General features: G+C 69.7%; 48 protein-coding genes, 1 tRNA gene, 1 other RNA gene and 2 pseudogenes (2 of these 52 cut by a window edge). 24 read left to right on the forward strand and 28 right to left on the reverse strand.

Going from position 1 to position 57174, the window contains the following annotated elements; translation table 11 throughout:
- Positions 1-1750 carry the 3' portion of a S9 family peptidase gene (locus tag KCQ71_RS14460; RefSeq protein WP_223407071.1) on the forward strand. 128 nt of this gene lie to the left of the window's left edge, so 1750 of the gene's 1878 nt are visible here — the last part of the coding sequence; its start codon lies beyond the left edge, outside the window; its stop codon occupies positions 1748-1750.
- 68 nt (positions 1751-1818) lie between these two features.
- Here KCQ71_RS14460 and KCQ71_RS14465 read toward each other — a convergent pair whose 3' ends face one another.
- The 3 genes from KCQ71_RS14465 to KCQ71_RS14475 form a co-directional block, all read right to left on the reverse strand.
- Complete coding sequence (locus tag KCQ71_RS14465; protein ID WP_223407073.1) at positions 1819-2853, reverse strand: aspartate-semialdehyde dehydrogenase; 1035 nt, start codon at positions 2851-2853, stop codon at positions 1819-1821.
- A gap of 2 nt (positions 2854-2855) precedes the next feature.
- Complete coding sequence (locus tag KCQ71_RS14470; protein ID WP_223407075.1) at positions 2856-4127, reverse strand: aspartate kinase; 1272 nt, start codon at positions 4125-4127, stop codon at positions 2856-2858.
- Positions 4128-4214: 87 nt separating this feature from the next.
- Positions 4215-5033 (reverse strand): sulfite exporter TauE/SafE family protein, encoded by an 819-nt coding sequence (locus KCQ71_RS14475; RefSeq protein ID WP_223407341.1) that lies wholly within the window; start codon positions 5031-5033, stop codon positions 4215-4217.
- A 153-nt stretch (positions 5034-5186) separates the two neighbouring features.
- Between KCQ71_RS14475 and KCQ71_RS14480 the strand changes: the two genes are divergently transcribed.
- Together KCQ71_RS14480 and KCQ71_RS14485 are read left to right on the forward strand one after the other, a co-directional pair.
- Positions 5187-6194: an ABC transporter ATP-binding protein gene (locus KCQ71_RS14480; protein ID WP_223407077.1), complete on the forward strand. Its 1008-nt coding sequence runs from the start codon at positions 5187-5189 to the stop codon at positions 6192-6194.
- A complete protein-coding gene (locus KCQ71_RS14485) occupies positions 6191-7279 on the forward strand; it encodes an ABC transporter permease (protein ID WP_223407079.1) in 1089 nt (362 codons plus the stop codon). The genes KCQ71_RS14480 and KCQ71_RS14485 overlap by 4 nt, the downstream gene beginning before the upstream one ends.
- A 114-nt stretch (positions 7280-7393) precedes the next feature.
- Here the strand turns inward: KCQ71_RS14485 and KCQ71_RS14490 are convergent, their stop codons facing one another.
- The 5 genes from KCQ71_RS14490 to KCQ71_RS14510 all read right to left on the reverse strand — a co-directional run bounded on the left by KCQ71_RS14490 (position 7394) and on the right by KCQ71_RS14510 (position 13342).
- Entirely contained in the window at positions 7394-7972 is a 579-nt protein-coding gene (locus KCQ71_RS14490; protein WP_223407081.1) for a DUF5063 domain-containing protein, read from the reverse strand.
- A complete protein-coding gene (gene recR / locus KCQ71_RS14495; protein WP_223407083.1) occupies positions 7965-8570 on the reverse strand; it encodes a recombination mediator RecR in 606 nt (201 codons plus the stop codon). The genes KCQ71_RS14490 and recR overlap by 8 nt, the downstream gene beginning before the upstream one ends.
- Positions 8570-11680, reverse strand: a complete 3111-nt coding sequence (locus KCQ71_RS14500) for a DNA polymerase III subunit gamma and tau (protein ID WP_223407085.1) — start codon at positions 11678-11680, stop codon at positions 8570-8572. The genes recR and KCQ71_RS14500 overlap by 1 nt, the downstream gene beginning before the upstream one ends.
- Before the next feature lie 121 nt (positions 11681-11801).
- Positions 11802-11898: signal recognition particle sRNA small type (gene ffs, locus KCQ71_RS14505), an RNA gene on the reverse strand.
- 103 nt (positions 11899-12001) lie between these two features.
- Positions 12002-13342 carry a hemolysin family protein gene (locus KCQ71_RS14510; RefSeq protein ID WP_223407087.1) on the reverse strand — a complete coding sequence of 447 codons (1341 nt, stop codon included), beginning with the start codon at positions 13340-13342 and terminating at the stop codon, positions 12002-12004.
- A gap of 226 nt (positions 13343-13568) precedes the next feature.
- On the opposite strand from KCQ71_RS14510, the gene KCQ71_RS14515 reads away from it, so the two are divergent.
- Positions 13569-13656, forward strand: a tRNA-Ser gene (locus KCQ71_RS14515).
- A gap of 167 nt (positions 13657-13823) precedes the next feature.
- Positions 13824-15020 carry a tyrosine-type recombinase/integrase gene (locus tag KCQ71_RS14520; protein ID WP_223407089.1) on the forward strand — a complete coding sequence of 399 codons (1197 nt, stop codon included), beginning with the start codon at positions 13824-13826 and terminating at the stop codon, positions 15018-15020.
- A 59-nt stretch (positions 15021-15079) separates the two neighbouring features.
- Here the strand turns inward: KCQ71_RS14520 and KCQ71_RS14525 are convergent, their stop codons facing one another.
- The 3 genes and pseudogenes from KCQ71_RS14525 to KCQ71_RS26965 all read right to left on the reverse strand — a co-directional run.
- Positions 15080-17494, reverse strand: a complete 2415-nt coding sequence (locus tag KCQ71_RS14525) for an AAA family ATPase (protein ID WP_223407091.1) — start codon at positions 17492-17494, stop codon at positions 15080-15082.
- A gap of 259 nt (positions 17495-17753) precedes the next feature.
- Positions 17754-17863: pseudogene (locus KCQ71_RS27895) on the reverse strand (transposase); the annotation flags it as partial.
- A 42-nt stretch (positions 17864-17905) separates the two neighbouring features.
- A pseudogene (locus tag KCQ71_RS26965) lies at positions 17906-18298 on the reverse strand (transposase); the annotation flags it as partial.
- Between the two features lie 556 nt (positions 18299-18854).
- Here KCQ71_RS26965 and mobF point away from each other — a divergent pair.
- The gene (mobF, locus tag KCQ71_RS14535) at positions 18855-22619 is read left to right on the forward strand and encodes a MobF family relaxase (RefSeq protein ID WP_223407093.1); all 3765 of its coding nucleotides are present in this window, start codon (positions 18855-18857) and stop codon (positions 22617-22619) included.
- A gap of 75 nt (positions 22620-22694) precedes the next feature.
- Here mobF and KCQ71_RS14540 read toward each other — a convergent pair whose 3' ends face one another.
- Positions 22695-23432: a hypothetical protein gene (locus KCQ71_RS14540; RefSeq protein ID WP_223407095.1), complete on the reverse strand. Its 738-nt coding sequence runs from the start codon at positions 23430-23432 to the stop codon at positions 22695-22697.
- Complete coding sequence (locus KCQ71_RS14545; protein WP_223407097.1) at positions 23429-23857, reverse strand: hypothetical protein; 429 nt, start codon at positions 23855-23857, stop codon at positions 23429-23431. Before KCQ71_RS14545 ends, KCQ71_RS14540 begins: the two co-directional genes overlap by 4 nt.
- Positions 23858-24375: 518 nt before the next feature.
- Between KCQ71_RS14545 and KCQ71_RS14550 the strand changes: the two genes are divergently transcribed.
- Positions 24376-25617, forward strand: a complete 1242-nt coding sequence (locus KCQ71_RS14550) for an SAVED domain-containing protein (protein WP_223407099.1) — start codon at positions 24376-24378, stop codon at positions 25615-25617.
- On the forward strand, positions 25614-26951 hold the full coding sequence (locus KCQ71_RS27660; RefSeq protein WP_223407101.1) for an SMODS domain-containing nucleotidyltransferase: 1338 nt from the start codon (positions 25614-25616) through the stop codon (positions 26949-26951). Before KCQ71_RS14550 ends, KCQ71_RS27660 begins: the two co-directional genes overlap by 4 nt.
- Positions 26952-27095: 144 nt before the next feature.
- On the opposite strand, the gene KCQ71_RS14560 is transcribed toward KCQ71_RS27660, so the two are convergent.
- A complete protein-coding gene (locus KCQ71_RS14560) occupies positions 27096-27335 on the reverse strand; it encodes a ribbon-helix-helix protein, CopG family (protein WP_223407103.1) in 240 nt (79 codons plus the stop codon).
- A gap of 426 nt (positions 27336-27761) precedes the next feature.
- Between KCQ71_RS14560 and KCQ71_RS14565 the strand changes: the two genes are divergently transcribed.
- Positions 27762-29009: a serpin family protein gene (locus KCQ71_RS14565; RefSeq protein ID WP_223407105.1), complete on the forward strand. Its 1248-nt coding sequence runs from the start codon at positions 27762-27764 to the stop codon at positions 29007-29009.
- A 199-nt stretch (positions 29010-29208) separates the two neighbouring features.
- Here the strand turns inward: KCQ71_RS14565 and KCQ71_RS14570 are convergent, their stop codons facing one another.
- Both KCQ71_RS14570 and KCQ71_RS14575 read right to left on the reverse strand, forming a co-directional pair.
- Positions 29209-30171 carry a hypothetical protein gene (locus KCQ71_RS14570; RefSeq protein ID WP_223407107.1) on the reverse strand — a complete coding sequence of 321 codons (963 nt, stop codon included), beginning with the start codon at positions 30169-30171 and terminating at the stop codon, positions 29209-29211.
- Positions 30171-31397, reverse strand: coding sequence for a hypothetical protein (locus KCQ71_RS14575; RefSeq protein ID WP_223407109.1), 1227 nt, complete (start codon positions 31395-31397; stop codon positions 30171-30173). The genes KCQ71_RS14570 and KCQ71_RS14575 overlap by 1 nt, the downstream gene beginning before the upstream one ends.
- Before the next feature lie 230 nt (positions 31398-31627).
- Here KCQ71_RS14575 and KCQ71_RS14580 point away from each other — a divergent pair, with 230 nt between their 5' ends.
- Complete coding sequence (locus KCQ71_RS14580) at positions 31628-32608, forward strand: transglutaminase-like domain-containing protein (protein WP_223407111.1); 981 nt, start codon at positions 31628-31630, stop codon at positions 32606-32608.
- On the opposite strand, the gene KCQ71_RS14585 is transcribed toward KCQ71_RS14580, so the two are convergent.
- Both KCQ71_RS14585 and KCQ71_RS14590 read right to left on the reverse strand, forming a co-directional pair.
- Positions 32590-32895 (reverse strand): PIG-L deacetylase family protein, encoded by a 306-nt coding sequence (locus KCQ71_RS14585; protein WP_308116643.1) that lies wholly within the window; start codon positions 32893-32895, stop codon positions 32590-32592. The genes KCQ71_RS14580 and KCQ71_RS14585 overlap by 19 nt on opposite strands.
- A gap of 51 nt (positions 32896-32946) precedes the next feature.
- The gene (locus KCQ71_RS14590; protein ID WP_223407113.1) at positions 32947-33366 is read right to left on the reverse strand and encodes an NUDIX domain-containing protein; all 420 of its coding nucleotides are present in this window, start codon (positions 33364-33366) and stop codon (positions 32947-32949) included.
- Between the two features lie 135 nt (positions 33367-33501).
- Between KCQ71_RS14590 and KCQ71_RS14595 the strand changes: the two genes are divergently transcribed.
- Together KCQ71_RS14595 and KCQ71_RS14600 are read left to right on the forward strand one after the other, a co-directional pair.
- Positions 33502-34041: a hypothetical protein gene (locus tag KCQ71_RS14595; RefSeq protein WP_223407115.1), complete on the forward strand. Its 540-nt coding sequence runs from the start codon at positions 33502-33504 to the stop codon at positions 34039-34041.
- Between the two features lie 324 nt (positions 34042-34365).
- Positions 34366-34971: a recombinase family protein gene (locus KCQ71_RS14600; protein ID WP_308116644.1), complete on the forward strand. Its 606-nt coding sequence runs from the start codon at positions 34366-34368 to the stop codon at positions 34969-34971.
- 127 nt (positions 34972-35098) lie between these two features.
- Here the strand turns inward: KCQ71_RS14600 and KCQ71_RS14605 are convergent, their stop codons facing one another.
- From KCQ71_RS14605 to KCQ71_RS14615, 3 genes are all read right to left on the reverse strand, one after another.
- The gene (locus KCQ71_RS14605) at positions 35099-35839 is read right to left on the reverse strand and encodes a DUF899 family protein (protein WP_223407119.1); all 741 of its coding nucleotides are present in this window, start codon (positions 35837-35839) and stop codon (positions 35099-35101) included.
- Between the two features lie 775 nt (positions 35840-36614).
- Positions 36615-37136, reverse strand: a complete 522-nt coding sequence (locus tag KCQ71_RS14610; protein WP_223407121.1) for an RNA polymerase sigma factor — start codon at positions 37134-37136, stop codon at positions 36615-36617.
- Positions 37124-37759, reverse strand: a complete 636-nt coding sequence (locus tag KCQ71_RS14615) for a hypothetical protein (protein WP_223407123.1) — start codon at positions 37757-37759, stop codon at positions 37124-37126. The genes KCQ71_RS14610 and KCQ71_RS14615 overlap by 13 nt, the downstream gene beginning before the upstream one ends.
- 246 nt (positions 37760-38005) lie before the next feature.
- Between KCQ71_RS14615 and KCQ71_RS14620 the strand changes: the two genes are divergently transcribed.
- The 3 genes from KCQ71_RS14620 (at position 38006) to KCQ71_RS14630 (ending at position 40543) form a co-directional block, all read left to right on the forward strand.
- A complete protein-coding gene (locus KCQ71_RS14620; RefSeq protein ID WP_223407125.1) occupies positions 38006-38560 on the forward strand; it encodes a GNAT family N-acetyltransferase in 555 nt (184 codons plus the stop codon).
- A gap of 665 nt (positions 38561-39225) precedes the next feature.
- Complete coding sequence (locus KCQ71_RS14625) at positions 39226-39795, forward strand: dihydrofolate reductase family protein (RefSeq protein WP_223407346.1); 570 nt, start codon at positions 39226-39228, stop codon at positions 39793-39795.
- A 154-nt stretch (positions 39796-39949) separates the two neighbouring features.
- Positions 39950-40543, forward strand: a complete 594-nt coding sequence (locus tag KCQ71_RS14630) for a GNAT family N-acetyltransferase (protein ID WP_223407127.1) — start codon at positions 39950-39952, stop codon at positions 40541-40543.
- On the opposite strand, the gene KCQ71_RS14635 is transcribed toward KCQ71_RS14630, so the two are convergent.
- A complete protein-coding gene (locus tag KCQ71_RS14635; RefSeq protein WP_223407129.1) occupies positions 40540-41727 on the reverse strand; it encodes an alginate lyase family protein in 1188 nt (395 codons plus the stop codon). The genes KCQ71_RS14630 and KCQ71_RS14635 overlap by 4 nt on opposite strands.
- Positions 41728-41817: 90 nt before the next feature.
- Here KCQ71_RS14635 and KCQ71_RS14640 point away from each other — a divergent pair, with 90 nt between their 5' ends.
- From KCQ71_RS14640 to KCQ71_RS27665, 3 genes are read left to right on the forward strand one after another with little or no spacing between them, the layout of a single operon-like run.
- Entirely contained in the window at positions 41818-42111 is a 294-nt protein-coding gene (locus tag KCQ71_RS14640) for a type II toxin-antitoxin system VapB family antitoxin (RefSeq protein WP_223407131.1), read from the forward strand.
- Positions 42112-42161: 50 nt separating this feature from the next.
- Complete coding sequence (locus KCQ71_RS14645; RefSeq protein WP_223407133.1) at positions 42162-42767, forward strand: LytR C-terminal domain-containing protein; 606 nt, start codon at positions 42162-42164, stop codon at positions 42765-42767.
- Positions 42768-42770: 3 nt separating this feature from the next.
- Positions 42771-43199 (forward strand): DUF4190 domain-containing protein, encoded by a 429-nt coding sequence (locus KCQ71_RS27665; RefSeq protein ID WP_223407135.1) that lies wholly within the window; start codon positions 42771-42773, stop codon positions 43197-43199.
- 33 nt (positions 43200-43232) lie between these two features.
- Here the strand turns inward: KCQ71_RS27665 and KCQ71_RS14655 are convergent, their stop codons facing one another.
- Positions 43233-44108, reverse strand: a complete 876-nt coding sequence (locus KCQ71_RS14655) for a LysR family transcriptional regulator (RefSeq protein ID WP_223407137.1) — start codon at positions 44106-44108, stop codon at positions 43233-43235.
- Between the two features lie 132 nt (positions 44109-44240).
- On the opposite strand from KCQ71_RS14655, the gene KCQ71_RS14660 reads away from it, so the two are divergent.
- The gene (locus tag KCQ71_RS14660; protein ID WP_223407139.1) at positions 44241-44951 is read left to right on the forward strand and encodes a hemerythrin domain-containing protein; all 711 of its coding nucleotides are present in this window, start codon (positions 44241-44243) and stop codon (positions 44949-44951) included.
- A gap of 15 nt (positions 44952-44966) precedes the next feature.
- On the forward strand, positions 44967-45656 hold the full coding sequence (locus tag KCQ71_RS14665) for a hypothetical protein (protein WP_223407141.1): 690 nt from the start codon (positions 44967-44969) through the stop codon (positions 45654-45656).
- Positions 45657-45700: 44 nt separating this feature from the next.
- Here the strand turns inward: KCQ71_RS14665 and KCQ71_RS14670 are convergent, their stop codons facing one another.
- From KCQ71_RS14670 to KCQ71_RS14690, 5 genes are all read right to left on the reverse strand, one after another.
- Positions 45701-46354 (reverse strand): DUF1961 family protein, encoded by a 654-nt coding sequence (locus KCQ71_RS14670; protein WP_223407143.1) that lies wholly within the window; start codon positions 46352-46354, stop codon positions 45701-45703.
- A complete protein-coding gene (locus KCQ71_RS14675) occupies positions 46351-47844 on the reverse strand; it encodes a rhamnulokinase (protein ID WP_223407145.1) in 1494 nt (497 codons plus the stop codon). Before KCQ71_RS14675 ends, KCQ71_RS14670 begins: the two co-directional genes overlap by 4 nt.
- Positions 47844-49880 (reverse strand): bifunctional aldolase/short-chain dehydrogenase, encoded by a 2037-nt coding sequence (locus KCQ71_RS14680; RefSeq protein WP_223407147.1) that lies wholly within the window; start codon positions 49878-49880, stop codon positions 47844-47846. Before KCQ71_RS14680 ends, KCQ71_RS14675 begins: the two co-directional genes overlap by 1 nt.
- 94 nt (positions 49881-49974) lie before the next feature.
- A complete protein-coding gene (gene rhaI / locus KCQ71_RS14685; RefSeq protein ID WP_223407149.1) occupies positions 49975-51153 on the reverse strand; it encodes an L-rhamnose isomerase in 1179 nt (392 codons plus the stop codon).
- Between the two features lie 316 nt (positions 51154-51469).
- Positions 51470-53200 (reverse strand): IlvD/Edd family dehydratase, encoded by a 1731-nt coding sequence (locus KCQ71_RS14690; protein ID WP_223407151.1) that lies wholly within the window; start codon positions 53198-53200, stop codon positions 51470-51472.
- A gap of 155 nt (positions 53201-53355) precedes the next feature.
- Here KCQ71_RS14690 and KCQ71_RS14695 point away from each other — a divergent pair, with 155 nt between their 5' ends.
- From KCQ71_RS14695 to KCQ71_RS14710, 4 genes are all read left to right on the forward strand, one after another.
- Positions 53356-54363 (forward strand): zinc-dependent alcohol dehydrogenase, encoded by a 1008-nt coding sequence (locus tag KCQ71_RS14695; protein ID WP_223407153.1) that lies wholly within the window; start codon positions 53356-53358, stop codon positions 54361-54363.
- Positions 54364-54487: 124 nt separating this feature from the next.
- On the forward strand, positions 54488-55531 hold the full coding sequence (locus KCQ71_RS14700; RefSeq protein WP_223407155.1) for a LacI family DNA-binding transcriptional regulator: 1044 nt from the start codon (positions 54488-54490) through the stop codon (positions 55529-55531).
- Between the two features lie 55 nt (positions 55532-55586).
- The gene (locus KCQ71_RS14705; RefSeq protein WP_223407157.1) at positions 55587-55928 is read left to right on the forward strand and encodes a hypothetical protein; all 342 of its coding nucleotides are present in this window, start codon (positions 55587-55589) and stop codon (positions 55926-55928) included.
- A gap of 43 nt (positions 55929-55971) precedes the next feature.
- Positions 55972-57174: the 5' portion of a polysaccharide pyruvyl transferase family protein gene (locus tag KCQ71_RS14710; protein ID WP_223407159.1), read on the forward strand. It continues 87 nt past the right edge of the window; only the first 1203 of its 1290 coding nucleotides appear in the window; the start codon lies at positions 55972-55974; the stop codon falls past the right edge of the window.

Consider the following 57174-nt stretch of genomic DNA (forward strand, 5'->3'; position numbering starts at 1 on the left):
CCTGCCCGAGTGGGCCCGGGGCAACCCGGACCGCGCGGTGGTCATCGCGACCGCGGGCGGGGCGCAGCAGGTGCATTCGTGGACCGTCTCCACCGGCGCCTTGGTGCGGGCCACGGACCGTCCGCACGGCACCACCGACGCGACGATCGACCCTACGGGGGCGTGGATCTGGTGGTTCGACGACACCGACGGTGACGAGCTCGGCACCTGGCGCCGGCAGCCGTTCGCCTCGACGGTGACCCGCCGGCCCGAGCACCCCATCAACCTGCCGCCCGCCTACGATGCCGGACTCCTCCTCCACGACGACGGCACCGCCGTCATCGGCCGCAGCGACGACGCCTACGGAACCCAGATCCACGCCGTCCGCGCCGGGGTACCCGACGCGGTGCCGGTGCCGCTGTACCACCACGCCCAGGACGCGGAGGCCGCGGCCCTGAGCCGCGACGGCAACCTGGTCGCCGTCGAGCACAGCGAGCGCGGCGACAACCGTCACCCGGCGATCCGGGTGCTCTCCGTGGACAACGGCGCCCGGATCGCCGATCTCGACGACGGGCCCGGCCTCGGGCTGTGGGCGATCGCGTTCGCACCACTGCCCGGGGACCCGCGGCTTCTGGTGCGGCACGAGCGTTCCGGCGCCAACCGGCTGCTGATCTGGGACGTGCGCACCGGACTGATCCGGCCGATCGACCCGGGCCTGCCGGGCGACGTCGCCGATGCCGACTTCTTCCCCGACGGACGCTCCCTGCTCATCGCCCAGGACCACGAGGCGCGCACCCTGCTGTTCCGCTACGACCTCCAGGACGGCTCCGTACGCCAGGTGGGTTCCGCCGTCGGCACCGTCTCCGGGGCCACGCCCCGTCCGGACGGCGACGTCTGGATCGCGCGCTCGTCGGCCGCCGAGCCCCGCGAGGTGGTCTCGGCCGCCACCGGCGCCGCCCTGATCACGTTGAACGGGCCGCGACCGCCGGCGTCCGTGCCGGTGGAGGACGTCTGGGCGGATGGCCCGGGCGGGCGCATCCACGGCCTGCTGCGCCGCCCGTCGACGGGCTCCGCCCCCTACCCGGTGGTCGTGGACGTGCACGGCGGCCCCACCTGGCACGACTCGGACTCCTTCGACCCGTACGCGGCGGCGTGGACCGACCACGGCTTCGCGGTCCTGAAGGTGAACTACCGCGGCTCCACCGGGTACGGCTCCGCGTGGCGGGACGCGCTCCAGGCGAAGGTCGGCTTCACCGAGCTCGCCGACATCGCCGCCGTGCACGACGCCCTAGTCGCGGACGGCACGCTCGATGCGAACCGGTCGGTGCTGGTCGGTGCCTCCTGGGGTGGGTACCTGACCCTGCTCGGGCTGGGCACCCAGCCGGAGCGGTGGACCCTCGGGGTCGCCGGGGTGCCTGTCGCCGACTACATCGCCGCCTATGAGGACGAGATGGACAGCCTGAAGGCGTTCGACCGGTCCCTGTTCGGCGGCTCGCCGGAGGAGGTGCCGGACGCCTACCGGGTCTCCTCACCGCTGACCTACGTCGACGCGGTGCGGGCACCGGTGCTGATCCTCGCCGGCCAGAACGACCCGCGGTGCCCGTACCGGCAGATCGAGAACTACGTGACCGCGCTGCGCGGCCACGGCGCCACCGTGGAGACGTACACCTATGACGCCGGCCACGGGTCCCATGTGGACCACGAGCGGGTGCGGCAGATGCGCGCCGAGCTCGAGTTCGTGCTCCGGCATCTCCCGGGCGCGCGGGCCTGACGCCCAGGCACTGTCCCCGGCTCGCCAGGGGTGGTGGGCTGCCTCTCGGGGCCGCCCACCACCGACTCTCAGCGGGCCGCGAGCAGCTCCGCGATCTGGATGGTGTTCAGCGCGGCACCCTTGCGCAGGTTGTCGCTGGAGACGAACAGGGCCAGGCCGCGACCGTCCGGCACGCCCGGGTCCTGACGGATCCGGCCGACGAAGCTCGGGTCCTGACCGGCCGCCTCGAGCGGGTTCGGCACCTCGGAGAGCTGCACACCGGGTGCGGCGGCCAGGAGCTCGGTGGCCCGGGCCACGCTGAGCGGCTGCGCGAACTCCGCGTTCATGGACAGCGAGTGCCCGGTGAACACCGGCACGCGCACGCAGGTGCCGGAGACCAGCAGCTCGGGCAGGCCGAGGATCTTGCGGGACTCGTTGCGCAGCTTCTGGTCCTCGTCGGTCTCACCGGAGCCGTCGTCGACCAGGTTGCCGGCGAGAGCGACCACGTTGAACGCGATCGGTGCCACGTACTTGTTCGGCTCGGGGAAGGTGACCGCCTTGCCGTCCTGGGCCAGTGCCTTGGTGTCCTGCCCGACGGCGGCCCGGATCTGGGAGTCGAGTTCCTCCACGCCGGCGACGCCGCTGCCGGAGACCGCCTGGTAGGTCGACACGATGAGCCGCTGCAGGCCGGCCGCGTCATGCAGGGCCTTCAGCACCGGCATCGCGGCCATCGTGGTGCAGTTCGGGTTCGCGATGATGCCCTTGCGCGCATCCGCGATCGCCTCGGGGTTCACCTCGGAGACCACCAGCGGCACGTCCGGGTCCATCCGGAACGCCGAGGAGTTGTCCACCACGGTCACGCCGGCCGCGGCGAACCGCGGGGCCTGCGTCCGGGAGGTGCTCGCACCGGCGGAGAACACGGCGATGTCCAGGTCGGAGACGTCCGCCGTGGCGGCGTCCTCGACCACGATGTCCTCGCCCTTCCAGGGCAGCGTGGTCCCCGCGGAGCGGGCGGACGCGAAGTACCGCACCGCATCCGCGGGAAAGTCACGTTCCTCGAGCAGCCGGCGCATCACGGCGCCCACCTGCCCGGTGGCGCCGACGACGCCGATCCGTACGCCCATGTTCAACGTCCCGTTCCGCCGTAGACCACGGCCTCGACCTCGTCGGCGTCCAACCCGAACGCCGTGTGCACCGCTCGTACCGCCGAGTCCAGGTCCTCGCTGCGGGTGACCACCGAGATGCGGATCTCCGAGGTGGAGATCATCTCGATGTTGATGCCGGCGTCCCGCAGGGCACCGAAGAGCCGCGCGGAGACCCCGGGGTGGGAGCGCATCCCGGCGCCGACCAGGGACAGCTTGCCCACGCCCTCGTCGTAGCTGAGGCTTTGGTAGCCGAGCTCGGTGGCCGTCGCCTCCAACGCTTCCTTCGCCGCCTTCGACTGGTCGGCCGGCAGGGTGAAGGAGATGTCGGTCCGACCGGTCTCCTGCTCGGACACGTTCTGCACGATCATGTCGATGTTCACGCCCGCGGCCGCGACGGCCTCAAACAGCTGCGCGGCCTTGCCCGGCACGTCCGGGACGCCGACGACGGTGACCTTGCCCTGGGAGCTGTCATGGGCCACGCCGGAGATGATGGGGTTTTCCATTGGTCCTTCTTCGGGGTCTGCATCGGTCACGAGCGTGCCCTCGTTGAGCGAGAACGAACTGCGCACGTGAATAGGAACGCCGTAGCGGCGGGCATATTCCACAGCCCGCAGGTGCAGGATCTTCGCGCCGTTGGCCGCCATCTCGAGAGTCTCCTCGGTGGTGATCCGGTCGATCCGGCGCGCGGCCGGCACGATCCGCGGATCGGCGGTGAACAGGCCGTCGACGTCGGTGTAGATCTCACATACGTCGGCGCCGAGCGCGGCAGCCAGCGCCACGGCGGTGGTGTCCGAGCCGCCGCGGCCGAGGGTGGTCACGTCGTTGGTGTGCTGGGTGACGCCCTGGAAGCCCGCGACGATGGCCACGGCGCCGCCCTCGAGGACCCGCTGGATGCGGCTCGGCGAGACGTCGATGATGCGGGCGTTGCCGTGTGAGGTGTCGGTGATGACACCGGCCTGCTGGCCCGTGAACGCCTGCGCGTCCGTGCCGAGCTCGTGGATCGCGATGGCGAGCAGCGCCATCGAGATCCGCTCGCCGGCGGTCAGGAGGATGTCCATCTCCCGGTTCGGTGGGCTGTCGGAGATCGCGGCGGCGAGGTCGAGCAGCTCATCCGTGGTGTCGCCCATGGCGGAGACCACCACGACCACCTGGTTGCCGGCGGTCTTGGTCTCGGTCACCCGTTTGGCCACGCGCTGAATGCTGGCCGCGTCAGCGACCGACGATCCGCCGAACTTCTGGACGATGAGTGCCACGGAGGCTCCGATGGGGTGGGAAATTGGAACGTCTGATTCTAGATCGGACCAGTGGGTGGACACGTTTCGGTCCGCATCCCGAAATCATCAGCTGCCGCTGATGACGTCCCAGGTGAGCTTGATGATGAGCGCGGCGACCACCACGAGGAACGCGATCCGGATGAAACCGCTGCCCTTCGCCACCGCCATCCGGGTGCCGATGTAGGCGCCGAGGATGTTCGCCGCGCCGACCACGATCCCGATCCCCCAGAGCACCGCGCCGTATGGCACGAAGAACACCAGGGCCCCGAGGTTGGTGGCGAAGTTCACGATCTTCGCGAGCGCGCTCGCAGGTAGGAAGGCGTAGCCCAGCACGCTGACCAGACTGATGACGAGGAAGCTGCCGGTCCCGGGGCCGAGCAGCCCGTCGTACGCACCGATCGCGAGGCCGAGCCCGATGGCCGCGCCGTAGTGCCGGTTCCCGCTCCAGCGCAGGTCCGTGACGGCGCCGAGTTTGGGCTTGGCCGCGGTGTAGATGGCGACGAGGATCAGCACCACGATGATGATCGGGCGCAGGGCCTGCTCGGGGATGTTCGAGGCCAGCGCCGCGCCGCCGACCGCCGCGACGAAGGCAGCGATCGCCATCGGTGCCGCCGTGCGCATGTCCGGATGGACCCGCCGGTAGTACGTGATGGAGCTGGTGGACGTGCCCATGATCGAGCCGACCTTGTTCGTGGCCAGGGCCTGCACGGCGGTGATGTCCGGGACGAACAGCAGCAGGGCCGGGAGCTGGATCAGACCGCCGCCGCCCACCACGGCGTCCACCCAGCCGGCGGCGAACCCGGCCAGCACGAGCAGCGCGATGACACCGAGTGTCAGCTCCAGGCCACCGGTCCCCGGGAGGGTGATGGTGGCGTCGGCGAGCATCGGGGCGTCGGGCACGGAGCAGGTCTACCACCTCCGCCCTCCCGCCGCCGAGCCGGCCCGAACCATGAGGCACACGATCCGGACACAGGATCCACGCAGGGCACGCCGCTGACTCGCCGAACACGGCCGCGCCGGCGCCCTACGGTGAGGTCCATGTCCACACCGCTGCCAGCAGGCGGCCCGCCGCCCGATCCGATCGCGACCGCGCCTCCAGGTCCACCCGGCCCGCCGGCGGGAGCAGCACCGGCGATCCTGGCCCGGGGCCTGCACCGCTCCTTCGGAACCGTCCGGGCGGTGGCCGGGGTGGACCTGGCCGTGCGGCGCGGGTCGGTGACCGCGCTGGTCGGCCCGAACGGGTCCGGCAAGACCACGCTCCTGCTGATCCTCGCCGGCCTGCTCGCCCCCGACCACGGCTCCGTGCTCGTGGCCGGCGCCGATCCCGCCTCCTCGGCCCTGGCCCGGTCCCGGATCGGCTGGATGCCGGACTCCTTCGGCACCTGGGACTCCCTGACCGCCGTCGAGGTGCTCACCACGATGGCCGGTGCCTACCGGCTCGGACGCGAGGAGGGCAGCGCACGCGCGTGGGACCTGCTCCGCGCGGTGCACCTGGACGACCTGGCCACGGCCCCGGCGCACACCCTCTCGCGCGGGCAGAAGCAGCGCCTGGGCATGGCCCGGGCGCTGATCAACTCACCCGACGTGCTGCTGCTGGACGAGCCGGCGTCGGGCCTCGACCCACGCTCGAGGATCGAGATGCGCGCCCTGCTGCGTGGCCTAGCCGCCGGTGGCACCACCGTCCTGATCTCCTCCCACGTCCTCGCGGAGCTGGACGAGATGGTCGACGACGCCGTGTTCCTCACCCGCGGCCGCACCATCAGTGCCGAGCAGCTGGGCACCGGCGCCGGGACGCGCCGGTGGCGGCTGCGTTCGCTCGATCCCGCGGCGCTGCAGCGGTGGGCGGCCCAGGCCGGCGTCCCGCTCGTTGCGGACACGGACACCCCCGACGTCGAAGGCTCGGTCCTCGTCGATGTCGCCGACGATGCGGCCGCCGCGGCGCTGCTCGCCGCAGCGGTCGGTGCGGGGGTTCCGGTGGTCTCGCTCGCTCCTGTCAGCGGTCTGCTCGAGCAGGCCTACCTCACCCTGGATACGGACCGACGATGACGACCTTCACCGTTCCGCTGGAACCGAACCACCCGCCCGTTCCGGAGCCGACGGCTCCCGGCGCTCGGGCGATCTCCTGGCAGGGCGTCCGCACGATCGCCGTCCTGGAGCTGCGCCAACGGATCCGGTCCACGCGTTGGCGGGTCGCCCTGGGGGTCTGGTTCGGGCTGGTCGGCCTGATCAGCCTGCTGATCGGCGGCGCGTTCGCCGCGCTCGGCGGCGACCCGACGTGGGCGTTCGGTCTGGTCCTGATGTTCGTGCTCGGCCTCGGCCTGGTGGTGGCGCCGACGCTCGCGTCCACGGCCATCAACGGGGACCGCAACGCCGGCACGCTCGCCATCCTGCAGGTGACGCTGCTCTCGCCGGCGGACATCGCCGTCGGGAAGCTCCTGGCCGGGTGGGCCGCCGCGCTCGCGTTCCTCACGGTCTCGCTGCCGTTCCTGCTCTGGAGCGCGCTGCTCGGGGGAACGACGGCGGGCGGCTTCGTCCTCTCGCTCGTGGTGCTCGCGCTGCTGCTGGGAGTGGTCTGTGCGATCGGGCTGGGGTTCTCCGCGCTGACCGCCCGGACCGCCGGCTCGAGCGTGCTCACCTACGTGGCCGTCGCCTCACTCACGGTGATCTCGCTGATCCTGTTCGTGCTCACGTTCCCGGCCGTGACCACCACGGAACAGGTGCAGGTACACGGCATCGTCGAGGAGTCGATCGCCGACGGCGGCGAGTACCGGTGCGAGACCTTCACCGACCAGCGCGAAGTCACCCACACCGAGCAGACGTGGTGGCTGCTCGCCATCAACCCGTTCGTGATCCTGGCGGACACCGGCGCCCAGCCCGGCCTCGACCCGGACCGATCGGGCCCGTTCGAAGCGATCCGCGCGGCCACGAACCAGATGCGCAGCGGCCCGCCGGACGTCTTCGAGGAATGCTGGCTGTCCAGCTACGCCGAGCCCAGGGTGGACGACGCCGCGCCGGTCTGGCCGTGGGGCCTGGGCGCGAACCTGCTCCTCGGGGCGGCCGGACTGGCCGTCGCGATCCGCCGGCTCCGCGTGCCCTACCGCACCCTGCCGGGCGGCACCCGGGTGGCGTAGCCGCCGCGACGCGATGCGCGCTCGCCCCTGCGCGCCCACCGAGGCGCCACGGCCTGAGCCGCGCGCAACCGGTCGCCATGGTCCAGTTGCGGCCGCCGCGGAAGCGCCGAGCCCTCAGCCCCCGCCGTGCAGGGCGTCGAACTCGGCCTCACCGGCGACGTCGTCGTCGACGTCCAGGCGCAGGTGCGAGATCAGGCTGAGCAGGATCCGCATCGCGCTGGCCGCGCGCTCGCCCCAGGCCGACAGGTAGGAGAACTGCCACCACCACAGCGCCTCCGAGGGGTTCCCGGCACGGTGGTGCGCCAGCCCCACGCTCATTGCCTGCGCGACGTCCGACAGGTCGTTGCTCAACGCACCGGCGGTGACCTCCGGGCTGACCAACGGGTCCGCCACCTCGGTGTACTCGTCGATCCCCTCCAGCACGTTCGCCAGGGACACCCGGAGCGGCTCGAGGTCACCCTCGGGTCCGTCGTCGGGCTCGAACCGCTCGGCCGGGACGATGTCCACGATCGCGCCCAGACGGGCACCCGCGGCGCTGAGGTCGGAGACGGCGAGCAGCAGCAGCGGGATGGAGGAGTCCGGGCTCACCCCGGCGGCGACCTCACGGACCGTGTCCAGGAATCGCTCGGCGACCCCGGCGGTGGCGGTGGCAAGCACCAGCAGGTCGGCATCCAGACCGTGGTTCTCAGACATCGATGCTCCTCCGTCCCTCGAACGCCCGGCCGAGCGTGATCTCGTCGGCGTACTCCAAGTCTCCACCAACCGGCAGACCGGAGGCGAGGCGGGAGATGGTCAGCCCCATCGGCCGCAGCATCCGGGCCAGGTAGGTGGCCGTTGCCTCGCCCTCCACGTTGGGGTCGGTGGCGATGATGATCTCCTGGATGGCGCCGTCGGCGAGCCGGGTCATCAGCTCCCGGATCCGGAGGTCGTCCGGTCCCACCCCGTCGATCGGGTTGATGGCGCCGCCGAGCACGTGGTAGCGGCCGCGGAACTCCCGGGTGCGCTCGATCGCGACCACATCCTTGGCCTCCTCGACCACGCACAGCATGGCGGGGTCACGGCGCGGGTCCCGGCAGATCCGGCACTGGGTCTCCTCGGAGACGTTGCCGCAGATCTCGCAGAACCGGACCTTGGTCTTGACCTCGGTGAGCACGTGGGCGAGGCGCCGCACGTCCGCCGGGTCGGCCGCAAGGATGTAGAACGCGATCCGCTGCGCGCTCTTGGGACCCACCCCGGGCAGTCGGCCGAGTTCCTCGATGAGGTCGGCGATGATTCCCTCGTATGCGGCCATCAGGGCTGTCCGTCCGTGGTCTCGGTGATCTCATCGATCACGGTGCCGCCGAGCAGGCGCGCCACGAGCGGCGCGCCGATCAGGCCAGAGGACTCGATGTCCGGGTCCGACATGTCGGGTTCGTCGATAGACGCCGCAGGGCCCGACGGCGTCCGGTCGCCGCCGCGCGGGCCGGCGCCGTTGGTCTGGGCTGCGCGGGCGGCCGCGAACGCGGCATCCCGGGCGGACCCGGGCACGCCGCCGCCGGTGGGTGCCGCGGGGCCTGGTGCCGGGCTGCGCGGCGCCGAGGACCGCACGCCTCGGAAGGGCTCGGGCGGGGGGCCGTCATCGAAGTCCGGCGGTTCGGCCGGGGGGATGTCGTCATCCGGTGCCGTTCGCGGCGCACCGCCGGCCGATGGGGTGGGCCGGTCGCCGGGGCCACTCTCGCGCCGCGTGCCACCGGACGGCGGATCCTCGTCCGTGCCGCGACCGTCGTTCGCATCCCTGGAGCCGTCCGATTCACCCGCGCTCGTGCCCGCGTCGTCCCCGGGGATGTCCCAGGGCGGGGGCGGGAAGTCGTCATCCGCGGCGGAACCGCCGGTCCCCGCAGCGCCTGCGAGGGATGCGGTAGCGGCCCGGGCGGGCCGCTCGGGGTCGTCGGACTCGCTGTCTCCGGCGCCGGGAGGCCCGGCCGGCGCACGGCCAGCCGCGGCCTGGGTCGCCGGGCCGGCGGACGGCTGCGACTGTGCCGAGGGTTGGGCGGACAGGTTGCTCGAGCCCTGAGTAGCGGACCCGTGCGACGGCGAGGCGGGACCGGCGGAGGCCGGCCCCTGCGAGGCGCCTGGGGAGGGTTCGGCCGGGTTCGCCGGTGCGATCGGGGTCGCTGGTGGGGCCGGGTTCGCAGGTGCGATCGGAGTCGCAGGTGCGGCTGGGCTCGCCGGTGCGGCCGGTCGGCCCCAGTCGGCCTCGGCGCGACTGACCGCGTCGTTGCCGGGAGTCTGATCACCGGCGGGCGCACCCGCGCCGGCCGGGTCGTGGCCCGCATCGCCGGGCTGGGCGTCCGACTGGCCTGCCGGAGCGCTGCCGTCGGCGACCACGGCATCGATGCGCACGGACAGGCCGAGCGTCTCCGACAGTGCACGCTGCAGGTGCTCGCCGTGGCTGCCGTTACGGAACGCGGAGGCGAGCCCGGGGGTGGAGAACCCGAGTGCGAGGTTGGTGGCGTTCAGATCGACGACCTGGGCGTCCTGGGAGATGAGCGCCCAGGTGGTGCGCTTGATCCTGGTCAGGGTCTCCAGGACCTCGGGCCAGCGCCGGCGCACCTGCTCGGCCGTCATCCCTGCGGATCCGGCGGATGCGGCCGCTGCTGCGGGCGCCGCCGCCGGAGGTGTGGCGGTCGGACGTGGCGTGGCGGCGGCCGGTGGCGCAGCCGGAGCCTCGGCGGCAGCCAGCCGGTCCGGTGCGTCCGGCCGAGGCGCTGCCGAGCCGGACACGGACTGCGCCGAGGCCGACCCAGGGGCTGCGGCCCGCTCGGAGCCGTCGCCGCCGGTAGCTGCGGCCCGCGCGGAGCCGTCTCCGCCCGATCCTGCGCGCCCGGAGGAGTCGCCGCCGGATCCTGCTGCCTCGGAAGCGGCGGCGTCGGATGCTGGCTCCTGGGGTGCAGCGTCGCCGTCGGTGGCACCAGCAGATTCGCCCTGGTCGGTCGGTTCGGCCGAGGCCCGCGCCGCGGCCGCGCTGGCCTGGTCACCGTCAGCCACGTCGACGGCTGCGCCCGCCGCCGGGGAAGGCTGTGGTGGTGTGACCTGCGCGGAAGGGGCCGAGGTCTGGACCGGCGCCGGTGGCTGCGCAGGGGCGGGCGCCTGATCGGCTGCCGGTGCGTAGGCGGCTGCGGGTGCCTGTGGCTGGAGCGCCGCGGGTGTCGGCGCCGGTGACGGAGCGACTGCTGGCCCACGCGGGGCCAGTGGCGCCACGCCGCTGAGTGCGCCCTCGAGCCGGTCGAGCCGGGCGTTGAAGCCATCGACGCCGTCGTCCGCGGCGGGTAGGAGCAGTCGCGCGCAGAGCAGCTCGAGCTGCAGTCGCGGCGACGTCGCCCCGATCATCTCGGTGAGAGCGAGATTCACCAGGTCCGCGGCCCTGGACAGGGTGCCCAGGCCGAGGTGCTGGGCCTGCACGGCCATCCGCGTCAGTTGGTCCTCGGGGACGGCCCGCAGCACCGTGCCCGCCTGTTCCCCGGCGGCGAGTACCACGATCAGGTCTCGCATCCGCTCGAGCAGGTCCTCGACGAACCGGCGCGGCGCGTGTCCGGAGTCGATCACCCGCTCCACCACCCGGAACAGGCTGGCGCCGTCGCGAGCGGAGAGGGCGTCGATCGCGTCGTCGAGCAGCGCGCCGTGGGTGAACCCGAGCAGGGCGACGGCCCGCTCGTAGGTGACCTCGCCCTCGTCGGCGCCGGCGATCAGCTGGTCCAGGACGGACAGGGAGTCCCGCACGGACCCGCCGCCGGCCCTGACAACGAGCGGCAGCACGCCGGAGGCCACGGTCATGTTCTCGGCGGTGGCAAGCCGCTCCAGGTAGGCGGTGAGCTGCTCCGGGGGAACCAGCCGGAACGGGTAGTGGTGGGTCCGGGACCGGATCGTGCCGATGACCTTGTCCGGCTCAGTGGTCGCGAAGATGAACTTCACGTGCGCCGGCGGCTCCTCGACGAGCTTCAGCAGGGCGTTGAACCCCTGCGTGGTGACCATGTGCGCCTCGTCGAGGATGAAGATCTTGTACCGGTCCCGGGCCGGGGCGAACGCGGCGCGCTCCCGCAGCTCGCGGGCATCGTCGACGCCGTTGTGGCTCGCGGCGTCGATCTCGACGACGTCGAGGCTGCCGGGGCCACCCCGGGCAAGTTCCACACAGCTGTCGCAGGTGCCGCACGGAGTGTCGGTGGGCCCCTGGGCGCAGTTGAGGCAGCGCGCAAGGATCCGGGCGGACGTCGTCTTGCCGCAGCCGCGAGGCCCGGAGAACAGGTACGCGTGCGTCACCCGGTTCGCGCGTAGGGCGGCCATCAAGGGTTCGGTGACGTGTTCCTGACCGATCACGTCGGCGAACGTCTCTGGCCGATAGCGGCGATACAGCGCGGTGCTCACCCGATCACAATAGGCGGCGGCACCGACACCGCACACTCGCCTGTGTCCATCGGGCCCGAACCCGGCCCGAACCCCACTGTGCCGGGCACTGGCCCGCCGCGACCCGCACCCTCCACGGGGCATGAAGGACCCCCCGCGCACCCATCAGAGCCCACCTGCCCTTGCTGCCTTCCGGCCCTGGGGGGATTCAGCGGGATGACGCCACACGGGGGGTCTGCCGTCCAGTCTAACTGGACTCGCGGATAGGTTCGAACCGCCCAAGGCGACCGCACCGGTGACGGCGACCATCCGCCGTCGGGCATCAGCCTTCGGTCTACCGGCTCAGCCGCCGGACTCGGTCCGGCGCACCCGAACCGTGACGATCCGGTGCCCATCGATCTCGACCACCTCGAGGACATGGTCACCGGCCGGCACGACGTCGCCGACCTTCGCGACCCGGCCGAGCCGGTCCAGGAAATACCCGCCGACGGTCTCGTAGTCGCCCTCGTCCGCCAGCTCGAAGCCCGCCCGCTCGGCGAAGTCCTCCAGGTTGAGCCCGGCGTCGATCAGCCCGTCGTCCTCAGCGGGCGAAGGCGCGCCGACGAGCTCGATGTCGTGCTCGTCGTGGATCTCGCCGACCAGTTCCTCGACAAGGTCCTCGAGCGTGACGATGCCGTCCGTGCCGCCGTACTCGTCGATGACGACGGCGATGTGGATACGGGCGCGTCGCATGATGGACATCGACGGCAGCAGAGCGTTCGTGGACGGCAGCACTACCACCTCGCGGGCCAGGTCCCGGACCTTGCGCACCGTCGGCGAGGGGCGCACAGTCGCGGGGACCTCCTCGTCGTCGGCGGCGAGAGTGGCGACGTCCGCGAGGAACAGATCCCGCACGTGCACGAAGCCGAGGATGTCGTCGAAGTTCTCGCCGATGACGGGATAGCGGGAGTACGGCTGGTCCGCGATAAACCTGGTCGCATCCCGGATGCCGAGGTCCCCGTCGAGGAAGGCGACCTCGTGGCGGGGGCGCATCACCTCGCTGACCGAACGCTCGCCGGCGTCGAACACGTCCCGCAGGATCTGACGCTCGTCCTCGGGCAGACCCTCGTGGGCGATGACCATGCCTCGAAGTTCCTCGTCGGTCATCTCTTCGTTCTTGGCGTTCGGGTCACCCCCGAAGAGCCGTACGACGGCATTGGTGGAGACCGAGAGCAGCCAGATCACCGGTCGCATCAGGGCCGAGAACCGGTCCAGGAGCGGGCCGACGCCGAGGGCGACCCCGGTCGAACGCTGCAGTGCGAACCGCTTCGGCACCAGCTCGCCGAGGACCAGCGACAGGTAGGCGATCACGAGCGTCATCACGATCAGGGACAGGGTGCTCGCCACGGACTCGGGCATCCCCCAGCCGACCAGGGCCGGCACGAAGTCCGGCGCGATCGTGGACGCGCCGTACGCGGCGGAGAAGAACCCGGCGACCGTGACCCCGATCTGGACGGAGGCGAGGAACCGGTTCGGGTCGCGGGCCACGGCGGCCACCCGGGCGCCGCGGTCGCTCTGCTCGGCGAGCTGGTCGATCTGGCTCTCCCGGAGCGAGACCAGCGCGATCTCGGTGGCCGCGAAGACCCCGCCGATCAGGATGAACAACAGCACGAGGCCGAAGCTGACGAGCGTGCCGCCGTCCATCAGGCGGCCGTTCGGGTGGCGTGTGTGGCGGCGCGATCAGTGCCGCGGGCTGGGCCCGCCGTGCCTAGGCGCGGTCGGGATCGTCGATGCGGAGGGTCGTCCATGTCACCATGCAACCGTCAGCAGCCCCACCGGCGCAACCGGCCGAGGTCCGGCTGTGCTGCGGCTCACTCCGATCGGTTCGGAGCGGCGCTCCAACTCGGGTATCCTCTTTGAGGCCTGACCAGGAGGATTCGCCTAGTGGCCTATGGCGCACGCTTGGAAAGCGTGTTGGGTGCAAGCCCTCGGGGGTTCGAATCCCCCATCCTCCGCCAGCACCTCCCAGAATCTCGCCGAAACCCGCAGTTTTCGGCGAGATTCTGCCGTTTCTGGCCGTTGCCCTGATGTGCAGGGATAGGCATGAACGAGCCCCTTGCGGCAGAATTTCTGACACAACGCTGACACAGACAAGGTCGATGTGTCAGCGGAGAGGAGGTCCAGGATGGTCGCTACGAGCCTTCCACGCGGGATCGTCCGGTTCCGAGAACGCTACCGGGTGCGCCTCGATGTCGACGGAACCACGCACAGCCTGGGCGTCTTCGACACCCTGGGCGACGCAAGGGCCGCACTCGACATCGCCAAGGGCCAGCGCGCCCGGGGCACCTTCGTCCCGCCCAGCCAGGTGCGCGCCGAGCGCCGGGCGGCCAAAACCAAGGCCGAGACCGACGCCCTCACGCTCGGCGAGTGGGCCGAGCAGTGGCTGGAGGCACTCGCGGCCAACCCGGAGCGCTCCCCCTCGACCGTGCTGTCGTACCGGTCTGTACTGCGCACCCACGTGCTGCCCGAGCTCGGCAGCACCCGCCTGGTCGACCTCACCCCGCAGCAGGTCGCCGCTCACCTCGCGACGCTGCGGGCAATGCCGTCGAAGCGTCACCCGGGTGCGCGGGCCAACGGTGTGGCACCAAACGCGGCCAGGGTGCTGCGCTCGTGCCTCAATGCCGCTGTCAGGCGACCGGACATCGGTCTGGCGTCGTTCGCGTTCCCAGAGGCACCGTCGCAGGCCCAGGTCCGGCCGGAAGAGGAGGACGGCGACGTGGCGACGCCCGAGCAGGTCGCCGCGATGGCTGCGGCGATGCCGGAGCATCTGCGCACCGCCGTGCTGCTCGCCGCCTGGTGCGCCCTGCGGCTGGGCGAGGTGCTCGGGCTCGAGCGCCGCGACTTGGAACACCTGGACGACCCCGCGCGAGCCGTGCTGCACGTCCGCCGGCAGTGGAACACCAAGGCAGGGAGGCTGACAGACCCGAAGCGCGGCAGCAAGCGCAGCATCGCAATCCCGGCCTCCCTACTACCGATCCTGAGCGACCACATCGAGACCCACGCGGCCCCAGGCCGCGACGGCCCGCTCTTCACTCCCCCAACCCGGCGTGGCCGACGCATCTCCCAGACCGCATTCGACAGGTACTGGCGCGATGCGAGGAGGGCCGTCGGCCGCGACTCGTTCCGCTTCCACAGCCTCCGCCACACCGGCCTGACCGAGTACGCCCGCCAGGGCGCGACCCTCGCCGACCTCCTGGAGCGCGGCGGTCACACCGACGTCTCCGTCGCTCTGAGATACCAACACGCCTCCGCCCAGCGGGACCGCGAACTGACAGGCCGACTCGATCGACTCGTCATACTCGACCCGTCACGAACGGACTGAAGCGACGACTTCGGCGTTTCGCTCGGACACGAGAGAGATATGCGAAGCTCGAACCTTTACTACGAAGCAGAACTAGTTCGAACCTCGATTTTGCCTATGTCCCTCCCCAGCTCGGCCGAGACTGCCGGCCATGACCATCCACTCTCGTCAAGCCCAGATTCCGCCCAGGCCTCATCAAGATATACCTGAAACGCGCGTGCACGTGCGAGTCTTTCGCCAATAAAGTAGGCGGAGGCAATTCGCGGCCTCACACTGGTGTCAATGATGGGCACATCAACGACGACCGCATCGCAGTACGTGAACAGGGGGATCAGTTTGTTTAGGGTGTACGCACCTACCATTGTTATTCGCGCGCGTTCAGCGTGCGCTGCATTAAAATCCGTGAGGGGCGCCTCTATGAGTCTGAAACGAGCGAGATAGTTCAGTGCAAAAGAAACTGCCTCTAGGTCAAACCCTTGCCCTTGGAGGTGGCTATAAACGTCCGATACCTCGATATATCCAGCGCTGTCTTTAGCATCGCCACGCGAGAGCACGTAGGCGAGGGCTAGAGGCAGGAGGAAGTGGTTGCGTCGCTCGGGTCTGTCAACAGCGAACATGTTTGCGATCGGAGAAGTCTGAGGGTCATAGTACTCATTATCTCCGTACATCAGCGACCGCAGGAACTCATGAATTGGTATGAAGTAGTCGCCAGGATTGCGCTTCTCTACTTCGACGATCTTCACGGTGTCGACATGACCACTGCCGACGAACTGCGTAACGAAGGACAGAGCGCGGCGCATGTTCCCACCGGCGAGGTTATCGATCAAAGCAAGCAATTCCCTGTTGCGCCTGAAGTTTCCTTCTAGAACACGTAGAAACAACTCGAGGTTCTCGCTCGCGAGGGTCAGGCCCCCGCCATTCGTTCGCACGTCGCCGCCACCTTCAAGGACCTGGAGAGCGAAATCGACCCGCTTCTGTAACATGACGTCCGTACGGGGTGGCGAGATGGCGAAGACCCGCGGATGGTAACCCGAAACAGCGCCGTACCTTTGCGACTCATAGTACGTCTCGGGCCGGAGGGTCACGAAGACCGTCGCATCCCACGAGGCCGCTAGCTCGTTCGCAGCAAGGAAGACCAGATTCTGGACGTCGTGATCCCGCTGGTCCACATTGTCAAGGAATATGACGACCTGCCGATGATGGGATCGGACGATCCGGTTGATTGCCCGCCTGAGGTGGTCGCTCTTGTTCCCGATTAGTCCTCGGAGAAAGTCGATACGACGGAGCAGGTAGGCTTGGGAATCCACGTCCTTGAGTTGACCGTCCACACCCCGGTCAAACCGCTCGATATCCTTTCGGTAGAGATCCTCAACGAACGCAGCATCGTCAATGTCAATGTCGAAGTCCTCCAACAGCGTCTCACGAATCCGCTCCACTGCGTACTCGGCAGGCGAACTGAAGGTGGCTCCGCGTCCGTAGTCGACTGTTACTGCGATCGCATCTTGGAAGACCGGCTTGGCATCGATCCGAACCAAGTGTTGGATGAATGTGCTCTTGCCGACTCCTACGCCTCCCAGTAGCACTATCGGCCGATGTGAGGCGGCGGCGGACAGCGCCTCCTCCGAAAGTACGGGATTCACGCCTTTCTTCAAGGAGGCTGGCTCCTCAAGTTGGCCCCGCTCCCCTAGCACCGCGGCCGTCCTGCTCGTCAATAGCTCTCGGGATATCTCTGCGTACGACGAGAGTGCACCACTTGTCGCGTAGCACCGCTCAAGGAAGAGATCGCTGTACTTCTCCTCTTGTGGCATGTCTTCAAGCATCACTTCGCCCATAATCTGCAGGTTCGTCTGCATGTTGTTGCGCCGCTTGACCCCGGGGTAGGACGTCAGCGCGCTGGAGAGAGGCGGTGGAGGTGCATGAGTTCCGGTGCTCAGTTGACTGAAGATCCTCTTCGCACGAAGGCCATCGTAGGAGAGGCAGTTATAGAACGTCACGAAATGCTCTTCTATTGCCTCCAGTGACGGATATACTAAAGCCTTACCGTCGAGTGGCGCCACACCGTCATTTCTGCTTCCGAGGAATGCGACCCATTGATGTCCGTTTGTGACGACGCATGGTGCCACGCCGCGCGAGCCGGCATACCGCATCACCTGCTCCATCGCCGATTTGAGGCTCGCGTTCGAACGATCGCCTATGAGCGCGCGGATCCCGCAGGTGCCGCTCTTGGTGTCCATGGGTAGAACAAACGCGGCGCCTTCCTTCTTCGCCTCGACGATCGCGATTGTGCCGATCTCGCGTAGCTCGTAGTCCGTGTACCCATCGGCCGCGTACTGCTCCACGGTGATCGACTCGCTTGGCCAATCCAAGACAGCGCTCAGCATGTGATCGATGACGTCGAACCGGGTCTGCGCCTCGTTTCGCGTGCCCAGCCATTCGCTGGCAGACTCGCGCTGCTTCAGGGCTACGAGCGCGGCGCAGCCAGTGTCGAACGACAAGGCTTCTCCTTAGGTGGTAGCAGTCAGCGCGTGCTTCGCAGAAGCGTATCGGCGTGCCGGCACAATCGCCCGTCGCCTCGCCCCTTCAGGTCAAGCCCAGGGTGGTGGTGTACAGGCGCTGATCCGCCGATGGCGGAGGGTCGAGCTGTCAGTGCGGGGACGGTAGTGAGTAGCTCCTCGGGCTCGGTGGGCGGGTTGAGGGCAGCGCGGGCGCGGGTCAGGATGCCGAGGCCGATGTGGCGGCATTGTTCGGTCCAGGCGGGGTGCTGTTCGGCGAGTACGGCGCCGATCAGGCGCAGGATGGCGTTCCGGCCCGGGAAGTTGCCGACGACGTCGGTGCGGCGGCGGATCTCGCGGGTTGAGGCCTTCGTTGCGTTTGTTGGACCAGATCCGACGCAGATCTCCTTCGGGAACATGGTGAGGCCAGGCTGTCGGCGCGCGCGTCGTCCGGTGGGCGGCGACGTTCGGGGAGCTTGCGACCAGGGCGTCGATGATGCGTTCGAACTGGCTGTGCACGGCTTCGTCGGGCTGGTCGTAGACCGAGTGCCGCAGTGCCTTGACCCAGGTCCAGGACGCGTTCGGTGCAACGGACATCAGGTTCGCGGCGTGGTGGGCGCGACACCGCTGCCACGCGGTTCCGGGCAGCGTGGCACCGATCGCCTCCAGCAGCCCGGCGTGGGCGTCGGAGGCCACCAGGCCGACACGGCCGACACGGCCGACTCTGGTGAGCCCGCGCGCCACGGGATTGCGGATCTTCGAGAGGCTGGAAGGTTCACTCGAAGGATCTACCCGGTGTGACCGCACCTACATCGTCGCACGCTCACCCGGGGCCGTCGTACTCCACTCTGCCCAATTCCACTCTCTAAGAACCCCTTTCTCGCGACCCAGTACCGGTGTTGCCCGCTCCTAGTTGAGGTCTGCCCTCCCGCGACCGAGCGCGCGAGTACGCACCCCCGAACAATATGAGTCGCAGGTGGACCGGCAGCTGCGCACGCCCCACTCCTCCGGCGACTACCCCTTCATACCGCCGTCCATGGCTAGGACAGGAGCACTGGCGCTGCGGACCGGCGGGACCTTCGGTCTTGATCAGTGTCGCGTGGCACACGGTGGCGCAGCGGTCTCCGCAAGGAGCCGCTCTTCCTGACGCAGGCGACGCCCGATCAGAGGCTGAGCCAGCCGCGACAGCAGCGGCACCTCGTGGCCACACCCATCACCCGCGGAGCGCCCTACCCGGCGCCGCTCGACCGCCCGCTCGTTCGATCGACGACTTCTCGAGCGCAACACACCTCTTGCACCACTGGTGGGTGGTTCCGTATCGATATCGACCTGTTCGCGCGCGGCCGTACGTGTAGTGGGTGTGATGACGATCCACTCACTGCACGCCGGCAACGGGTATGAGTACCTGACCCGGCAGGTCGCGAGCGGCGATGAAGTGCGGCGTGGGAAGTCGCTGAGCGACTACTACAACGCCCATGGCAACCCACCCGGACAGTGGGTCGGGAGTGGTACCCGAGCGATGCAGATCTCGGGTCAGGTCGACGCCCAGCAGATGCGCAGCCTGTTCGCCTTCGGTGCGCATCCGAACGACGAAGCGCAGATGCTCGGCCGACCGTTCCTGCGCCGTCGCGAGTGGGAGGACGATCCCTACCAGGCTGCACTCGAGCAGGCCTTCACCACGTTCGCTGCACAGCACGACCGGGCGCCTCGTGCCGGTGTCGAGCGTGAGCGCATTCGGTGGCACGCCGCCACCGAGATGGTGCGTCAGAGCCTCGGCAGCGAGCCGTCCAAGCCCGAGGTCGCTCGCTACCTAGCGGGGCGATCCTCAGCCAACAGGGAGGGTGTGTCCGGCTTCGATCTCGTCTTCACGCCGGCCAAGTCGGTGTCGGTGCTGTGGGCACTCGCCGACGACGATGTGCGCGAGCAGATCAGTCAGGCGCACGCGCATGCGTGGCAAGAGACGCTCGCGTGGATCGAGCAGGAAGCAGCCCTCACTCGTACCGGTCGTGGCGGTCTGAAGCAGATCAACACGATGGGTCTGACGGCGGCCGCGTTCGACCACCTGGACTCACGTTCGGGTGACCCGAACCTGCACACCCACGTCGCCGTGTCGTCGAAGGTGCTGGGCGTCGACGGCAAGTGGCGCAGCCTTGATGCTCGCGTGCTGTTCCGGCTGACCGTGGCTGCCTCGGAGCGGTACAACGCCATCGTCGAGGAGCAGCTCGTGCAGCGGCTCGGCGTGCAGTTCGTGGCCACGCCTCGCCCCGGCAAGAAAGTTCCCGTGCGAGAGATCGACGGCGTCGGCGCTGACCTCGTCGCCCTGTTCTCGCAGCGACGTGCAGCGATCACCACGTCGTACGAAGCGATGGTCGGCGAATATCGAGCCAAGCACGGCCACGAGCCACCCCGCACCGAGCAGTACCGCCTCGCACAGGCAGCGACCCTGGCGACCCGCACCGCCAAGGAACCTGGCCGACCGCTGAACGAACGAGTCCTCGACTGGCGCGCTCGCGCCGTCGAGATGCTCGGATCTTCTGAACGCTTGCAGCAGCGGCTCGCTTCAGCTTTGCACCGTCAACCGACGCAAACCACCCTCCTGCTCGACGAGCGCCGGTTCACACAAGAAGCGGTGACGCAGGTGATAGAGCTGCTTGGCCAACGGCGCGCCACGTGGACCCAGTTCCACGTCCTCGCCGAAGCGACGCGGGTGGTCCGCACGCTGGCCGCCGTCCAGCAGGGATGGTGGTCCGTCACCGACGCCGCGCATGCGGTGACGACCGCCTGCTTGAAGGCCTCCATCCAGCTCACGCCGTCGGACCCCACACCCATCCCGACGGCGTTGGCCCGCGCTGGCGGGGCCTCGATCTACGTGCAGCACGGGACCACGAGGTACACCTCGCGACAGGTGCTGGACGCCGAGGCGGAGCTTCTACGAGCAGCACGGGCAAGTGGTGGTCTCACGGTGCGGGGGAGCACGTTCGAGGCCGCTGCCGCTGATGTCCAGATCGACTCCCGACGACGCATGGACACCCGCCAGATCGAGCTGGCTCGGCGGTTCGCCTGCAGCGGCCAACAGCTTGTCGCCGGCATCGGACCGGCCGGTGCCGGCAAGACGACAGCGATGCGAGCCTTCGTCGCCGCGGTCCACGGCGAGGGCGGCAAGGTCGTCGCGCTGGGACCCTCCGCCGTCGCCGCTCAAGTCCTCGGCGATGACCTCCACGTCCCCGCTGAGACCCTGCACAAGTTCATCGCCAGCCACGATCACGACACCCCCGTGCCGGAGCATCTACGCCTCGATGATCGGACCGTGCTGCTGATCGACGAGGCAGGCATGGCCGGCACGCTCGACCTGCAGAGAGTGCTGCAGATCGCCCAACGTGAAGGAGCGTCCGTGCGGCTGCTGGGCGACCCGAGCCAGCTCGGCGCAGTCGGCGCCGGAGGTGCGCTGCGGCTCATCGCCAACACCGTCGGGGCCGCCGAGCTCCGCGATGTCCACCGGTTCAGCACGCCCGGTGAAGACGCCGCCGGCCTCCTGATCCGGGTCGGCCGCAGCGCAGGTCTGGACTTCTACATCGATCAGGGTCGCGTCCACTCCGGCACACGCGATGCCGCGCTGGAGGATCTCCACGCAGCCTGGGTCGAGGACCTCGGCCATGGGCGCAGCTCGATCATGGTCGCCGCGACCAACGACGACGTCACCTACCTCAACGAGCGCGCACGCCAGCACCGCATCGCCAGCGGCGAGGCCGCAGAGGACGGCGTTGAGCTCGCCGACGGCACCGGTGCCGGGATCGGCGACATCGTCGTCACCCGTCACAACGACCGGCTGCTGCGCCACGGCAGCACCGACTACGTCAAGAACGGCGACCTCTGGACCGTCACCGGCATCCGCGACGACGGCGCACTCACCGTGCAGCACCACGAGCACCGCACCCGCACCGCGCTGCCCGCCGCATACGTGCGCGAGCACGTCCAGCTCGGCTACGCCACGACCGTGCACCGCTGCCAGGGCATGACGGTCGACGTCGCCCGGGTACTCGTCGACGACTCGATGGCCCGCGAGCACCTCTACACCGGCATCACGCGGGGCAGGGAGAGCAACCATCTCTATGTCGTCACCGAGGAGCTGCTCGACGTCTCCCTGCACCACCAGCCACAGCCCCTTGCCGCGGCCCGCGACGTCCTCGAAGCCGTGCTCGGACGCGGCGACTCCGACGACGCCGCCCTCACCACGGCGATGGCTGACCGGGAGGCATCGAACTCGCTCGCGATGCTCGTGCCCGCCTATGAGGACGCCCTTGCGACCGCGCTCGATCCCCACGCCGTCGCCAGGATGGGCGAGGCCATTCGACGCGCCTACCCGCCCGACCAAGCCCGCCGCATCCTGGCGGACGAGTCGTGGCCACACTTGGCTGGGCTTCTGTACCGCCACCAGCGAACCGGCACCGATGTATCAGCGCGGCTCGGGGAGCACGTCGAGAGCCTCGCCGGGGCGCGCTCGCCCGCTCCCCTACTGGCATGGCAGCTCGACGAACCCGTGACGGACGGTGAGGGTCTGCCCTCCTGGATCACTCCCCCACCGCCTGACGAGAGTCGACCGCGGGACGCGCGCAACGCCGTCGGGCATCCAGTGGAAGCCAGCGGCACGGAGGAGGCGGCGGTAGCCGCGTGGCTGCGCGATCGAGCGCAACGGATCCGCGATCGCCTCGACGAGCTCACCCGACGAGTCGCCGAGCATCCACCGGTCTGGGCCGCAGCGCTCCCGGAGCCACCCGGTATCGACTCCCCGGACCGGCTGGTCTGGGACCACCACGTGCGCCAGATCGTCGCCTACCGCGACCGGTACAGCATCGATACCGACTCGCCCCTAGGAACGTCGTTGCCTGCGGGCAGCGCCATGGGCAGGGCTCGGATGGCCGCCGAGGCGGCACTCACCGCGCTCGCCGCCGTCAATGACGCGCCCGACGTGGCCGAACGCGACCGGCTGCGGGAGATCGGGCGGGAGCAAGCATTGGCGCAGGCCGAGGTCAGTCTCGATGAGCTGCAGCAGGGCCCTATCTATCCGCTCGTCCCGATGCACCAGCATCTGAGCATCTATGGCGACGGTGCAGGGCCGGGGCTCGGCTGAACGTCTCTCGGTCATCGCAGATATCAACCTGTTCGCCGGCGAACAGGTCGATATCAGACACGCGACACGCACTGGTCAACCTCGCAGCAGCAGTTCCAAACGTTGGAGCCCTGCAGTCGCGCCTCCGACCATCGCCCAGACCGGGCGGTGCGCCCTCATGTCTCCGAGCATCGAACGCAGACGATCCCGCTCCAATGCGTCCAGCGGCGGTTCGCCCCGGACGTCCGCCGGGGTCAGCAGCGTCGACAGCACTGCGAAGTCCGTGAGGTGCCGATCGCGCTTGCGATCGAGCATCACCGTCCGTGCCGCTGCTTTCGCACCGAGCGCACCCAGCACCGAAGGCCGTAGGACCGCGCCGGTGCGGCCCTCGACCTTCACGGCCTGCGCCGAGGTTCTGTTCAGGGCTTTCTGCGCGCCGGGAGTCTCCAGAGTGGTGCCACCGCCGGCGCCCCGTCGACGAGCGGCGTGCTCGCCCAGGAACCTAGGGATCAGGACATCGATGACTGCCGCGTCGCGGACCCAACGGTGCTGGTGACCAGTGTGCGTGGTGCCGGCAGGGGCGAACCCGGCTGCCTTGAGGGTCGACGTGATCTGAAAGAGAGCGTCGGGATGGCCGCGGACGTCGAGCACGGTGTCTGCGTCGTCGGTTGCACGGGTCGGCCACGAGCCACGGGCCGCGCACCACAGGTGAACCATCTGGCCGCCCACGAGCGTCCAGCCGGTCGGGTGCGACTCGTAGAGATCGAGCAACGCCGCCCAACCTGCTGCTTGATCCGCATTGAGCATCGGCACCTCGACTACCTGCTCGCTCACGCCTTCCGCTCCCGGTTGGCAGGGCGCCCGTGCTCGCGGATCAGCACCATCGCTTGTTGCGCTTCTCTGGGACCCAGATCGGCCAGGTCAGCTGCCACGAGCAGCCACGGCACCGGCGCCCGTGGACGGACGTCGCACACGTAGAGGATGGCGTTGCCCGACTCCCCCAGTTGTGCGGGGACCAGCAGGTGATCGAAGGTCACCGCGTCGACGTCCCCACGGGAGACGTACCCCTCGGCAAGGCGTGAGTCAGCCATCCCGGACCGCCGGTCGGAGCGTCCCGAGGCCGCAACGCGCGCATCGGACAGCACCCCTGCGGGATCCGGGGCCGTCAGTACTTCGCGTCGGGCGCGCCGTGCCAGCAGCGAACGCAGCGAGGCCACCGGGTCACGCTCAGTCAGGAGCTTGTCCCAGCGAGATCGCATCCGCCACAGCTCCGACGCGCTCACACCGTCAGGACGACGACCGTCTGCGACCTCGACAAACGCCCACGCCATCCGCGGACTCAATGGTTGCCCTGCACGACGGGGTGTGGCGGGGATCGACGAGGGGTCGACCAGCCAGGTACCACCAATCCGTTCGCCACGAAGCTGACCATCCGCGAGCATGCTCCGCACGCGCCGTGGGCTCACCCCCAGATGGCCTGCGGCATCCGTGATGGACAAGAGCTCCATGTGCATAATTGTGCCGATACCGGAGCAATACTGTCAATCTCGAAGATCGAAGATACCGCAGGCGGCGACGATCACTCCGGAACGTGCAGGTCAGCAGAGTGAACGATGTCGTGATCTCGGAAACCACGCGACTTCCTCTCTGCGCGGCGGCGGCCCTCGCGTGGAGGGTGTCCACCGTCGAGCGGCCATACGGTTCGCCTGTCCGGTCTGTTCCGATGCACTGCTGCATCTCTGGTCGCAGTGCGGAGTTGCCGGCCGAGCTGTGATCGATGGTGAGGGAGTCCGCGAACGACGCCGATCTACTGAATGTCACGGTTCACCAGCCTGGGCCGTCTGAGGTCGCCTCTAGTCTCTCCGACATGAGCAAGCGAAAGGACCCACCGCGGCCCGTCGTCGTCAGCGTATGGGCGAAGGCGGCGGGCCGTTGCTCGATGTGCGGGGATCCGCAGCTCGTGAGCGCCATTCGCGATGTGACTGTGACGATCGGTGAGATTGCGCACCAAGCCGGCGCCACTGAGGGCAAGAAGTCTCCGCGGGGCGACGCTGACGTTTCCCTCCCTGCACGGGACAAGGAGGAGAACCTCATGCTCCTGTGCCACGAGTGCCACCGGAAGATTGATTCAACCTCAGGACAGGAGGTGTACACCGTCGAGGTGCTCAGGGGGATCAAGGAGCAGCACGAGGCGATGGTCGCTGCGCTCACCGACTTCCGCACCGAGAGCAGGACGCTCGTCGTGGCGACCCGCAGCACGGTGAGACAGCAGGCCGTCGCGGCGACGCCCCGGGAGATCGCGTTCGCGTTGGTCGAGAATCGGCGGACCCCCTACGCGCTCGGCAACCTCACCTACAACGTGACCATCGACTTGACCGACCCGGTGTCGGACGAGTGGGTGTGGCAGCGAGGGATGAAGCAGATCGACGCGGCGATCGAGGGCATCGAAGCCACCCTGTCCGCCGGCCGCGTCGACCATCTGTCGGTGTTCGCCCTCGCGCCGATCCCCCTGCTGGCGTACTTGGGTCACAAGCTCGGCGACAAGACGACCGTTGACGCGTTCCGGCGTTCACGGGACCACACCGACCGTGCGTGGTGCTGGGGCGAGGAGACGACCGGTGTGCCCGTTTTCGTTCACGACCTTCCCGACGTGGGTCGAGAGTCGGACAGCATCGTGGTCGCCCTGGACGTGACGGCCTCTGTCAAGACAGAACGGCTACCAGCGGACCTGACCGACCTGCCCACCGTGAGACTCCATCCAAGCAATGCTGCGCCAGGCCCCGACCTATTGGGATCCCGACGGGCACTCGATTCGTTCGGGCGCGCGTGGCGCCGGCTGCTCGCGCAGCTCGAGAACGACTTCCCAGAAGTCAATCGACTGCATGTCGTCGCGGCAGTCCCGGCCCCCGCTGCTGTCGCAATCGGGAGATTCCACCGACCCTACGCCGACCCGGCGATGGTCATGTACGAGCTCGGTGAGGACACCCGATACCAGCGAGCATTGGAGATCCCGGCGTGAGCGCGTGCACCGAAGAGTTCAAGGCATTCCTGAACGACCACGTCAACATCAACCAGACCCGCTGGGACAACCTGCTAAGCCGTGTATCCACCCTTAACGACTTCATCAACGACGCTCCCGCCGTCGGTGAGCATGTCAACGACGACGTCATTCCGCAGGGCTCCTACGCCCGCCGGACGATCATCCGACCGGTCGCGGGCAAGGACTACGACGCGGATGTGCTCGTCCCCATGAACGAAGTCGACGGTTGGGAGCCGGAGGACTACATTCCTTCGCTCCAGCGAGCGTTCGAAGCGTCGGCCCGCTACGCAGGCAAGAGCACGATGAAGAAGCGCTGCCTGCGTGTCCAGTACAGCGACGCCTTCCACGTCGACCTGGTCCCGTTCGTGGAGCGCGCAGGTGGCAGGTACATCACCCACCGGACAGAGAACCGATGGATCCTGCAGGACCCGACGGCCCTGACCGAGTGGTTCCAGGGTCAGAACAGGGCCGCCAACTATCACCTCGTCAAGGCCGTCCGCCTCGTGAAGTACCTGCGAGAGCACAGCAGCGCCGAGATCCCCTCAGTCGTGCTCACGACCCTGCTCGCCAGCCAGGTGAGCCCATACGGCGACCCGACCTACAACAGCGTGGCCTCGACGCTCAACACGCTCCTGTCTGCGCTCGACGCCTACCTCACCCCACTGGCGAGCCCACCGTTCGTAGACGACCGGAGCGGATACGGCGAGAATCTGGCCAACCGGTGGTCACAGACCGACTTCGACGCGTTCAAGAGCAGGCTTCGCACATGGGCAAGCAAGGCGCAGACAGCCTACGCGGCGCCCTACGCCGAGAGTTGCGAGAAGTGGCGTTCGCTATTCGGAACGGACTTCGGCACAGCGGCGGAGCCAGCAGCGCTGCAGGCGGCCGGCGCCCGGGGCGAGTCGGGAATGCGCACTGGCTTGGCGCCGGGTGAGCAGACCCTCGCAGATCTCGACATTGTAGAGCGGCTTGAGTCGCGCTATCACGTCAAGATGATCGGAAGGATGGCTTCCCGCAAGATGATCCGATTTCGGCGGCTACCGTCGACCGGAGACCTGGTGCCCATCGGACGGCGCCTGAAGTTCGAGGTCGAGGGCTGCAACGTCGAGGGCGCAACGTACTACTGGAAGGTCCGCAACTTCGGAGCCGAGGCCCAGAGGCGACACATGGAGCGTGGCGCGATCGAACCACGCGGAGCGCAGATCACAGAAGCCGCCGACTTCGCCGGTCCGCACTGGGTTCAGGTGTGGGCCGTCAAGAACGGGGTGGCCCTGGCAACATCGCGCCAAGAGGTCACCATCATCCCGAAGTGAAACGCCAGCGTCGTGGACCTGTTCACCTCTCCCTTGCTGGCGATCCAGTAGGCCGCCAGTGTGCGCGTGTCGCTCTCGACGCCGGGCCGCCTGGGTTGCGTCTTCCGCTGACACGCCGTGCTTGAGCAACGCTCGGATGGACCCTCACGCGGCAAAGTCAGCCAGCGCGCGACGAATCGCCTCGGAGCGGGATAGGTGGGCCCTCTCTGCCACGGCATCCAGCGCAGCGAGCTCCTCGGCGGTGAGGCGAACCGCTACGACCTGCATCGGTTCGGCACCGCGACCCGGGCGACCGCGGCCGCGCCGCTTCAACTCCTCGACGTCGTACCCGACCTCGGCCTCGTCTGCCCACTTCTGAATCTGCTCGTCACTGACCACGAACAAATCGTATGACGAAAATGGTCGAGCGGGAGTCGCGACCCCGGAAACGGTCGCGCAGAAACTGTCACAGTACTGTCACTGGGTCAATGGACAGCCTGTTCTTGCAGGTCAGAGTGACTAGGGCGACAATCCCCCATTGTCATCGACGACCGTCGGCTCACCGCAGCAATAGAAATCGCCGGGTTGTGTTCCGTGTCCCAGCTACGTCTCAGACCGCTTCTAAGACGGCCGCCGACCTGCGCCGCGGGTGTACTCGGCAAACGGCTACGACCGACAAGTCGCCCGCGCCGCCTCCGCGTGAGGTCGAAGGACGATTCGAGGTCGAGCGCTGCAATGTTGCCTTCGTTGGGAACACAGTCACCTTAGGGGCACCCGCCCCCTCACTTCCGGGGTTGACCACTACCCGTATTCACAGGAGAGGTGCAGGTCGTGACAGGTACCAGGAGCTTCAGAGCCGTCGCGGCCGGGGCTGCGGTCGCGTTCGTCCTGGCCGCCTGCGGTGCCGTCGGCGATCCGGCCCCGGGAGGCGGGCCCGGGGACCTCGCGATTGTCGGCACATTGTCGCCTGAGGAAGCAGCGGCCGCGGCCGACGGCGTCAACGCCTTCGGGTTCGAGCTGCACGCCGGCGTTGCCGAAGCCGGAGAGAACACGCTCACATCGCCGCTCTCGGCGGCGGTGCTGCTGGCGATGGTGACCGCCGGCGCAGGCGGAGCGACCGCCGAAGAAATGGTCGAGGTCCTTCACCTCGACGACCCACGAGACACACGGAACGCAGCGCTGCTCGCCGAACTCACCCACACCAACGACGTCACGTTATCGATCGCGAACTCGCTTTGGGCCGCCGAGGGCCACCCGTTCGATCAGGATTACGTCTCGTTCGTCGAGAGCATCTACGGGGCCACGCTGGACGAGGTCGACCTTGGCACCCAGGAGACCGCCGACACGATCGACGCCTGGGTCAACGAGCACACCCAGGGGCTCATCGACGAAATCGCCGCCGACCTCGGCCTCCCCGACCCACAAGCGGTGCTGGTGCTTCTCAACACCGTGTACTTCCTCGGAACCTGGACTACGGCCTTCGACGCGGCGGACACGCGCGAAGCGCCGTTCACGCTCGCGGGAGGGCAGCAGCTGGACGTGCCCACGATGCACCGCGGTCTCGCCGAGGTGCAGGCCTCCATCGGCGACGGGTTCCAGATGATCCGCCTGCCCTACGGGGCAGAAGAGCGCTACGGCATGGAGATACTCCTGCCCGACGAAGGCGTGGCCCTCGACGAGTTGCTCGACGGTCTCGACGCCGGCACGTGGGGCGACGCCGTCGGCGCGCTCCAACCGGCCACCTTCTCCGAGGTCGCGCTGCCCCGCTTCGAGCTGCAGTGGGAGGCCGAACTGAATGAGGTGCTGCAGTCTCTTGGTATGGCCTCCGCGTTCGGTGGAGGCGGGGACTTCACCCGCATGTCGCCGTCGAACCCGTTCCTGGACGTTGTCGTGCAGAAGACCTACATCCGGGTCGACGAGCAGGGCACCGAGGCCGCGGCCGTCACGGGCGCGGTGATGGCTGAGTCCTCCGCCGGACCGGCGCCGTTCCGGGTCGACCGGCCCTTCGCGTTCACCGTCAGCGACCGCGAGACGGGCGCCGTACTCTTCCTCGGCAGCGTCCACGACCCCCGCGGCTGACCAGACCACGACCCAGGGTGTGCCCGGCCTCAGAGGGGTGACAGCCGCCCTCTAGCAGTGGCCCTGGAGGCCGAGGACGCCCCGGTGTTCTCGACGGCGAAGTCCGAGGACGTCTACGGCTTCGCGGCTCTGGCCCGCGAGTTGGCGAAGCGCTGCGACAAGTAGTGGCGCTCGCCGCTGAGAGCCGATGCGACCGCACTCACCGGTCCAGTCGGGGCACGCCCGGCAACATCGCGGCCGCCAGGACGTTCCCGGTGACGAGCGATCCGCCGTCGAACCAGACCGCGCCGAGCCCTCTGCCCAGCAGGAGCTCGCCGAGCTCCTCTCGGTGCTCGACAAGGGGCATGGCGAAACAGAGCGCGCCGGGCGTCAGCAGGTCGAGCACGGAATCGACATCTGGCCGGGCGCCAGCACCTCCGAGCCACACAGCACCTGACGTGACAGGAGTGCCAAGCAGCGCCCAGTCGCGCGAGAGCGCTCCGATCGTGACGGGCCGACCCTGCAGGCATGCCAACTGCGCGGCAGCCCACCGCGCACGGCCCCACGGCGTCGGTAGGCGCCCGGGCACCACGTCGCCTCGACCTGCGGGCGGTTCGACGACGGTGCGCTCGTCCCAGTGCGCCGGCCGCGCTGCGGCGGCGTGAGCGACGATGTCCGCGGCCTCGTCGGGTCCGGGCGGCGGGTCGGCGGCGAACACGTACTCCAGTGCGATGGCTCCACTCTCCCCGAGTGCCCGAACACCCACCCTGCCGTCACGGTGAAGCTCCACCCGTGGGCGCCGCTCCACACCGGTCGGCCCGATCACGGGCAGCAGGTCCAGCACGGCACCGAGCGCCTCGTCATAGAGGTAGAGCGCACGTTCGGCGAACCCGAGCAGCGCCAGCCAGGAGCTGCCGGAGTACGGGTCGTGCCGCAGCAGCGGCAGCAAGGCGAGCGCATCGCCGTCGTGCCCGTCCGACTCAGCCAGCCAACGCATCCCCTGAGCAGCCGCGAGCAGGTCGGCGGCCTCGAGAACCGCCGTCTCGGCGGCGAGCCTGCGAGGCGAGGCCATCTCGCCGTCCTCCAGGAGCTTCTCGTTGGCGCTCCTGACCTCCAGCTGCTGGTAAGCCTCTGCGATCCCCTGCTGGCCCGACACACGGTGCCACCATTCCTTGACGCCCATCAGGAGCATCGCTTTCCGAGCGCGACAAGCGCATCGCGCATCTCGTGATGCACAGGTTCGGTCGTCGTCTCCCAGCCGTCGCCAGCGATCACGTACACCGCACCATGCCGCGGCACCGTCTCGATCTCCCGGATCTCGCTGAGACGCGGCACCCTTGGGTCTTGAGCCACGGACAGGACACGTGCGCCGAGCCTGTCGTCTGCGAGGTAGATGCTGTCGCGCGTGACGATCACGTGTCCGTGGGCCGCAGCGCCCTGGGCGGCCAGGTCGCCCTGGATCTCCGGCCACGCCCCAAGAGGCATGTCACCCTCGACGACGATGGTCTCGCCACGACGCCTGATCAGCGCGATGATCGCCGCGGATGCCAATCCGGTCGGCACGTCGAGCGGCTCGGCACCGTCCCACGTCGAATGCCCAGGAAAGAACGGCGCCTTCGGTGGCCGTGGTCGCGGCGTCCAGCTCGTCGGATCGAGATCCCGCACGAGCCTGCGCGCCAGGCGGTCCGCGACGGACAGCAGCCCGTTCGGCCCCGGGGCGGTGGGCGTCGAGCGTGTGCCCCAGACGAGCTGGTTGGCGTGGTGACCACTCGGCACGCCCCGGTCGTCCACCACCCGCACGCGCTCTTCCCCTGGGAGTTCGACGACCGGTCCCACCCTCTGCAACTCGCCGGTGCTGTGCCGCAGGCGACCCGACGTCCGGTGATAGGACCACGTGTGCGAATGAGTGGTGGCGACCCAACCGCTCGAGGTGCCGTCGAAGGTGACCGGTCGCGCGACGACCTCCGCGAGCTCGTCGACCGTGACCAGGAATGCCTCGATGGCGCCAATCGCCTCGACCTCGGCCACTGACCGCTCGCCGGCGTCGGTCGCCTCGTCGACCGCCGACCAGGAGCCCTGCCAAGGCGCCCGCGCGAGTAGCGCCGCGAGCGCTCGCCGCACGTCGTCGGGCACGGCCGGGATGCGCACGTCGCGGTGTAGATCGGCACCGAGGAGGACTTCGTCGGCGTGCACTCCCAGCACGCTGAGCCGCCGGGCATCTGATGCCAGACGTGTCTGCGGCGCGAACACACCCAGCAACTGGTCATCCATCCCGATGGCGACGTGGTCGTCGCTGACGACGAGATGCACCGGCAGTTCCCTGATCGGCGAGCGCGAGCGGTCGGTGGCAGGCAGCGTCGCTTGGACGAGAATGCGCTCGCCGCGCCGTTGCATCAGAGCGACGAGCACGGCGAGCGGCTCCTGGTCCCGTGGCGCCCACATCGATGCGTGGCCGTCCCAGGTGGATTGGTCGATCATGGTCCCACCTCAGCCTGTCTCCGTCGATGCACATCGCCACGATAGCCGGACCGTAGGGCACCGAACTGGCCCCATGCACGGTGAGGGACCGGCTTCCGCACGGTCAAGCTGCCGTCGGTTGCCTGACGGCAGCACCGGGTACGGGCGAGTAGGTTCTGCACATGCAGTCAGCAGCTCAAGGCGGAATCGAGTCACGCTATCGGCATGAGCCGGACGCGCACTACTCGCGACCCTCGTACTACTCCGACCCTGGGCGGCACGCCGACCTGCTGGCCAGCGTGCCCAGCGACCTTGCCAGCGTGTGCGCGGTTGCGCAGAACACCATCACCCACTACAGGTTCTCTAGCGTTCCGCTGCCCACCTCGAGCAACGACGACATCAATGCGCGCTGGCTCAGCCGGATTCTCGACATCGATCAACAGCGACACGGGAAGCCGCTGCAGCACGACCGTGCCGAGGCCGACAGGGTCCAAGGCTGCTGCCGTGACCAGGTGCTGCTGGCGGTCGGCATCCTGCGGCAGCACCGGATCCCTGCCCGGAGCCGCGTCGGGTTCGCTGAGTACTTTCGCTCCGACCGCCGTCAGGATCACGTCGTCGCCGAGGCATGGCTCGGGAATCGATGGGTCCGGTTTGACCCAGGAGTCTCCGAACCACGCGAGTGCCTCGCCAACCCTCTCGACATCAGTACCGATGGCGACTCGCCATTCTTGACGGCCGCGGCCGCTTGGGTCGGGTACCGGCAGCACGGGAAATCGATCGACGATCTCGGCATCCGCATCCCATCAGCAGAATTCACGGGAGCGCCATTCGTTCTCACTTATCTGATCATGGACGTAGCTCATCGCTTCGGTGACGAACTGCTCCTGTGGGACTTCTGGGGTGCGATGCCGCTGCCTGGTCGTGAGATGGATGTCGGGTTGGGCGACGAGCTCGCCGAGTTGGTCGTGCGAGCTGATGCAGGGGACCCGGACGCCGAAAGTCAGCTGGAGCGTATCCACCACACTGATCCTCGAGTTCGACCGGGCTCCCAGGTCCAACAGTTCTGCCCCCGCGGTGGATCACCACGCCAGGTTCGGCTCGACCCAGCCGCTGCCCTGAAAGTCGGTTCCCACTCGACGCCTGACTACCCGGACGCCCGGTAGCGGATCCCCTTTCGGCGCGCGTTGAGCACGGGCGTGTGACAGGAACAGTCCGGGGCTGACTCTGTGGGTCGCCGGTAGTCGCCATAGCCCAACATCCTCGGTTCGCCGGCTCCCAGCACGCTCAGGGCATCGGCAAGCTCCGACGCTCGCTGACTGTCGGCACCCCAGGTCGCGGTCACGACGCCTACGCGCGCGCCCGCTGCGGCTCGACTGGCCAGCATGCCGCCTGCCGAGAGCGACTCGTCATCTGGATGAGCAAAGACCGCCAGGACACTGAACTCCATCATCCATCGACCGTATGCGAGACCGCACCAGAAGCGATCGATTTGACTGGGCGCTCACAGCAACAGGTCGATGAGTGCCCGAGCCTCCCAGAGCGGCGCGCTACACTCGGCGGCGCTGAGTCCAGCCAGATCGTGTTCTTCGACGGCTGCGACGTCCTCGACGTCATGCACCGCAAAGTGCTTGTCAGCAACATCGAGCACAGCAATCTGCCCCTTGTGCCGGAAGTCGATCGGACGGCCGGCACTATCACGCGAGACCCTCAGGTCGAAGGCGTGCCACGACCGGACCGCTGCAACGCGTACGCCACACTCTTCAACCAACTCGCGCCTCAGCGTCTCCTCGGGACTCTCGCCCGGCTCAGGGCTACCGCCAGGCAGATCGAGCAGACCGACGTAGGGGCCGCGAGCCTTCCGTATCAACACAACCCGTCCCTGCGGGTTGGACCAGATCCCGTAGATACCCAAGTGCTCCACACAGCACAGTCTCGCAAGTGTTCGCTAACCACCGAATCCGACGCGGTGCTGCGACGTTGTGGAACCTCTACAAGATCGCAGAGCCGACACGTGACCTCCGACGGGCGCCGCACATTTCGGGCTACTCTCACGACCATGGCGCTGGAGACACGGGGGGTGCTGGCGGCAGCACTCGGCGCAGCGCTCCTGGCGGGAGCGCTGATGACCGGGTGCGGCGCACCCGGCACCTCACCAGCCGACGCGGACGGCTCGACATCGACTTCGCCACCGTCGACGACCAGTTCGCCGACCGCAGCCTGCCCCCAGCCCGTCGAGGGCGAGCTGCCGGAATACTGCGTCGCCTACGACCCCGAGGAGTTGATGGAGGGGAACGAGCAGTACCGCCAGCGGCACGACCTTCCCGACGACGTGGCGACTGCCGCCGAGGCGCTCGTACCCGCCGTCACCGAAGTACTTGAGCAGCTCCGTCTCGCAGGACCCACAACCGAGGACGACGTCCGCGCTGCTCTGGAGTCGCTCGGTCTGGCGTCCGTGCAGACCCGGTCGGGCGCCGGGATCGCATTCGGCGCCGCCGCGCCCGAAGGCGGCTACGTGTTCGGTGCGGTGGAGGCCGACGCGGTGACCATCGAAGTCGGCGGCGTAATCATGGACGGCGGGTGCCTACCGGCCCAGTAGTGCCGGCGGCATGTCCGCACCCCTGACGTGGTCCCCTGCAGTTCCCGGGTTGTGGGTCGGGCCTGCTCTCACCGTGGCAATAGTCGCAGGCGCCGTCGTGTACGCGGTACGGCGACGCCGCGAGTAATTCCTTCCCGAGACCGTCCACAGCCCGCAGGCACGGCGCGTGCACTCCCCACCGCCACATAGCGCCGACAGAACCCCGCCATTTAACGGCACACACCACAGACAGCGCGCCATCGAGCCGGACGGCGGCTCACAAGTACGCACGAATCTCGGCGCGTCGACCAAGGTTAGTGAGCCGACTTCTGCGGCGCTGATGAAGTGACCATCGTCGAATATGCCCGGGTGAGCACCGATCACCAACAGCTGGCCGCCCAGGAATACCTGCTCCGCGCCCAGGGGTGCGAACGCATCTTCACCGACACCATGTCGGGAGTGCGCGAGGACCGCCCCGGCCTGGCCCAACTCCTGGACTATGTCCGCCCTGGGGACACCGTCGTCGTGGTCGCCCTCGACCGGCTCGGCCAGTCCCTGACCGGAGTGATCCGCACCATCGAAACGCTGACCGAAGCCGGCGTGCTGCTGCGCTCCGTCCGGGAGGGCATCGACCACTCCACCCCAACCGGACGCATGCTCCCCGGCATCTTCGCCGCCCTCGCCGAGTACGAACGCGAGCTCATGCACGAACGAGCCGCTGCCGCTCGAGCGGCAGCCCGGGCCCGCGGCCGGCACACCGGTCGCCCGCCACGGCTCACCGGTGACCAGGTTCGCCAGGTCCGCGCACTGCGCGACGGCGGCGAATCCATCACCGACCTCACCCGCACCTTCGGCGTCTCCCGCGCGACCATCTACCGAGCCCTCAACCGCGCCGACCTCAACGTCGGAGACCTACAGGCCAGGGCGGCAGCAGGAGCGGTGAGACGATGACGGGCGAGCACCTGCCGAGAGAAGTAGTTGACTTCGAGATTTCCGACGCCGCTCCCCTGCCGCCCTGCGGCCCGACCAGTTCCTCACGGGCGCAGGAGCTGAGTCCCGAGATCGGCCGCCGGGCCCCTCAGCTGAGCGCGTCGGAGCGGCCGGCTTCGATGCGGGACCACTGGGCGATGGGGCGTCCGTTCGTCCTCCAATGGTGTCGGCCGGGTTCTTCGCTCCAGGGCTGAGGCCAGCCCTCGGGCGAGTCCTCCCAGGTCTCTTGGCGTCCGTAGACGGTCATGTCCAGCAGTCCGTGGGTGGGGGTCATGACCTCGACACCGCGACCGCCGGTGTAGTAGGTCTCGAACACCCGCTCGCCGTCGCGGACGTAGCAGACGAGGTGGTGGACCTGCCAGTCGCGACCCTCCAGGAACTGTGCCGCAGTCTTCTCGGCCGAGTACCACGGCATGTCCAGACCCATGAAGTCGCGGTAGCGGACGCTCTCCTCGTACGGGCCTTTACAGAGGGTCGCGTACGTGATGTCGCGGGAGTGGAGGTAGGACAGCTCGCGTACCTGGCAGTTGAAGAACGTGCAGCCCTCGCACTGCTCTGCGGCGGGCCGGCCGGGCCACCAGGCGTGGAAGTATGCGATGAGCTGCTTGCGGCCTTCGAAGACGTCGAGGATCGTGATCGGCCCATCTGGACCGATCACCTCGATGCCAGCGTCGACCTCCACCATCGGCAGCCGCCGCCGCGCCGCTGCGATCGCGTCCCCTTCGCGGGTGTGCGCCTTCTCTCGTGCGAACAGTGCGTCCCGCGCCTCCTGCCAGGTCTTTCTGTCGACCACGGGCGGGAGGGCCGGGTCGGGTGTTTCGTCGTTCATGATCGGCCTCCGAACAGGTCAGCCAGTGAGATTCACGGGTCACGGGTACTCATGGCGCGTTGCTTCGTCATCATCTCCGTCCCCCGGGCGCATGTCCCGAACATCGCACACCAGCTCACGGCCACACATCCGCCCGGTGACGTACCCCCGCCTACGCCCCTCGCCGTACACACTCACATCCGCCGTATCGAGCCCGGCCCAGCGGCAGTGCCCGGCGATTACGTGAACCTGCCCGGAATCACTTGATGCGCCTCCTGCACGCCCCCTTCGGCAAGCGGGCCGACACCGTCCTGAACCTCTTCGCGCGGCGACGCGGCTTCCGTGCCCCCGCCGGAGTCCATCTCGTCCGATGGCTCGAGGCGGCGGGCGCGGCGCTGCCGCGCCCTAGCCGGGACCATCGGTGTGCGCTCACGCGTCTCAAAGGCGGGTGCAGGGCGCAACGGTCGCACGCGCCCAACCAAGGCGCAGATAAGGCTCAAGGTCAAGCTCCCGACTGAACCGCGGGCAGCCCGACGCGCGCAGCACACGCACGAGACGACCAGAGACGCGACCTGGGCCGCAGATGCCAACAAGGCCCGAACCTGTACCAACGTATCCATTGGCAAGGGTCCGAGCCTTGTACGAAGTGGCCCCTCTGGCTAACGAGGACCCCGACCAGTAGACGACCGTTATCGGCCTGCGCCCTTCTGATGTGGGTCCTAGGTGGGCACCGCGCATCTGGATGATGATCCAGACGCTCGCCGATTCGCTCGATGGCGCCGTCTCGCTCAGGCATTCAGAAGTCGGCTACGAGTACTTCCGAAGCGGATAGGGCCGCGCGGAGCTCCTGCTTGGCGCGGGCGTACCTGCTCCGGACCGTCGTGGCCGGCGTGTCGAGCACCTGCGCGACCTCGGCGAGCGTGAAGCCCTCCCAGTGGACCAGCCGCACGACCTCCGCGAGGTCCTCGTCCAAGCGCGCGACAGCGTCGCGGACCTCCAGCCCGTCGTCGGCGTGCGGGGCGGTCGCGCCGCCAGCCTGCCCGGCGTTTTGCACGCGCAGGACCAGCAGACTCCGGCGGCGCTGCCCGCGTCGCGCGTTGGCGACGACGTTCCGGGCGACCACGAACAGCCACAGCCGGGCCTGCAGCCCGTCGTCGGGCACGACGGCGACGCGCCGCCACGCCGTCGTCATGACCTCGCTTAGCGCGTCGGTAGCCTCGTCAGGACCGATGCGCCGCTCGAGGTACGCGAGCAGGTCGCGCGCGTTCCTCCTCAGGAGTTCGTCGAGCCGGTCGCTCGCGCGGGTCACGGCAGCCACGACTCAAGCCCGGGGCACTGTGCCTCTCCGCCCCACGAGCCGGTCTCCATCTCGATGTCCCGCTCGGCTAGCTCCTCCGTGACGTACTCGCTCACCGCACGGTCGACAGCCTGCTGGTACTCGTTGTCGGTATCTGGGTAGTAGACGGTGCCGTACCGGGCGTCGACCTCGGTGCCGTCAGCGAGCACGTGCCCGCGATCCTCCGAGCGCATGATCCGGAGCATCCCATCGACATCGACGCGGTCAAGGATGCCGTCCTCGGAGAGGACCTCGCGCACGGCCGACGTCACCTCCGGGTCAGGGTGCAGCACGTCGCCGATACGGCTCTCACACTCGATTCCGCTGGGCAGCGTGTAGATGAACGACTGATCCGGGTCCTGCGCCCACGGGCTCCAACTCCAGCCGAGGCCGTCTGCCGCGGCGGCACCGGCTCCAGCGACCACCACGCTGGCCGCGACTCCGACCGCGGCCAGCTGGCGCCACCGGCGCGGGCGGGAGGCGCGGCGGGTGACGCCGACCAGGCGGGCGATGCCGTCATCGGTGACCGCGTCCGTGACAGGGGTAGGTGGTGCCGCGCTGCGCAGCCGCGCGTCGAGGCGGTCGTCCGGCTCGATGTCGTGCATGTGAGGTCTCCTTCGTCGGTGACGGCCCGTGCCGTCAACCACTACATGTCCGGCACCGACCCCGACGACGTCGGCATGAAGTCTTCTTGGTGCAATCGTCGCTCCCAACCGGCGGGTCGCAGGCGCACCTCGCGTTGCCGAGCCCAATCGTGCGACCCGGAAGCCGGGGTAGACGGTCGCGGGAGCGGGTCGGGTGTGGACATGCCTGCCGGGCCGGTCATGCGCGTCTGTCCTATCGTCGGAGTCGTGTCTGGCTTCAAGGTCCGTGCCGTCAGAAAAGGCGACTGGTCCGCGCTCGAAGAACTCTTTGGACGCGCGGGCGCATCAAACGGGTGCTGGTGCCAATACTGGCTGCTAGGACCGGAGTATCACCGTCGCGACCGCCAGCTCAACAGAGCCGCGCTCGCTCGGCAGGTGCGTCGGGAGCACAGTCCGGGTCTGCTCGCGTACAGCGACGGCGCAGCCGTGGGCTGGGCCAGGTTCACCCCACGTAGCCAGCTGCGCTACGTGCTCGACAGGTTCAAGGGGTACGACTTTCCGGACGACGACGCCCGGGTGCTGTCTTGCTTCTTCACCGCTCGCGCCAGCCGTGGGCAGGGAGTGATGTCCGCGCTAATTGAGCACGCGGTGACGCAGGGCAACGAGCACGGCTACGCCGTAGAGGGGTATCCGATCGACCCGAGCGCACCTGGCGCGACCCGCAACCGATTCCCTGGGGTGCTACCGGCCTTCCTGGAGCATGGGTTCTTCGAGGTCGGTCGACTGGCCGCTGACCGCGCGGTCGTGCGGACCAAGAGCTAAACGTTCAGGCGGCGACGACACAGAACAGGTTGCCGTCGGGATCGCGGAGAACGACGACGATTGCACCCGGTGGCAGCCCCATGCTGGTCATACACGACACGCCCGTCCAGAATCGACCGCTTCTGAGGCTCGCTGCGGTACCCGCAGGTCTCGGCGAGTTCCTGTCCGGCATGTTCGGAACCTTCGGCGGGTTGTTCTGTCATCGACGCCGTCCTGGCACGCTAGCGGCGGGCGCGGTACGTGGTACTTCGGCAAGCACGGCACGTGTCCGCGGTGCGACGCGAGGTTGTAGCAGACCACCCTCAGGAGATGACGCTCAAGCCGCGTGAACTCTCAATCTATGGGTGGCCACCGAGAGCTGCCCGCTGACGCCCACCGGCCACCCAGCGGTGGTGACCATGTGGCGTGGTTAAGCCGCGATAGGCCCCAGCCGGCGTGTGCCGGCGGGCGGCGATGCGATGGAGCCGCTTCGGCCGTGCGGGACAGCCGCCGACTGATCGCGGCTTGAGCAGGTCGCCGAATCGGTCCGTGCGCTCGGCCTGCGTCTGGTTCGCACCACGTCGGTGTTGAGTAGGTGGGATGGGGCGCCGATGAGAAACGGCGCCGACAGCAGTCTGAAATACGGTCCGGTGGAAACGCGCTGCGCGCATCAAGGGAGTAACGAGATGAGACCACTTCGATACTCGATCAACGTCACGCTCGACGGCTGCTGCCATCACGAGGCAGGGCTCCCACCCGATGAGGAGTCGATGCGCTACTGGACCGCGGAGATGGAACGAGCCGATGCCCTGCTATTCGGCCGGGTGACCTACCAGATGATGGAGTCGGCGTGGCGGCAGCCGGCCACGGGTACGTGGCCTGACTGGATGGATGAATGGGAGATCCCGTTCGCCGAGACCATCGACCGAGCGAAGAAGTACGTCGTGTCGAACACGCTGAGCGGGGTCGATTGGAATGCCGAACTGGTGCGAGGCGACCTAGGGCAAGCGGTCCAGCGGCTCAAGCAGGAGCCAGGCGAGGGCCTGTTCGTGGGTGGCGTGACGCTCCCGCTGGCGTTGGCAGATCTGGGACTGATCGACGAGTACGTGTTCCTGGTGCAGCCGGTCCTTGCCGGACACGGGCCGACGTTGCTCGCCGGTCTGCGCGAGCGCATCCAGCTCGAGCTCGTCGATCGCCATGAGTTCCGGTCGGGGGTGGCCGCCGTGCGATACCGGCCCACGCGAGCAACGGCTTGACGTGATCTGCCCTGGCCCGTTGGCCGCTGTCTCGCATCGGAACAAGGGTTCTTGAGCAGTTTCAAATCCCCGCCGGGCCTCGCTTATTCGCTTGTGGCCCACCAAGGAATCACTAGCGTGGCCGGGAGACCGACCGACACAGAGGAGTGGGGCCGTGCCCTTCGAGATCGAGAAGTCCGACATCCCCGAGGGGCTGACGACCGACGAGTTCGTCCTTCGGCCGATCGTGGCCGCCGACGCCGAGCTGGACTACGCGGCCGTGATGGAGAGCAGGGACTACCTGCGCGCCTGGGAGCAGTCGACGTGGCCGGCGGACGATTTCACCGTCGAAGCCAACCGGGAGGACCTGGTCGGCCTGGAGGAGCGGCACGCCGACCGCAGGGCCTTCACCTACACGGTGATGAACCCGGCCGGCACGGAGTGTCTCGGCTGCGTCTACCTGATGGCGACCAATGGTCGCTCGTTCACCGGCGCGCGCATCACCGCGGTGGGAGACCAACGCTGGGACGAGTACGAAGCCGCGGTGTACTTCTGGGTGCGTCGGTCCCGGCTGGCGACGGAGACGGATCGGGTGCTTCTCGAGGCACTTCGGACCTGGCTCGCCCAGGACTGGAGCCTCCGCGGACATCTCTTCGTCACCAACGAGCAGTTCACCCAACAGGTCGACCTGATCGGGCAGACCGACCTGCAACTGCGGTTCACGGTCGAGAACCCGGGCAAGTCCGGCCGCTATCTCGCCTACTCTTAGGCGGCCACGCCCCGGCGAACGTCGCCGGCGAGCACCACATGCCTCGGCTCGCCGGTGGCCGCCAGGCTTCGGTGCGCATCGGCGACGCGGCGGTCGGCGAGTCCGATCGCGCCCATCCGGGCCGCGGCGATCGCGTGGTCTCCCGCGTGGTTGTCCTCGACCTGGTCCAACCGGGCATAGGGCCACTCGGCGCCGCCCAGGTAGGGCAGCAGGAACTCGTAGGCGAGGCGAAGGCTGCGGCCGTCGCTCGTCTCGTGCGCCCACTGGTCCACACCGAGTGAGGCGAGGACCTGGGCCTCGGTGGCGAGCGCACGCAACCCGTAGGTGGCGTACGGCCACGCGTCGGGGCGGGCCATCTCCTCCGGCAGCGAGCCGTCCGCGCCGAGCTGGTGCTCGAGGTGGGTGCGGCCGAGCTTCGCCAGGTCGTCGACCAGCTCGGGCGTCGCAGTGCCGGCGTAGCCGGCGGCCGCGGCCACCTGCGCGAGCCAGAACGACCCGTGGTTGTTGACCATCCGGCCCTCCGCCGTCCCGAACTCGCTCGTGCGCAGCCAGCCGGCGTAACCCGCCATCCAGGCCCGCAGGCCGTCGCGGTCCGTGCCGCACCAGTGGCCGTCCGCCTCGAGGAGGCGCACGTGGTCGAGGACCTCCACCAGCACCGCGCCCTCGATGATGCCGATCGCCGCGCCGTCGTTGACGCCCGGCAGCACCGCCGCGTGACGCAGGTGCGGCGTCATCGACGTGGCGGGATCCACGAACCAGGTCCGCAGCACCGCGGCGGCGGCCTCACCCAGCTCGGCGTCGTCACCGATGAACGCGCCGAGCGCGAGCACCCGGACCCGCTCGACCATCTCGTCGTAGCGCGCCTTGTCATACCGGTCCGAGTTCGACTCGGGGTTGATCAGGCAGTCGCGGCGCAGGTACGGCAGCCCGTCCGGACGCTCCGGGTCGGGCCAGGCGTACTTGCCGATCGCGTAGAAGTCGCGGGTCTGCCCCGACGGGCCCGGGTCCGGCTTGTCCGTGACTGCCACCGGGGCGAGCGCCGCGAGCGTCCGCCCCCGAGCAACGAGCGTGTCCCGTGCGCTCTGCAGCTCTTCCCCAGCAGACCCGTCCCGCAGGGCCTCCCGGGCGTTGTTGAGGGCGGTCCACGACATCGTGGTCAGGATGGGCGGCGCGGTGGACGGCATGCGCGTGGATCTTACGCCCAGGTCATGGACCCGTTGACCTCGTCCGCGTGCCGGTAGGGGGCAGGCCGCGACCTCACTTAGGATCGTCTGGTGATCTTCAAGGCCGTCGGCGATGCGCGCCCCTACCCGGACCATGGGCTGAGCACGCCCAAGGACTGGGCGAAGATCCCGCCCCGCCAGGTGCGCCTCGACGAACTGGTCACCACGAAGGCCACCCTCGATCTGCATAGCCTGCTGTCCGAGGACTCCACGTTCTACGGCGACCTGTTCGCCCACGTGGTGTCCTGGCGCGGTGTGCTCTACCTCGAGGACGGACTGCACCGCGCCCTGCGGACCGCGCTCCAGCAGCGCAACGTGCTCCACGCGCGGGTCCTGGAGATCTGAGCCGTGGACAGTTCCGTGGTCCGGAGCCGCGTATCCGCTAGGTTCCTTCCGTGAGTACCAACGGCGCGCGCGAGGCCGCCGAGGCCAGGGCGGCCCGGCGCCGGCACCTGCAGCAGCGACAGACCGTCATCTTCGGCGGCCTGATCGCGGTGATGCTGGTGATCGCGTTGACGGCCGGCGCCATGTGGGTGGGGATCCTGCCGACGCCGGTGAACATCCCGATCAACTCCCCGGAGCCCACCGCGGCGACGGCCGCACCCGGCCCGTGCCCGCCGGAGGGGCAGACCTACATCAACTTCGCCGAGATCACGGCCACCGTGCTGAACGGCACCACTCGGAGCGGCCTCGCGGGCACGACCTCGGCCGAGCTCGCCGCTCGCGGCATCATCATCGCCGCCCAGGCCAACGCCGAGTCCAGCTACGCCGGGGTCGTCCGCATCGTCGCCGGCCCCACCGGGCTCGGGCAGGCCTACAGCGTGGCGCTGCTGTTCCCCGAATCGACCATCGTGCTCGACGAGCGCGTGGACGCCACGGTCGACGTGGTCCTCGGCGCTCAGTTCGAGATGCTGCTGCCGGCCGAAGAGGTACTTCTCGACCCGGCCGTCGCGATCCCTGCTCCGCAGGGCTGCGAACCGCTCCCGACGGCGACCGGCTGAGTCGTGTCCGTCGGCGCCGGTTTCACGGCCCTCGCGCCGGTGCGCGCGCCCGGGCCCGAGGTGCCCGCGCCCGCGCAGGCGGGCGAGACCGTGCGCCCCTGGCAGGCAACCGCGCAGTACGGCGTCTCCCCGTTCGTGAACAGTTACACCCGCCCGCTGCCCTCCTATGCCGAGACGTTCTCCGGCCCGGGTTACTTCACGCCGCCGCCGAAGTCGTCCGTGTGGGCCACGCTCGCCCTGGTGTTCGCCCTGCTCGGCGTGGTGCTGTCGGTGCCCGCGCTGCTCGCGATCGTTTTCGGACACATCGGTGTGGTGCAGACCAGGAACAACCTCATGCGCGGTCGCGGCCTGGCCATGGCGGCACTCGTGCTCGGATACGTGGTGGTCGGCTTCTGGGCGCTGCTCCTGACCGCGATCTGGCTGTCCGGCTGACAGACGGCGGGCGTTTCATGACCGCTTCCGGCCTCACCCGGCCGCGGTCAGTCCCACCCGGAGCCGCCCGAGCAGAAGGTCCGCGGCGGGGGTCCGCAGGGTCGGGTGGCTGATCAGGCCGACCGACACGCTCAGCTCGGCACCATCGGCACCAGTGATCACGGACCCGGGCCGAGGGGCGAGGCTGGCCGGGATGACGAGGGCGCCCATGCCCTGGGCGAACAGGTCCGTGGCGAGGCTGGGGGTGGAGACCTCGACGGCGATATCGAGTCGCGCCCCGGCGCTGCGAGCCGCCGCCTCAAGGACTCCGCGCGCACCGACGGCCGCGTCGAGCAGGATCAGCGGCACCTTCGCCAGTTCCGTGACCGGCACCGGTCCGGCGGCACGATCCAGGCCGACCACGGTCAGCGGATCGCTCAGCAGCTCCACCCAGGCCGGCCCGCCCACCTCGGCGGCGCCTGCCCGCACCACGACCGCCAGGTCCAGGGCGGAGTCTGACACCGCGCGATGCAGGTCCTGTGCCGACGCGGACGAGACGACGAGTTCGATGCCTGGGAACTCCGCCGCGAAGTCCGCGAGGAGCTGCGCGAGTTCGGGGAGGTCAGCGCCGGTCAACAGTCCCAGCCGCACCCGGCCCCGGCGCACCCCCGCGACATCGTCGACGACCTGACGCAGCGCCGAGAGGGCAGCGAGGGCGGTGCGGGCAGCGGGGAGCGCCACCGTGCCGGCCGGCGCCAGCCGGACTCGACGGCTGGTCCGGATGAACACGGGCTGTCCGAGCTCCGCCTCAAGCTCCTTGATCCGGGCACTGATCGTCGACTGCGCGACGCGGATCCGGTCGGCCGCCGCACTGAAGGACTCCTCCTCCGCGACGGCGACGAACGCCTCGAGCTTCGCCTCATCCATCATGAAGCCCGATCCTAGCGATCGAATCCATCGGTTTGTCCGATCTCCTGGTTGCGTCGCAGACTGGTTCGCACCAACCGCGGCCCTCGCCGCACGGCACGAACAGTGGAGGAAGAAGTGACGAACGTCCGCCCGATGCCCACCGAGCCCGTCGCCGCCGGTGACCCCGCCGACCCGTTCACGATGACGCTGTTCCACTCGGCCCTGCGCCGGGACCTGGCCCGAGCCCGGCTGCTGCTGGACGATCCCGGGCTGTCCGTGCGGCGACGCCGGCGCCTCGGGCGGCACCTGCAGTGGGTGATGGCCCAGCTCCGGTGGCACCACGAGGGCGAGGACCACAGTCTGTGGCCGGTGCTGCTGGAGCGTGACCCGGCCAGTCGCGTGGTCCTCGACGCCATGGAGGCCGAGCACGAGTCCCTCGACGGGCCGCTGCTCGCGCTCGAGGCGGCCGCCCGTGGCCTGGTCGCGGACCGGGCCACCCCCGCTGACGCCCTCACGGCCCTCGACGAACTGGAGGGTCCGTTGCTCGCGCACCTGACGCACGAGGAGCAGGAGGGCCTGGAGATCGTGCGCCGGCTGCTCAGCCACCGCGAGTGGCAGGCGTTCGAGAAGCGCGCCTGGATCGACGGGTACACCGGGGCGGACACGCTTCGGTTCCTGCGGTGGATCGCCGACGGCGTCCGGTGGCGCCCGGACCTCGTCCGCCGGTTCGGGGTACCCGCCGCCCTCTACTGGCCGGTCCTGAAGCCGCTGTCCCGCAGCGCCCGCTGCCCCGGGCTCACGGTCTGGTCCGGTACTCCGGCGGCCCGCATCCCGAGTGCGGCAGGATCGCTGTCACCGCTGTGATCTAGACTCCCGCTCATGGGGGGTCAGTGGGCTGACCGAGTCGCGATCCGGGTCGTGCTCGACCGTGTGGCCGAGCCGCCCGAGGCCATCGCCGGCTGCACCGAGGCTTTCGTGCGCGCGTTCGAGGCCCGGCGCGGACGCACCGACTGGGAGGTCATCGACGGCCCAGCCTGGACCGGGTCGGCGGCCGAGCTCACGGAGGTCGTTCGCAGCCGCCCTTCGACCGCCGCCACCGGCGAGGCCGACCCGAGCGACGGGTACGGCTACAGCCTGTATCGACGCCTCGGACCCCGCGCCGCGATGTCCGTCGGCGTGGACGTCGGAGGCAGGTTCATCGGGCGACGGCTGCCGAGTCAGAACGTGCGCGCCAACGTCATCAACCCACCGGGTGTCCCAGTCGAGCCCGGGTTGGCCGACGCACTGCTGGAGTCGTTGATCGAGGCCTGGCGGCCGCTGTTCGCCAACCTGAGTACCTACGACATCAACGTGCTCCGCAGGCGGGGGCAGTGGAAGATCCCGGCCGGCTACCGGGTGTGGCTGCGCGACGGCACGGTGTCCCTGACCGAGGTCGCGGACGGCATCACGCTGCACCCGTTCGCAGGCGGCACGATGATCCGCGTCCCCGACCACTGGGCTCCCGAGGAAATCGCTGCGCGGCTGGTCGAGACCTACGAGCGCAACGGCGTCGACGTCGTCCCGCACTGACCCGCACCGCCCGGCTCGGGCGTGGCCGGCAGCGCTCGGCAGGGTCAGATCGGCTCGATCCTCAGGTTCGCGTACTCGGCCACCATCGGTGCCATCTGCCGGAACCCGATCCGGCCCGGCCCCAGCGGCGGGCCGCCCACCGACCCGTCGTCGAGCCACCGGAAGGACTCGACGTCGTTGATCGAGAACGTCACCGCGCTGCGGGAGAGGGTGAGCCGGATCCGGTAGGGCCCGCGGGCGTCCGGCACGTCCGGCAGCGGGTCGGCGCCGGCCGCCACCAGGTGGAACCCGTGGGACTTGCGCAGGTTGCACGTGTGCAGGGCCCGCTCGTCCTCCCACCGGCGCCGGAAGTAGGACACGTGATAGGCGTCCAGGCTGCCGTGGTGGTACTGCTCGTACTCGCCGGTCCGGGCCGGCAGCGCCGGGTCGAACAGGTCGCGCCCGTCGTGACCCGTGGCGGCGAAGAACAGGATGCACAGGCCCGGCTCGTGGACCGGCCAGAAGTCCCAGCTGATCGCGACGCCGTCGGGCGCCTCGACCGGGCACCAGAACACGACGTTCGCGGCCTGCCCCTGCGCCGGGTCCCGGGTGGACTCCAGGCGCAGCCGGCCCTGCGGAAACGTCACCGCACCGTCACCCTCGAGGACCCAGCCGGCCACGTCGCCGGGCCCGGCGAGTGGGTTGCGGTAGCAGCTCACACCCGGTCCGCCGGGACGCCGTGCACGCGTTCCTCGGCCACCGCCCAGGCCTCCCGCTCGGCCGGGTCGGGTTCGTAGCGGGTCAGCGCCAGCCCGCGGGCAGCCACGGCGCGCAGGGCCGCGAGGTCACCGGACAGGGCGCCGACGGCTCGGGCCTGGACGAGCACGTTGCCGATCGCCGTGCTCTCGTCCGGCCCGGCGATCACGGGCAGCCCGGTGGCGTCCGCGGCGGCCTGGCACAGCAGTGCGTTCCGGGATCCGCCGCCGACGATGTGCAGCACCCGCACCGGGTGCCTGGACAGCTCGGTGGCCTCCCGGACGGCCCGCCGGTAGGCGACGGTGAGGGAGTCCAGGATGCATCGGGTCACCTCGGCCGGGGTGGCCGGCACCGGCTGAATGCTCGCGCGGGCCTGCGCGGCGATCCGCGTGGGCATGTCCCCCGGGGGCAGGAAGTCGGGGTGGTCCACGTCCACGAGCGTGCGTCGCGCCGGGACCCGCGCCGCCACCTCGAGCAGGGTGGTGATGTCGGTGCCGGGCTCCGCGGCCTCGCGCCAGGTGCGCTGGGACTCCTGCAGCAGCCACAGCCCCATCACGTTGCGCAGGTACCGCACGGTCCCGTCGACGCCGAGCTCGTTCGTGAAGTTCGCGGCGCGGGAGGCCTCGGTGAGCACCGGTTCGGTCAGCTCGACCCCGACCAGGGACCAGGTGCCGCAGGAGACGTAGGCGAAGTCGGCGCCGGTGGCGGGGATGCCCGCCACCGCCGAGGCGGTGTCGTGGGACCCGACGGCGATCACGGGCACCTCGCCGAGTCCGGTCACCTCGCGCACGGACTCGCTCAGGGTGCCGATCACCTGCCCGGGCTCGACGACGTCGGGCAGCAGGCCGGCGGGTACGCCGATCCGCCCCAGCAGGTCGGTGGACCAGGTCCGGGTGCGCTGGTCGAGCAGCGCCGTGGTGGAGGCGTTCGTGAGTTCGCTGACGGCCACACCAGTGAGCAGGTACGCGAGCAGGTCCGGGATCAGCAGGGCACGCTGGACGCCCTCGAGCCCGCCGGCGGCCCGCTCGGCCGCGAGCTGGTAGATGGTGTTGAACGGCAGGTGCTGCATCCCTGCGATCCGGTACAGCTCTTCCGGGTCGACGGCGGAGTGTACGTCGGAGATGACCGGCGCCGTCCGCTCGTCGCGGTAGGCGACGGGCTCGGCGACCAGCGCACCGTCGGCGCCGATCAGACCGTAGTCCACGGCCCAGCTGTCGATGCCGATCCCGGCGAGCGGGCCGCGCCGCCCCGCGGCGCGCAGCCCCTGCACGACCTCACCGAAGAGAGCGGTGAGGTCCCAGCGCAACGTGCCTGCGCCGTCGGGCACTGCTCCGTTCGCGAACCGGGCCACCTCCTCGAGCACGAGGCGCGGCTCGCCGTCGACCTCGGCCACCTCGGCGCGGATCACCCGCCCCGAGGAGGCCCCCAGGTCGACGGCGGCGAACGCGGTCATCAGCGCAGGAACGCGGCCGCGACCCCGGAGTCGACCGGGATGTGCAGGCCCGTGGTCTGGCTCAGGTCGCCGCCGGCGAGCGCGAACACCGCGGCGGCCACGTGCTCGGGCAGGACCTCGCGCTTGAGCAGGGTGCGCTGGGCGTAGTACGCGCCGAGCTCGGACTCCTCCACGCCGTACACGGCGGCCCGCTTGGCGCCCCACCCGCCGGCGAAGATGCCGCTGCCGCGCACCACGCCGTCGGGGTTGATGCCGTTGACCCGCACGCCGTGCTCACCGAGCTCGGCCGCGAGCAGGCGCACCTGGTGGGCCTGGTCCGCCTTGGTGGCGGAGTAGGCGATGTTGTTCGGGCCGGCGAACAGGGAGTTCTTGCTCGCGATGTAGACGATGTCGCCGCCGAGCTTCTGGGCGATCAGCGCGCGGGCGGCCTCGCGGGCCACCAGGAAGGAACCGCGGGCCATCACGTCGTGCTGCAGGTCCCAGTCCTTGACCGTGGTCTCCAGCAGCGGCTTGGAGATGGACAGGCCGGCGTTGTTGACCACCAGGTCCACGCCGCCGAACGCGAGCGCGGCGGCGTCGATGAGGGCGGCGACCTGCTCCTCGCTGGTGACGTCGCACTGCACGGCCACGGCCACGTCGGGCCCGCCGAGCTCGGCGGCGACGGCCTGCGCGCCCTCGAGGTTGAGGTCGGCGATGACGACGCACGCCCCCTCGGCGGCGAGCCGCTCGGCGATCGCCCTGCCGATGCCGGAGCCGGCGCCGGTGACCAGGGCCACCCGGGTGGCGAGCGGCTTCGGCTTGGGCATCCGGGCGAGCTTGGCCTCCTCGAGGGCCCAGTATTCGATCCGGAACTTCTCGGACTCCTCGATCGGGGCGTAGGTGGACAGCGCCTCGGCGCCGCGCATCACGTTGATCGCGTTGACGTAGAACTCGCCGGCCACGCGCGCGGTCTGCTTGTTCTTGCCGAAGGAGAACATGCCGACGCCGGGCACGAGCACGATCGCCGGGTCGGCGCCGCGCATGGCGGGGCTCTCGGGCGTGGCGTGCCGGTCGTAGTAGGCGGCGTAGTCGGCGCGATAGGCCTCGTGCAGCTCGGCGAGGCGGGCGAGCACGTCCTGCACCGGGGCGGCCGCGGGCAGGTCCACCACGAGCGGCTTGACCTTGGTGCGCAGGAAGTGGTCCGGGCAGGAGGTGCCAAGGGCCGCGAGCGGGCCGAGCTTCTCGCTGGCCAGGAAGTCCAGGACCTCGGGGGAGTCGGTGAAGTGGCCCACCTGGGGCGCGTCCGCGGAGGCGATGCCACGGATCGCCGGGGCGAGCGCGGCGGCCTTCGCGCGGCGCTCCGCCTCGGGCAGTGCCTCGTAGCCGGGCACGACGGCGCCGAACGGGTCCGCCTTGCCGTGGGAGGCGATGTAGGCCTCGGCGGTGGCGATGATCTCCAGGGAGTTCGCCTCGGCCTGCTCGGAGGTGTCCCCCCAGGCGGTGATGCCGTGGCCACCGAGGATGCAGCCGATCGCCTGCGGGTTGGCTTCCTTGATGGCCGCGATGTCCAGGCCGAGCTGGAAGCCGGGGCGGCGCCACGGGACCCAGACCACCCGCTCGCCGAAGATCGTGGAGGTGAGCTGCTCGCCGTCGGCGGCGGTGGCGATAGCGATGCCGGAGTCGGGGTGCAGGTGGTCCACGTGCGCGGAGTCGACGAGCCCGTGCATCGCGGTGTCGATGCTCGGGGCGGCGCCGCCCTTGCCGTGCAGGCAGTAGTCGAACGCGGCGACCATCTCGTCCTCGCGGTCCACGCCGGGGTACACGCCGGTCAGGGCGCGCAGCCGGTCCAGGCGCAGCACGGCCAGGCCGGACTCCTTCAGGGTGCCGAGGTCGCCGCCGGAGCCCTTCACCCAGCACAGCTCCACGGACTCCCCGGTGACCGGGTCGATCTCGGTGCCCTTGGCGGAGGTGTTCCCGCCGGCGTAGTTGGTGTTGCGCGGGTCGGCACCGAGGCGGTTGGACCGGGCGATGAGGTCGGCGACAGCCGGGTTCGTCATGGAAGAGCCTTCACTCTCGAGGGTGGTGGGAGTCGGGTTCGGGCACGAAGCGGGCGTGGCGCGAGCTCGGTCCGGGCGTCGGCGTGGGAGCGGGTCAGGCGCCCCAGCCGGCCTGGGTGCCGCCGACGCGCTCGGCGATGATCTTCTCGCCGTACCCGGACGCGCGGTGGGCCGCGATCGGGTCGGCGGCCAGGCCCTGCTCCTCGCGAACCTGCGCGAGAAGTGGCCGGACGTCGGTGTTGTAGGCGTCCATGAGCAGGCCGTTCGCGCCGAGCACGTCACCGCTGGTCTGCGCGGCCTTGAGGGCCTCCCGGTCCACCAGCAGCGCCTTCGCGGTGGCCTCCTGGACGTTCATGACGGAACGGATCTGCGCCTGGATCTTCGGCTCGATGTTGTGGCACTGGTCGAGCATGAAGTTCACGCCGGACTCCGCCCGGAGCGCGTCCGCGCCGACGATCTCGTTCATGATCCGGAACAGCTGGAACGGGTCCGCGGCGCCGACCATGAGGTCGTCGTCGGCGTAGAAGCGGGAGTTGAAGTCGAACGCGCCGAGCCGCCCGAGGCGGATCAGCTGGGCGACGATGAACTCGATGTTCGTGTTCGGGGCGTGGTGGCCGGTGTCCAGCACCACGGTGGCCCGCTCCCCCAGCGCGAGGCAGTGCACCAGCGAGGTGCCCCAGTCCGGGATGTCCATCGTGTAGAAGTACGGCTCGAAGAACTTGTACTCCAGGAGCAGCCGGTGGTTGTCGTCGAGCGCTGCATAGATCTCGGCGAGCCCGTCGGCGAGCCGGTCCTGGCGGGCCCGGATGTCGTCCTGCCCCGGGTAGTTCGTGCCGTCCGGCAGCCACAGCTTCAGGTCCGTGGAGCCGGTCGCGCGCATCACGTCGATGCAGTCGAGGTGGTGCTTGACCGCCTTCGCCCGCACCTTGGCGTCGGGGTGGGTGAGCGAGCCGAGCATGTAGTCGTCGTCCTGGAACAGGTTCGAGTTGATCGCCCCGATGCTCACGCCGAGGTCGCGGGCGTGTGCGGCGAGCGCGTCGTAGTCGTCGACCAGGTCCCACGGGATGTGGAGCGAGACGCGCGGCGCGGCGCCGGTGTAGGCGTGCACCTGCGCGACGTCGGCGATCTTCTCGTACGGGTCGCGCGGCACACCGGCCTGGTTGAACACCTTGAACCGGGTGCCCGAGTTCCCGAACGCCCAGGACGGCAGTTCGATGGTCTGGGCGGCGAGTGCGTCGCGCACCCCGTTGGCGGCGGTGGCCGGCGTGGTCATGTTGTGCTCCAAGTCTGGTTTGGTGGGACGGCGATCAGCCTTCGGCTCTGAAACGATTCACCGTCAGTGTTCAGACTAGAAGCGCCCGACGGCGGGTGTCAAGCGATCGCTCGACGCCCGCCTCGGGCGTGGGCCGGGCCGGGCCGGGCAGTCGGGCGCGGTCGGCCGAGTCCGCCAAGCCCGCCTCGAATCAGTCGTGAACGTCCGGCTGATTCGAAGGCTCGGCGACTGAATCGGCACTGCGCTCGGCGGCACTCAGGCCGGGGTGCGGTAGCCGATCGCGCGGCTCAGCCCGATCCCGCCCAACGGCGGCAGGTCAGTGCGACTCGCGGCTCACCTCGCTGCCGCTGGCGCCGACCAGGATATCCAGGTCCGCACCGGAGTCGGCCTGCAGCACGTGGTCGACGTAGAGACGTTCCCAGCCGCGGGTGGGTGCCGCGAACCCGGCCAGGGTCGCCTCGTTCGGGGTACGTGCCGCGAGCTCGTCGGCGGGCACGTCCAGGTCGAGGCGCCGGCCGGCGACATCGAGCACGATCATGTCCCCGGTCCGGACCAGCGCCAGCGGGCCGCCGGCCGCGGCCTCGGGCGAGACGTGGAGCACCACGGTGCCGTACGCCGTGCCGCTCATCCGGCCGTCGCAGATGCGCACCATGTCCCGCACGCCCTGCTCCACCAGCCGCTTCGGCATCGGCATGTTCGCGACCTCGGGCATGCCCGGGTAGCCCTTCGGTCCGCAGCCACGCAGCACCAGCACGCTGGTGGCGTCCACCTCGAGGTCCGGGTCGTCGATGCGCTCGTGGAAGTCCTCGATGGAGTCGAACACGACCGCCTTCCCACGGTGCTGCAGCAGCTCGGGCGTCGCGGCGGCGGGCTTGATGATCGCGCCCGCCGGGGCGAGGTTGCCGCGCAGCACGGCGATGCCGGCCTCGCCCTGGACCGGGGCGTCGCGGACGCGGATCACCTCGGGATCCCAGATCGGGGCGTCACCGAGGTGGTCCACGAGCGGGGTCCCGTCGACCGTGAGCGCACTCGGGTCGAGCAGGTCGCGCACCTGCGCGAGCACGGCGTGCAGCCCGCCGGCCCGGTAGAGGTCGTCCATCAGGAACCGCCCGGCCGGCTGCAGGTCCACGAGCAGCGGCACCCGGGAGCCGATCCGGTCGAAGTCGTCGAGGGTCAGGTCGATGCCGAGGCGGCCCGCGATCGCGAGCAGGTGGACGACGGCGTTCGTGGAGCCACCGATGGCGGCGAGCGTGACGATGGCGTTGTGGAAGGACGCCTTCGTCAGCACGTCGGCGGGCCCGCGGTCGGCCGCGACCATCTCGACGACGAGTTTGCCGGTCGCGTGGGAGCCCTCGAGCAGGCGGCTGTCCGGGGCCGGGGTGCCGGCCAGGCCGGGCAGCACCATGCCGAGCGCCTCGGCGAGCAGCCCCATCGTGGACGCGGTGCCCATCGTGTTGCAGTGCCCGCGGGAGCGGATCATCGCCGACTCCGAGCGCGTGAACTGCTCCGCCGGGAGCGTGCCGGCCCGGACCTCCTCGGACAGGCGCCACACGTCGGTGCCGCAGCCGAGCGCCTGACCCGCGAACGTGCCGGTGAGCATCGGCCCACCGGGCACCACCACGGCGGGCAGGCCCACCGAGGCCGCGCCCATGAGCAGCGCCGGGATGGTCTTGTCGCAGCCGCCGAGCAGCACCACGCCGTCGATCGGGTTGCCGCGGATCATCTCCTCGATGCTCATCGCGGCCATGTTCCGCCAGAGCATCGCGGTGGGCCGCAGCTGCGTCTCGCCGAGGGACACCACCGGCATGTTCAGCGGGACCCCGCCGGCCTCGAGCACGCCGTCCCGCACGCTCGCGGCGACCTCGTTCAGGTGCGAGTTGCAGGGCGCCAGGTCCGAGGCCGTGTTCGCGATGGCGATGTGCGGCTTGCGGCCCTCGAACGCGTCCGCGGGGACGCCGCGGCGCATCCAGGCCCGGTGGATGTAGGCATCCCGCCCCTGCCCGGCGTACCACTGCTGGCTGCGCAACTCACGGCTCTGTTCGACCACGCTGACTCCTCTGCTCCGGCGCTGCGCCCCTAGGCTGGGTCCGCACGCGCACCTGCCCCTCCACCTGCGAGGAACGATTCGACGATGACTCCGTTGGCCGCCAGCCTAGTCAGCCCGGGACGCCCCGAGGCACGGGCGCACCGGCCCGCCCCAGCATGAGGGCGGTGGTGCTGACCGGGCCGCACACGGCGGAGGTCGCGGACGTCCCGGCGCCGCGGCCCGGCCCCGGGCAGGTGGTCGTCGACGTGAGCCGGGTCGGCGTCTGCGGCACCGATGTCGAGCTGTTCACCGGCGAGATGAGCTATCTCCACGACGGCCAGGCCGGCTACCCGCTGCGGCCCGGCCACGAGTGGTGCGGCACCGTCAGCGCCGTGGGCGACGGCGTCGAGGAGGCCTGGGTGGGCCGGCGCACCACGGGCGACACCATGCTCGGCTGCGGCCACTGCCGCCGCTGCCTGGCCGGGAGGCACCACGTGTGCGCCGACCGGTATGAGATCGGCATCCGCGGCGGTTGGCACGGTGCGCTCGCCGAGCAGCTCCTGGTGCCCGCCTCCTCCCTGCACGCCCTGCCGGACACCCTGGACGACACCGCCGGGGCGATGGTCGAACCGGGCGGCAACGCTGTGCGCGCCGTGCGGGCGGCGAACGTGGGGGACGGCGACCAGGTGCTCGTGGCCGGGCCCGGCACCATCGGACTGCTCGCGGCGCTGTTCGCCGAGGCCGCCGGCGCACGGGCGCACCTGCTCGGGCCGGACGAGCAGTCCCTGGAGTTCGCCCGCTCGCTCGGCCTGACGCACGCCTGGACCGAGGCGACGCTGCCCGACCAACCGTGGGACGCCGTCGTCGATGCGTCCACGGGAGCGGGCGTGCCGGCCCGCGCCGTCGACCTCGTCGAACCCGCCGGCCGGGTCGTCTACATCGGGATCGCGCCGATCCCGACCCTGCTCGACAGCCGCTCGCTCGTGTTCGCCGACATCACCGCGGTGGGCATCCTCGGGGCGTCCGCGGGCCTGGCGGGCGCGATCGAGGCCTATGCGCAAGGGTCGGTGGATCCGCGCCCGTTGGTGGCGGCCACCGTCCCCCTCACGCAGGCCGTGGCGGTACTCGCCGGCGAGCGGCCGGGCGGGCACGGCCCGAAGGTCCATATCGATCCGCGACGGTGAGTTCTGTCGGGTGAGGCGCTGGCGGCGCCATGAATCGTTACACTCAGACGCGGGCAGGGCTGCCGCGGTCACGAGTGACGCCGGGGCGCTCGACCCGACTGAGCTCAGATCAACGAGGAGAACGATGGCGGCGACCCAGGCTGGCACTGGCCGGAACGGCAGGCGTCCGAGCGTCACGGACGTGGCCCGGCTCGCAGGCGTGTCCGTGGGCACCGTGTCGAACGTGCTGAACCGGCCGGAGAACGTGGCCCCGCCGACCAGGGCCAGGGTCGAGGCGGCGATCAAGGAACTGTCGTTCGTGCGTAACGCGTCCGCCCGGCAGTTGCGCAGCGGTGAGCTGAACACCGTCGGCGCGGTGGTGCTGGACATCGCGAACCCGTTCTTCACCGAGATGGCCCGCGGGATCGAGGACCGGCTCGCCCAGGACGAGTACACGCTGATGCTGTGCAGCTCGGACGAGAACCCCGAGCGCGAGGGCCGCTATCTGCGCCTGTTCGAGGAGCACGGTGTGCGCGGGGTGATCGCGACACCCTCCGAGGGCAGCCTGGACATGCTCCTTGCGATGCGCGAGCGGGGCATCGACGTGGTCCTGCTCGACCACACCTCTCCCCTTCCCGACCTGCCGTCGGTCGCCGTCGACGACGTCGGCGGCGGCGCCCTCGCTACCGAGCATCTGCTCGCCCAGGGCCACACCCGGCTGGCGTTCCTGAACGGCCCGTTGACGTTGCGCCAGTGCGTGGACCGTCGTGACGGCGTGATGCAGACCCTCACCGCCCACGGCCTGGACCCGGCCACCTCGCTCGTGGAGATCCCGCTCGAGGCCCTGAACGCCGACGGCGGCGACGACGGCATGCGCCGGCTCCTCGCCGCCGACGGCCCCACCCCGACCGCCACGTTCTGCGTCAACGACGTCACCGCGCTCGGGGCGCTGCGGGCCCTGCGGGACCTGGAGGTCTCCGTGCCGGGCGAGATGGCCGTGGTCGGCTACGACGACGTCATGTTCGCGAACATGCTCGCCACGCCGCTCACCTCGGTGCGCCAGCCGATGTACAAGATGGGGTGGACCGCCGCGGACATGCTGCTGCGCCGCGGCTCGGAGGACCTGGCCGCGGAGCAGGTCGAGTTCGAGCCGGAGCTCGTGGTCCGGGCCTCGAGCGTGCCCGCCTGAGTCACCCGCACCCCGCGCCGGTGACGGTGCCGAACGCGGCTGGCATCATCGGGTGATGCACGCTCAGCGCCGCATCCCGCTCGCCGTCGCCGCCCTCACCCTCGCCCTGACGGCCGCGGCCTGCTCCGGTCCCGGTGGGCCGCCGGACCGGGACCCGGACGTCACCGGAACGGTCGGGAGCGAGGGGACCACTCTCGTCCTGGCGGCGCCCTCCGATCCCTACTACGAGGGCATGGACCTCCTGCGCGGCGACCCGGGCGTCCTCCGTGGCGACCAGCCGATCGAGGCCGCGGAGCTGGTGGACGGAGAGGACGTCGAGGTCTGGATCGAGGGTGGGTGTGCCGAGTCCTTCCCGGTGCAGTGCCAGGTCGTCACCGTGCGCGCCATCGGCGAGTAGACGGCCTTTCCGGCCTTCGATCCGCACCCGCTATGCTGCCTGCATGACTGGTGATGCAACGATGCTTCAAGACCTCCCTGCCGAGGCGAGAGGAGCCGGCACGATCCTGCTCCGGTCCTCCTGGCAGACCATCAACATCGGGGACGTGGCCCACACGCCGGGCGCGATCACGGCGCTGCTCGGCGCCGGCGCGGGCCGGATCATCCTGTGGCCCGGCGGCCTGGACGACCGGGAGCACGCCATGCTCGCCGGCCGGTTCCCGGATCTCGAATTCGCCTATGGCGACATCGGCCCCGACGGCCGCCCGGACACCCCCGAACTCGCGCGCGCCTTCGACGAGGCGGACCTCTTCATCCACGGGAGCGCCGCCGGAATGGGCTCGGGCCCGGGCCTGCGGGCCTGGCAGTCCTCCGGCAAGCCGTACGGGTTCTTCGGCATCACGTTCGACCCGCTCGGCAACTTCATGCCGTTCCAGCTTCCCGATGCCCGCCGGGTGGTCGGCGGGATCGCCCCCGGCCACCTGGGCGACGAATCTCGCGAGATCCTCGACGGTGCGGCGTTCGTGTTCTGCCGGGACACGATCTCGCTGGACTACCTGCGGGGGCAGGGCGTGCGCGCCGAGATCCTCGAGCCGGGTCCGGACGCGACGTTCGCGTTCGACATCCGCGACGAGGCCGGCGCCGATGCCGTGCTCGCCGACCATGACCTGGAGCCCGGCTTCCTCGTCGCTGTGCCCAGGCTGCGCTACACGCCGTACGCGCACATCCGGAACCTGCCGGTCACCGCCACCGACCTGACCAAGGACGCCGTGAACGAGGCGTTCACCCCGCGCGACCTGGGCGTCCTGACCGAGACCATCGCCTGGTGGGTCCGGACCACCGGCCGGAAGGTGCTCGTCGCGCCCGAGATGAGCTACGCCGTCGCCCTCATCGCCGACTACTGGCCGGCCACCCTGCCGCAGGACGTGCGCGCGAAGGTCGCGATCATCGACGAGTTCTGGGACCTGCCCACGGCGACCGCCACGTACGCGCGAGCCGCCGCCGTCGTCAGCATCGAGTGCCACTCCCCCATCCTGGCCACAACGGTGGGCGTGCCAGGCACCTACCTGCGCCAGCCGACCGACACGGTCAAGGGAGCCATGTACGCGGACCTGGGTGGGTCGAACATGGTCAACGAGATCGACGACGGCGCAGCCGGGGTCATCGAGCGGCTCGCCCGGGTGGTCGCCGACCCGGGCGCGGCGCGC

Origin of the sequence: Occultella gossypii (assembly GCF_019947135.1) — a bacterium.
Taxonomy (GTDB): Bacteria; Actinomycetota; Actinomycetes; order Actinomycetales; family Beutenbergiaceae; genus Occultella; species Occultella gossypii.

Coding starts and splice junctions, on each gene's coding strand:
- KCQ71_RS14605 (WP_223407119.1), bottom strand. CDS start 35,839: ATGAACGACGAAACACCCGACCCGGCCCTCCCGCCCGTGGTCGACAGA.
- KCQ71_RS14465 (WP_223407073.1), bottom strand. CDS start 2,853: ATGGGCGTACGGATCGGCGTCGTCGGCGCCACCGGGCAGGTGGGCGCC.
- KCQ71_RS14475 (WP_223407341.1), bottom strand. CDS start 5,033: ATGCTCGCCGACGCCACCATCACCCTCCCGGGGACCGGTGGCCTGGAG.
- KCQ71_RS14595 (WP_223407115.1), top strand. CDS start 33,502: ATGGCGCTGGAGACACGGGGGGTGCTGGCGGCAGCACTCGGCGCAGCG.
- KCQ71_RS14480 (WP_223407077.1), top strand. CDS start 5,187: ATGTCCACACCGCTGCCAGCAGGCGGCCCGCCGCCCGATCCGATCGCG.
- KCQ71_RS14660 (WP_223407139.1), top strand. CDS start 44,241: ATGCCCACCGAGCCCGTCGCCGCCGGTGACCCCGCCGACCCGTTCACG.
- KCQ71_RS14695 (WP_223407153.1), top strand. CDS start 53,356: ATGAGGGCGGTGGTGCTGACCGGGCCGCACACGGCGGAGGTCGCGGAC.
- KCQ71_RS14580 (WP_223407111.1), top strand. CDS start 31,628: ATGCAGTCAGCAGCTCAAGGCGGAATCGAGTCACGCTATCGGCATGAG.
- KCQ71_RS14615 (WP_223407123.1), bottom strand. CDS start 37,759: ATGCACGACATCGAGCCGGACGACCGCCTCGACGCGCGGCTGCGCAGC.
- KCQ71_RS14655 (WP_223407137.1), bottom strand. CDS start 44,108: ATGATGGATGAGGCGAAGCTCGAGGCGTTCGTCGCCGTCGCGGAGGAG.
- rhaI (WP_223407149.1), bottom strand. CDS start 51,153: ATGACCACGCCGGCCACCGCCGCCAACGGGGTGCGCGACGCACTCGCC.
- mobF (WP_223407093.1), top strand. CDS start 18,855: ATGACGATCCACTCACTGCACGCCGGCAACGGGTATGAGTACCTGACC.
- KCQ71_RS14485 (WP_223407079.1), top strand. CDS start 6,191: ATGACGACCTTCACCGTTCCGCTGGAACCGAACCACCCGCCCGTTCCG.
- recR (WP_223407083.1), bottom strand. CDS start 8,570: ATGGCCGCATACGAGGGAATCATCGCCGACCTCATCGAGGAACTCGGC.
- KCQ71_RS14550 (WP_223407099.1), top strand. CDS start 24,376: ATGGTGAGGGAGTCCGCGAACGACGCCGATCTACTGAATGTCACGGTT.
- KCQ71_RS14705 (WP_223407157.1), top strand. CDS start 55,587: ATGCACGCTCAGCGCCGCATCCCGCTCGCCGTCGCCGCCCTCACCCTC.
- KCQ71_RS14625 (WP_223407346.1), top strand. CDS start 39,226: ATGAGACCACTTCGATACTCGATCAACGTCACGCTCGACGGCTGCTGC.
- KCQ71_RS14520 (WP_223407089.1), top strand. CDS start 13,824: ATGGTCGCTACGAGCCTTCCACGCGGGATCGTCCGGTTCCGAGAACGC.
- KCQ71_RS14635 (WP_223407129.1), bottom strand. CDS start 41,727: ATGCCGTCCACCGCGCCGCCCATCCTGACCACGATGTCGTGGACCGCC.
- KCQ71_RS14680 (WP_223407147.1), bottom strand. CDS start 49,880: ATGACGAACCCGGCTGTCGCCGACCTCATCGCCCGGTCCAACCGCCTC.
- KCQ71_RS14490 (WP_223407081.1), bottom strand. CDS start 7,972: ATGTCTGAGAACCACGGTCTGGATGCCGACCTGCTGGTGCTTGCCACC.
- KCQ71_RS14545 (WP_223407097.1), bottom strand. CDS start 23,857: ATGCGATCTCGCTGGGACAAGCTCCTGACTGAGCGTGACCCGGTGGCC.
- KCQ71_RS14700 (WP_223407155.1), top strand. CDS start 54,488: ATGGCGGCGACCCAGGCTGGCACTGGCCGGAACGGCAGGCGTCCGAGC.
- KCQ71_RS14665 (WP_223407141.1), top strand. CDS start 44,967: ATGGGGGGTCAGTGGGCTGACCGAGTCGCGATCCGGGTCGTGCTCGAC.
- KCQ71_RS14585 (WP_308116643.1), bottom strand. CDS start 32,895: ATGATGGAGTTCAGTGTCCTGGCGGTCTTTGCTCATCCAGATGACGAG.
- KCQ71_RS14570 (WP_223407107.1), bottom strand. CDS start 30,171: ATGGGCGTCAAGGAATGGTGGCACCGTGTGTCGGGCCAGCAGGGGATC.
- KCQ71_RS14510 (WP_223407087.1), bottom strand. CDS start 13,342: ATGGACGGCGGCACGCTCGTCAGCTTCGGCCTCGTGCTGTTGTTCATC.
- KCQ71_RS14675 (WP_223407145.1), bottom strand. CDS start 47,844: ATGACCGCGTTCGCCGCCGTCGACCTGGGGGCCTCCTCGGGGCGGGTG.